Genomic DNA, 55,198 nt, shown 5'->3' with positions numbered 1-55,198 from the left:
GGGCGGGACAACGAGCAACTGAAATCCCTGCTTCGCAAGGACTGACGTCGAAGGACGAAGGAGACGACCATGAGCAAGATTTTCCTGAGCATCGCATCCGGCCCCGGCATGGCGCTCTCGACCGCGAAGCGCTTCGCGCGCGAGGGCTACGACATCGTGCTGAGTTCGCGCAGTGTCGAGAAGCTGCGGCCCTGCGCCGCGGAGATCGAGAAGCTGGGCGCGAAGGTGGAGGTGCGGCAGATCGACGCGAGCGATGCGCGGGCGGTGGCGAAGCTCGTCGAGAGCATCGGCCCCGATCTGCACGTGGTGCATTACAACGGCGCGGCGCTGCACTTCGCCAACGGCCGTCTGCTCACGCGCACGCTCGACGACGAGACGCTCGACTCGCTGCTCGCGGACCTCAACACGAGCGCGATCAGCGCGCTCGCCGCGATCAAGGCCGCCACCGGCGCGATGAAGGCGCGCGGCAGCGGCACCCTCCTCATCACCGGCGGCGGCTTCTGCTTCGCGCCCTCGGGCGACTACCTCACGCTCAGCCTCGGCAAGGTCGCGTTGCGCACCATGACCCAGACGCTCTTCGAGCAGCTGAAGAAGCAGAACATCCACGTCTTCAGCGCCGTGATCTGCCAGTACGTGACGGCCGGCTCGAAGGACGCCGAGGAGGTGGCGGAGATGTTCTGGCGCAACCATGCGCAGCCCCGCGAGGAATGGAAGTACGAGGAAGTTTTCGGCAATCTGGAAGAAGACCACGCATGAACCCGCCGTCGACGAGGCGCACGGGGAAGAACCTGCTCCAAACCCTGAACATCCAACCTGAATGACATGCCGATGAAAAGCGCCGCCGAACTCGCGGCGCTGGTACGCCCTGGCCAATCGATCTACGTCGGAGGCGGCCTCGCGCCGCCGGGCGCGTTCGTCGAAGCCCTGCAGGCCGACCCCGCGCTCACGCGGGACGTGCGCATCCTCTCGACGATCACGCCCGGTTTTCCGAATCCGTTCGACTTCGCGAAGCTGCATCCCACGGCGACGCTGACCGGGCCGCTGATGGTGGCGGAATTCAGCGCCGCGCAGCGCGAGGGGCGCTTTCGCCAGTTGCCCGCCTCGTTCTCGCAGTTCCTGCGCTACCTCGGCACGCAGACCTTCGATCTCGGTGTGGTGCAGGTCGCGCCGCCCGACGCCAACGGCCGCTACTCGCTGGGACCCAATGTGGAGTTCCAGCCGGCGGCGCTGAAGCAGTGCAGGCGCATCGCGGTCGTCGTGAATCCGCTGCTGCCTTCGATGCCCAATGCTGTGTCGCTCGGCGCGGACGAGATCGCGGCAATGTGCGAATCGGCGTCGGCCATTCCGCAGTACCTCACCGAGACGGACGAGCCGACCGATGCGATCGGCCGCCACATCGCCGACCTCATCGGGGACGGCAGCACGATCCAGACCGGAATCGGCAAGGTGCCGAGCGCGCTGGCGAAACACCTCAGCGGGCATCGGAACCTGAAGATCTATTCGGGCATGGTGTCCGACGGCGTGCTCGAACTCGCGAAAGCCGGCGCGCTCGACGACGGCGCGGACCACCGCATGGCGGTCATCGCCGGCAGCCAGGCGCTGTACGACTGGCTGCCGCGCGCGAAGCAGCAGCTCTCGGTCGTCGGCTGCGCGGGCATGTACACGAACGAGGCGCTCGCGAAGCTCGAGCAGTTCGTGTCGGTGAACTCCGCCCTCGAGGTCGACCTGCTCGGCCAGTGCAACCTCGAACATCTCTCGGGCCGCGCAATCAGCGGCGCGGGCGGCGCGCCCGATTTCGCGGGCACCGCGCGCACCTGCCGCGGCGGCATCAGCGTGGTCGCGCTCAATGCGACCTTCGGCCGGGTGCCGCAGTCGCGCATCGTCTCGACGCTGAGCCCCGGCGCGGTCGTCTCGCTGTCGCGCCTCGACGTCGACGTCGTCGTCACCGAATTCGGCGTTGCCGACATGCGGGTGGCGAGCGTGCATGAGCGCGCGAAGGCGCTCATCGGCGTGGCCGCGCCGCAATTCCGCGAAGAACTCGAACGTGCCTGGGCCGCGACCGCGGCGAAGCTCTGAAGAAGACGAATCCATGACGAATCCGCAATCGACGAATGGCGAGAAGCCGCTGCCCCTGGCCGGGGTGAAGGTGCTCGCCGTCGAGAACTTCCTCGCCGCGCCCTTCGCCACGATGTGGCTCGGCGACGCCGGGGCCGACGTGATCAAGATCGAGATGCCCGGCAAGGGCGACCAGATGCGCCAGACCGCACCCCTGCGGCCCGACGCGGACGGCAAGCCGCAGGGCTTCTCCTTCCTGCGCACCAACCGCAACAAGCGCAGCGTGACGCTCGACCTGAAGACCGAAGAGGGCAAGAAGATCTTCAAGCAGCTCGCGGCCAAGGCGGACATGGTGGTGGAGAACTTCCGCCCGGGCGTCATGAGCAAGCTGGGGCTCGGCTGGACCGACCTGCGCGAGATCAATCCGCGCCTGATCTACGTCGCGGTCTCCGGCTTCGGCCAGCCCGACCTGAAGCGCAGCCCCTACAGCGACATGCCGGCCTTCGACATCGTCGCGCAGGCGATGACGGGGCTGATGATGCGCGCCGAGCGCACGAGCGAGAAGCCGGTGTATTTCGGCGTGTCGATCTCGGACGTGCAGGCCGGCATCGTCGCCGCGCACGGCGCGGTGCTCGCGCTGCTGCAGCGGCAGTTGACGGGCGAGGGGCAGCTGGTCGACGTCGCGATGTACGACTCCAGCCTCGTGTTCAACGAGCTGTCGGTGGCGATGTATTCGGTGTTCAGGAAGAACAACAAGCCCGGCGTCGCGGGTGTCACCGCGCCCTTCGGCACCTACAAGGCCTCGGACGGCTGGGTCGTGGTGGCCGTGCTCGGCGAGGACATCTGGAAGCGCTTCACACAGGTGATCGGCCAGCCGGAGCTCGTCGCCGACGAGCGATTCAGCGACGGCGTGACGCGCTACAACAATTCGCAGGCGCTCAACGCGCTCATCGACCCCTGGCTCGCGGCGCGCACGCGGGCCGAGATCGTGGAGACGCTGTCGTCGAAAGGCGTGCCGGTGGCCGTCATCAACGATGCGAGCGACATCATGGACTGCCCGCATGCCGAGGCGCGCGAGATGTTGCAGACGATCGAGGACCCGGTCTGGGGCACGATGCGCGTTCCCGCGTTCCCGATCAAGATGAGCGGCATGCCCCACCCGCCCACGGCGCATCCGCCGAAGCTCGGCGAGCACACGCAGGAAGTGCTGGGGGACTGGCTCGGTCTCGGCGAGGACGATCTCGCGGGCCTGCGCGAGCGCAAGGTCATCTAACACACCAGGATTCAGGAGTTCGAGGACATGGCGGTCGACCCGAAGCTTTCACCCGACGACGCGGTCGTCGTCTTCGCCGATCTGCAGACCGGCATCCTGGACTTGCCGATGACGCGGCCCGCGACGACGCTGATGCGTTCGGCCCAGGGCCTCGCGCGGCTCGCGGAGATCTTCGACATCCCGACCATCGCACTGTGCATCCCCAAGCGCGCGGGCGAGACGCCCGTGATCTCGGAGGAAATCACCGGAACGCGCACGAAGCTGCGTCAGATCCAGCGCTTCACCCCCGACTCGTTCCAGAACCGCGAGTTCGTCGACGCGCTCGAGAAGACCGGGCGCAAGACGCTCGTGCTGAGCGGCGTCGCCACGGAGGTCGCGGTGCATTGGCTCACGGTGTCCGGCATCGCGAACGGCTACCAGGCCTACGTGGTCGCGGATGCGTGCGGCGGTGTCGGCGAGGTGTCCGAGGCGGCGGCTTACCGGCGCTTCGAGCAGGCCGGCGCCGTGATGACCTCGGTGGTGTCGCTGGCCTCCGAGTTCTCGGGCAACCTCGACATGACGAAGTCGCCCGGCAAGGATGCCGTGGAGGTGATCTACCAGATCATCCTCGGCGAGAAGATCCGCTGAGGGGCCGGGCGATGCGCAGCGGCCGGGTGCAGTTCACGCGCATGGAGGAAGTGCTGTACGGCACGCCCGCGGCGGCGGCGGTGGCCGAACTCGCGCAGCGCTTCGACGCGAAGCGTGTCTTCATCATGGCGAGCGGCACGCTGAACCGGAAGACCGGGGAAGTGGAGCGCATCCGCGCCGCGCTCGGCGAGCGGCATGCGGCCACTTTCGACCGCATTCCCGCGCACACGCCGCGCGCGTCCGTTGTCGAAGCGTCCGGCCATGCGCGCGAAGCGAAGGCCGATCTCATCGTCTCCGTCGGCGGCGGCTCCGCGACCGACGCGGCCAAGGCCGTGTCCTTCTGCCTCGCGAATGACGTGCGCGACGCCGATGCGATCGACCGGCTGCAGGGCGCGGACTGCCGCGCCCCTGTCGTGCGACAGGTCGCGGTGCCGACGACGCTGTCGGCGGGCGAGTTCTCGTCGATCTCGGGCGTGACGAACGAACGAACGCAGGCGAAGGAACTGCTGAAGCACCCGGGCATGATTCCGGCGGCGGTCGTGCTCGACCCCGCGATCACCGTCCACACGCCCGAGTGGCTGTTCCTGTCGACCGGCGTGCGCGCCGTCGACCACTGCGTCGAGGGCTTCTGCGCGAACGAGGCCCATGCGTTCTCGCAAGGCCAGGCGCTGCATGGGCTCGGTCTGCTCGCGCGCGGCCTTGGCCGCGTAAAGGCGGATCCTTCCGACCTCGCGGCCCGTCTCGACTGCCAGCTCGGCGCGTGGCTTTCGATGGGCTCGGTCTCGACCGGCGTGCCGATGGGCGCGAGCCACGGCATCGGCTACGTGCTGGGCGCCGCGTTCGGCGTGCCGCATGGCCACACCTCGTGCGTGATGCTGCCGGCGGTGCTGCAATGGAACGAGCCGGCGACGCGGGAGCGCCAGGCGCAGCTCTCGGCTGCGATGGGACAGGCCGGAACGCCGGCCAGCGAGGTGCTGGCCAAGCTCATCCGCGCACTCGGCCAGCCGCGCAGCCTCGGCGAGCTCGGCATCGGAAAAGAACACTTTCCGCGTATCGCGCAGGAGGCCATGAAGACGCCGTGGGTCCCGCGCAATCCGCGGCCGATCACGAGCGCCGCGCAGGTCGAGGAAATCCTCGCCATCGCGGCCTGAGTCCCGGCGGGCGCCCGTCCCCAGGGATTCGACCTCGCAGAAGCCCCCCTTCGGAATTCGCGACTTGGCACGTCCGCGCCCCATCGCGTAGGCTCGGAGGATGACCCTGACCGACGACGTGACGCGCGAGGACCTGCATTTCCGGCGCATCGATTTCCGGGGCTGCAAGCGCAGCGACGGCCTCTACGAAATCGTCGCGCGGCTGACCGACCGCAAGCCCTACGACTTCCTGCCACCGAGCCGCGACGAGTGGATCCCGGCCAACGACCCGATCCACGACCACGAGATCCGCGTGCTGTTCGACAAGGACATGGTGATCCGCGACATCGACTCCACGATGCACGTCTGGCCTTATGTGTCGTGCCCCGGCGGCGGCGGCACCCTGAAGAACTTCATCGGCGTGACCATCGGCCGCGGCTGGAACAACGAGGTCCGTTCGCGGCTTCCGAACGCCGACACCTGCACGCACTTCAAGGAAATGATGATTCCACTGGCGACCGCCGCCATCCAGACGATGGTGACGCAGCGGGATCCGGCCTCGCTTCACGCGACCGACGCGAACGGCCGGCCGGTGAAGATCGACGCCTGCCATGCCTACGGCGAGTCGCGCGAGCTGGTGCTGAAGCTCTGGCCGAAGTTTCACAAGAAGGTCGGTTGAAGATCGACTTCGCTGCGACGGGGCGGAGCTTGCGGTTCGGCGAGCATCCCATTGCCGAAGGGATCGCGCATGAACGCCTCGACAGCGCCTGTCGCGATGAGTCGTGCGACCCATTGCTGCGCGAATGATTTTCGGAAGATCTCGAGCGAGACCGGCGAAATCCAGCCGAGCAGTTCGACGAATTCTCGCAAGCAGGCTTCGAGCGCATGAACCGCATGCGTCCAGTGCTTGCCTTTGCTCGTCACGAGCATCGTCGGGGACCAGACCGGTTCGGAATGCGAAACGCGATTGCGCATACGCTGCAGTCGCTTGATGCGTTCGACGACGGGCGTGCGCGAGGCCCCATGCGACCAGTACGCGCGTCTGGAGTACGGGTGGTGCGGAAACACTTCGTTGAAGGTCCGCCCGACATGGGTGGGTGGCAACTGCGATGCGAGGATGTCCGACCACACGCCGAACGACAGGGACGCGACGACACTGTCGGGCGACGGAAGCGCCGCCAGCCTGACGCCATGCCTGTCGCACAGGACGGCTTCGAATGCGGCGGCTGTTCTTCCTCTGAGAACCAACGATCCTTTCACGGTTTGGTCGTACCACGGCCATGACACGGATTGACCGCGGCTCAGCTGTGTGGACAGGGAGGTGTGAATTGCATTGCGCAGAGCGACTTCGGCGATGCCGATGAAGGGCTGGAGCGCCGCCCCGGCAGCCTGCCCCCAGAGATAGGCCCCGAGGACCTGCCGGTCATTGCCGCTCCCGAATGCTCGCTGGTAGGTGCGAATCCTCGGCAGGGAAATCGCGTCGAAAAACGCCTTGAACTCGGCACGTTCGTCGGCCTCACGCATGGCGCTTGACCTTGATACAATCCGCGGGTACGTCGAGGAAAACCCGCTCCCACGCCTGCTCGCAGGTACCTCCAAGCTGGTGATGGCCTCTCGATAACAGAGCCAACGCCGTCGTGAGACGGCGTTGTGCTTTGTGCATCGCCGATGCGGCTGCTGCTGTGGGCATCCCCGTATCCCCCCAAGATTGGGCGGGAATCTAGGGCATGACACACCGAAGGTACAGAAGACGAAGGTCTATGACTTGGCGAGCATCGGTAGCCCGGTCAGATAGGTCTGGATTCCCAGGCAGCTCACGATCTCGCACACCTGGATGATCTCTTCGCGCGTCGCCTCGTAGCGCAGCGCGTTCGCCATGTGGATGCGGATGCCGGGCTCGAAGAGGTGCGTGGTCTGCACGTCGATGGCGACGTAGAGCAGTTCCTTCTCCTTCGGCGTGAGCACGCCGTTGGTCCACGGGTGCGACGAGAAGCCGGCATACGCCTCCCAGAACGGCGGCGAGGCGGCGAGCAGGTCTTCGAGCAGGTCGCTCCAGTACTTGCGGCCTTCGATGAACTTCGCCTTGATGTCCTGCTCGCGCGCGCCGAGCGCCGGCCGCCAGTTCGCGGGCTTGCCTTCGGCCTTCGCGGCCTCCTCCAGCATCGCCGTCGAGCCGACCATGTAGCCGTGGATGCCGAGCACCGAGGAGATCTGCAGCACCTCGCGCAGCTCGGCGTCGGTGGCGCCGAGCGCCTGCGCCTTTCGGATGTTCTGCTGCGCCGCGGGCGCGTTCATGTGCGTGATCGACGCATTGGCGGCCAGCAGCACGAACTGCACGAATTTCGCGCTCAGCGGACCCCGGTCCATCGCCACCGTCGCCAACTGGAGATAGCGGGCGAGGAACGGGGGGTCGGCCTCGGCGGCAAGCTCGACGGCGCGGTCGGCCCAGCCGTGCAGCTCGCGAAAGCGTGCGACAAGCTCGGCGGACGAAGGGGTCGTGGTGGACTCGGACATGCGCCCATCGTGTCACCGGCCGCGGGGCGCGGGAGAGGACGCGCCCACGGCGTTCCGTAGATCGGAAACCCGTGCAGGCGAGGCGGCGTACCATCGGCGCCACCATGTCGTCGTCCACCGCCTTGACCTTGCCGCCCGGCGCGAACCATCTGCTCTCGCTCCTCGACGCGAAGACGCTGGCCGCGATCGAGCCGGACCTCGAGCCCGTCGCGCTGCCCCTGCGCCGGATGCTGGAGCGCGAGAAGCGGGCCGTGCGCCACGTCTGGTTTCCGACCGAGGGCGTGGGCTCCATGCTCGCCGCTTCCGAAGGCGGCGAACCGAGCGTGGAAGTGGGCACCGTGGGCCGCGAAGGCATGGTCGGCCTTTCGGTGTTCTTCGGCGCGACGCACGCGCTGGGCGACACCTTCATGCAGGTCGCGGGCGCGGGCTGGCGCATGCCGGCCGAGAGCTTCGTGCGCGCGGCCCGTGCGCACCCCGACCTCACCCGCGTGCTGCACCGCTATGCGCAGGCGCTCATGGTGCAAATGTCCCAGGCGGTCGCGTGCAACCGCAAGCACTCGCCCGTGCAGCGCTGCGCGCGCTGGCTGCTCATGACGCGCGACCGGGTGAGCGGCGACACCTTCGATCTCACGCAGGAATTCCTGGGCACCATGCTGGGCGAACGGCGCGTCACCGTGAGCCGGTCGGAATCCGCGCTGCGCGAGCGCGGGATCATCCGGTACACCCGCGGCAGCGTCACGGTCCTCGACCGCGACCGGCTCGAAGAGGCGGCGTGCCCCTGCTATGGCGTGATCCGGCGCGCCTACGAGACCTTGCTGAAGGGCTGAATTCCGCGGCGCCTCGGGCGCATGTGTCCTCTTTCGCACATAGCGCTTGCTTACGCTCGGTGCGTGACGAATCAAGGCACTCCGGACGACATCGGCGACATGTACCGGTCGCTGTACCGCGACAGCGCGGGGCTCGCGCTCCCGATCATCGAGGGCTACGAGCGGAAGGTGATGGCGCTTGCCTGCGTCGACTGGAACCGGGACGACTATTCGGAAGCGTCCGCGATGTTCGACGCGCTCGAGGCGCACGTGCGCGAGTTGCCCGGGGTGCAGCAGGCGTGGATCGAAGCGCTCATCAGCCGCGCCGAGTTCACGCAGGCGCTGTGGCGTGCCGAGCTCGCGGGTTCGGGGGCGGAACACCTTGCGCGCTGCGAGGCAACGCATCGGGCCGCGCTGCGGCGCCTGGCGCAGCAGTGCCGGGCGCTCTACGGCCCGGCCACCTGAGCCGGGACCGCCGGCCAGTCGCCAACGAGCCCCAGCGTTCGCGACACGTCTTCGGCCGCACCGCGCACCGCACGCTGGATCGTCGCGAGCTGCGGCGTCATGCGTGCCGCCGGGCCGCCCGCGCTGATGGCAGCCATCACACGGCCGCTCGCGTCGAAGATGGGCGCGGCGACCGACAGCACGCCGGCGACCGTGCCGCTGTCGGTGGTGCTCACCCGGTCGGCGCGCACCTTGGCGAGCGCGGCCGCGAGCGCGCGCTTCGAGGCCACGGTCTTGTCGGTGATCCTGTCGAAGCGCACGCGCGCGAGGATCGCGCGCAACTCCCCGGGCGCAAGCCACGCGAGCATCGCGTGGCCCGTGCCCGTGGCATACGACGGCCGCGTCGATTCGCGCTCCACGCTGAACCGCAGCCAGCTCTCCGATTCGACGACGGCGACGTAGCGGCAGTTCATGCCGTCGGCCGTGAGCACGGCGAGGATGCCGGTCTCGCCGGTGCGCCGGCACAGGCCCTCGAGCGCTTCCATCGCGCATGCGGGGAAGGCATGGCGCGCACTCGCCGCCATGCGCGCGCCGAGCGCGATGGCTTCGGGGCCGAGCCGCCAGACGCCGGCCGCTGCGTGAAGATGCCCCGCCGCCTGCAGCGTCCTGAGCATCGTGAAGAGCGTCGTCTTCGGCAGGCGCAGCGCATCGCACAACTGCGCGAGCGTGCATCCTTCGGGATGATCGGACAGGTGCCCCAGCACGTGCAGCACGCGCAGGATCGCGCGCGGGCCGGCCGCCGCCGCACCGAGCGCCTGCAGGTCGAACGGGCTGGCTTCGTTCACGGCGTTGCGCGAGGACGCCTACTCCGGCTGGATGCCCGCGAGCTGCACGTTCTTGCCCCAGACTTCGAGCTGCCGCTTCACGAGCGCGGAGAACGTCGCGGGGTCGGAGGGCGTGGGCTCCGCGCCCATGCCGATGATGCGGTCGCGAACTTCCGGCCGCGCCAGCGCGCGCTGCAGCGCGCCGGAGACCTTGTCGACGACGTCCTTCGGCAGGTTGGCCGGGCCGAACATGCCGGTCCACGCCGCGAGGTCGAAGTCGCGCAGGCCGAGCGCTTCGCCCACCGTCGGCAACTCGGGCGCGAGCGAGGAGCGGCGCGCCATCGTCACCGCGAGCGCGCGCAGCCGGCCCGATTGCAGGTGCGGCTTCGCGGACGCGAGATCGACGACGAGGAACTGCGCCTGGCCGCCGACGACGTCGGTCAGCGCGGGCGGGCTGCTCTTGTACGGCACGCCGATGGCGCCCATGTCCTTCAGGCGGTTGATCGCCTCCGCGGGAATCTGCACCGTGGGCGTCCCGTAGGCGTACGCGACCTTGCCCTTGTTCTGCTGCGCGTACGTCACGAGTTCCTGCGCGGTGCGCACGGGCAGGCTTGCGTTCACGGCGAGGATGAAGGGGAAGTAGGCGACGCCGCCGATGGGCGTGAAGTCGGCCATGGGGTCGTAGGGCAGCTTCTTGAACAGGTGCGGATTGACCGAGTGCGTCGTGTTCGACGTGAGCATGAGCGTGTAGCCGTCGTTGGGCGACTTCGCGACGGCGCCGGCCGCGATCTGCGCCGAGGCGCCCGGGCGGTTCTCGACGACGAAGGGCTGGCCCAGGGCCTGCCGCAATTCCTCGGCCATCAGCCGCGCGATGATGTCGGTGCCGCTGCCCGGGCCGAAGCCGATGACGATCTTCACGGGCTTGTCGGGCCAGGCGCCTTGCGCGCGGACCGCGGCGGGCAGCGCGCCGAGCGCGAACGTGGAAAGCATCTGGTTGAAGTGCCGGCGTTGCATCGAGTGTCTCCTGGGTGTTCTAGGGGCGGGGCGTTGGAAAACGTTGCGTCGGGAAAGGCGGATCACGAGGCCGGGGACGAACCGTCCGCGAACACCGCGCCGCTGTGGACGAGCGACGCGCTCAGCGATTCGTCGTAGCCGAGCTCGGCGAGGATTTCGAGGCTGTGCTCGCCGAGCCGCGGCGCGCGGCGCGCCCACGGCAGCGGCCGGCCGTCGGCGAGCCAGGGCAGGCGAACGAGCGGCACGCCGTCGGACTCGATGAAGGTGCCGCGCTCCTGCGCGATGTCGCTCACCACGGCCTGTTCGAGCCCGCTCGCGCGCGTGACCGGAACGCCCGCGCGCGTGAAACGCTCCACCCAGCTCGCGACGTCGCGCGAGGCCAGCCGGGCGGAGATTTCCCCTTCGAGCGCGCGCACGTTGCGCGAGCGGTCGGCCACCGTGAGGAAGCGCTCGTCCCGCGCGAGTTCCGGCGCCTCGATCACGGCGAGCACCGACTCCCACAGGCGCTGGCTCGGCGCGGCGATCATGATGTCCCCGTCGCGCGCGGGATAGACCTGGTAGGGCGCGGCGATCGGGTTGCCGGAGCCCGCCTTCGGCGGGCGTTCGCCGGTGAGCCGCGCGGTCGTCGCCTGGTAGGGCACGACGCTGAAGGCGGTGTCGACGAGCGCGGTCTCCATGTGGCTCACGCGCTGGCCCTGCCCGCGGGCCATGATCGCGGCGAGCACGCCCATGGCGATCCACTGGCCGGTGCCGAGGTCGACCATCGAGGGCGCGCAGCGCGTGGGCGGCATGCCGTCGTGGCCCGTCATCTGCATGATGCCGGAGAAGGCCTGCACGAGCGGGTCGTAGCCGGGCATCGACTGGCCGCGCGCGCCGGCGCCGAATGCATTGAGGTCGTAGTAGAGGATGCCGGCATTCGCGCGGCGCGCGGCGTCGGCGCCGATGCCCAGCCGCTCGGCGACGCCGGGGCGCATGCTCTGCAGCACGACGTCGCTGCGCGCCATGAGCTTCAGCGCGACCTCGAGGCCCTGCGGCTGCTTGAGGTCGAGCGCGAGGCCGCGCTTGCCCGCGCCCATGTGGCGATGCGTCACGCTCATGCCCTCGACGATGGGCGGCCAGGCGCGCGCATCGTCGCCTTCGAGCGACTCGACTTTCACCACGTCCGCGCCGAGCTGCGCCAGGATCATCGTGGCGAAGGGGCCCGCCATGTTGAAGCTGAAGTCGGCGACGCGCACGCCCTTCAGCGGCTGCAAGGGCGCTTCGGTGTTCGGCGCAGTCACGGTGCGAGCACCTTGGCATCGCGCAGCCGCGCGAGCTCGTCGTCGCCGTAGCCGATGCTGCGCAGCAGGTCGTCGGCATCGGCGCCCACGCCGGGCGGCGGCCCAGCGGGACCCGAGGGCGTAGCGCTGAAGTCGATGGGCGTCGCGACGTTGTTTGCTTCGGCGGGCGGCGCATCGCCGGGCGAGCCCGGCACCCGCACGAAGGCGCCTGCGGCGATGGCCTGCGGATCCTCGATCACCTCGTCGATGGAATTCACCGGCGCCCACCAGACGTCGTGCATCGCGAACACTTTCGCCCAGTCGTCGCGCGACTTCGCATTCGTCGCCCCGTCGATCAGCGCAACGAGTTCCGTGCCGTTGCGGCGGCGGTCGCGCGGCGTGCGGAAGCGGTCGTCGTCCATCAGGGCTTCCAGCCCCAGCGCGCGCGCGATGCCGGGCCAGTGGCGCTCGGACTCCGCGCCGACGAGCCAGAACCACTTGTCGTCGCCGGCCCGGTAGAGATTCATCAGGGGGTTCTGCGGCTTCGTGCGCGGCGGCGGCGACGCCGCACGGCCGAGGCCCATGCGCGAGGACACGTCCATGCCGATGCTGTAGATGCCGGTGCGCAACAGCGAGGTCGACACGAGTTGCCCCTTGCCGCTGCGCTCGCGATGAAAGAGCGCGGCGCAGATGCCGGAGACCATGGACAGCGCGCTCACGTTGTCGCCGAGGCCGCCGGGGAGAATGGGCGGCTGCGCGCCCGCGGGCGTGGCGCGCTCCGCGAGGCCGCTGCGGCCGGAGAACGCGGCCATGTCGTAGCCGGGCGCGTCGCGGTCGGGGCCTTCGAGTCCGTAGGCCGTGAGGCTCGCGTAGACGAGCCTCGGAAATTTCGCCTCCAGCGTCGCCGGATCCAGCCCCACGCGCTCGAGGAACTGGGGGCGCATGTTGGTGAGGAACACGTCGGCCGTCGCGAGCAGGCGCTCGATCGGCTCGCGCCCGCCTGGCGCGTTGACGTCCATCGCGATGCTCTTCTTGCCGCGGTTGTACAGCTCGAAGGGCGGGCAGCGCGACTCCTTCGAACCGGAGAGCGCCGCGAACAGCTTGCGCATCGGGTCGCCGCCGGGCATCTCGATCTTGATCACTTCCGCGCCCCAGTCGGCGAGAATGCCGCCGGCCGCGGGGCCCGCGACCCACAGGCCCATCTCGACGACGCGGATGCCTTGCAGTGCGCTCATGATGTTTTCCTTCCGCGGAACACCGGGGGCCGCTTTTCCATGAAGGCCCGCGGGCCCTCGCGCGCGTCGGGCATGGCGGCGTTCTCCTTCGTGCATTGCGTCTCGATGGCGAACGCCTCTTCCAGCGGCAGGCCGCTCGTGCGCACCATCACTTCCTTGGTCTTCTCCAGCGCCACCGGCGCGCCGAGGCTCACGCGGCGCGCGAGGTCGAGCGCGGTATCGAGTACCCGGTCCGGGGGCACGACGCGGTTGACCAGTCCCATCGCGAGCGCACGCTCGGCGGGGATCGGCTCGCCGAGCAGCAGCAGCTCCATCGCATGCGCCCACGGCACCTGGCGCGGCATGCGCACGAGCGAGCCGCCGCTGGCGATCAGGCCGCGGCGCACTTCGGTGACCGCGAGCGTTGCATCGCTCGCCATCACGCGCAGGTCCGTGGCCATGACGAACTCCGCACCGCCCGCATGCGCGTGGCCGTTGATGGCCGCGATGACGGGCTTGAAGAAGCCCGCCGTGCGAAGCAGCGCGCGGCCCAGCTGCTTGCGGTCGGCCGCGAAGCGTTCCTCCCACTCGCCCTCGGGTGCGCGCGTGCGCATCATCAGCGGGATGGTGCTGCCGAGATCGCCGCCCGAGGAGAAAGCCTGGTCGCCCGCGCCGGTGACGACGACGGCGCGGACGTCGTCGTCCTTCGCGACCTCGTCCCAGAACGCCGCGAGGCGAACGATCATCTCGGGCGAGAGCGCGTTGCGCTTCTCGGGCCGGTTGAGGGTGAGGAGCGCGACGTCGCCGCGGCGCTCGATGAGGAGGTGGGACATCGTCATCGGTCCTTCGTGTTCGCCTGCAGCGCGGCGGCGGCGCGCTTGCGCCAGCCCATGTAGTCGGCCTTGCCGTTGGGGCCGCGGCCCACCGAGTCCACGAACAGCACGTGTCGCGGGGCCTTGTGACCGGCGAGCCGCTCGCGCACATGGGCGATGACGGCTTCCTGGGCGGGCCGCTGGTCGGCGGGGACTTCGACGACGGCCGTCACGGTCTCGCCGAAGCGCTCGTGCGGCACGCCGACCACGAGCGCATCGCGCACCGCGGGCATCAGCTTGATGCATTCCTCCACCTCCTCGGGGAATACCTTCTCGCCGCCGGAGTTGATGCTGACCGAGCCGCGCCCGAGCAGCGTGACGGTGCCGTCGGCTTCGATGCGCGCGAAGTCGCCGGGAATCGCGTGGCGGACGCCGTCGATGACGGGGAAGGTCGCGGCGGTCTTCGCCGGGTCGCCGTAGTAGCCGAGCGGCACGCGGCCGCGCACCGCGATTCGGCCCACTTCGGCGCTGCCGGCAGGCAGGGGCCTGTTGTCGGCGTCGAGCACCACGGCGTTGACGCCGAGCTTGAAGCGCGCCGCCTTCGCCGGCTTGTCGCGCGAGGACACGGCGCGGCCCATGCCGCTCGCTTCGCTGCTGTTGAGGAAGTCGACGAGCACGGCGTGCGGCGCATGACGCAGCAGTCGGTCCTTGTTCGCCTGGCCCCACATCATTCCGGACGACGAGACGGCCTTGAGGCTGCCGAGATCCCACCGTCCGGGCTGTGCATCGAGCGCCTCGACCATCGGCCGGCAGAACGCATCGCCCACGATGCAAAGCTCGCTCACGTTGCGCGACTGCACGGCATCGAGCATCTCGTGGATGTCGAGCTGGCGGCTCGGCAGCGTGACCACGGTGCCGCCGCGGTTGAGGATGGTGGCGGCGAAAACGAACGCGGTGCCGTGCATGAGCGGCGCCGCCGGCAGGCCGACGGGCCTCGGCTTCGCCGGGTCGAGTACGCGCTCGCGCACCCGCGCCGGGTCCGCGGCTTCCGCGTCGCCCGTCGTGTTCGACGCCATGTACATGTCATGCTGGCGCCACATCACGCCGCGCGGGTGGCCCGTGGTGCCGCCGGTGTAGATCAGCAGGAGATCGTCGCCGGTGCGCGCCTGTCCGGTCGACGGACACGCCGGCAGGGGCGTGGCGTCCTCATAGGGCGTCGCCCACGGCGGACATGCGGCACGGTCGCCCACGCACAGCCATGCGCGCACCTTCGTGCATTGCGCGCGGATGTCGGCGATGGTCGGTGCGAACGATGCATCGAACACCACGGCCGCCGCATCGGCGTCGTCCCAGAGCGCGCGCAGCTCTTCCTGACGGTAGCGATAGTTGGTGTTGACGGGAACGAGCGAGACCTTGAGGCAGGCGAACGCGGCCTGGAGATATTCGGGCCCGTTGAAGAGGTACAGCGCCACCTTGTCCTGGCGCCCGCACCCGGCCGCGAGCAGCCATGCCGCCACGCCGTTGGCGCGTTCGTCGAACTCGCGCCACGTGACTTCGACCTCACCATGGACCTGCGCCACCCGGCCGGGCTGCGCAAGGGCCACGGTCTCCCACACATCGGCGAAATTCCACTCCGCGGGCGCGTCGCGCGAGGCGGCCGGGGAATCGGAGGCGGCGGTGATCGGCATGACCGGATTCTGAAACAGGCCGGAATTGTTCCGAATGCGGAACCGCGCGACGTCCCGGGCGTGATCGCGCTACGTCGTCGGTCCTCTTGCCAGCTGCTCCCAGGACCACACCGGCCAGCGGCTGCGGGCCTCGCTGCGCGACCCGCCGATCAGGACCGAGCCGCCGCTCAACATGCCGGGGTGATGACGGTCGAATGCCTCGAGGCCGCGAAAGTAGTCGGGATTCACCGTGGCTCCGGCCTTCACTTCGATGCCGTGCAGTTGCCGGCCGACCGGCATGAGCAGATCGACTTCGTTGCCTGCCGAGTCGCGGTAGAAGTGGAGCGGGTTCGAATCGCCCCGATTGAACCGGTCCTTCATCGCTTCCATCACGATGAAGTTCTCGAACAGCGACCCCCAGAGCGGATCGCGTGCGACCTGCTCCGGCTCGCGCAGTCCGAGGAGCCAGCAGGCCAGTCCCACGTCGATGAAATAGAGCTTCGGCGCCTTCACCAGCCGCTTGCCGTTGTTCACGAACCAGGGCGGCAGCAAGTGGATGATGAAGCTGGCCTGCAGGAGGTCGATCCACTGGCGCGCGGTCGTGTGCGACACCCCCGCGTCGTTGCCCAGGCTCGAGAGGTTGAGCAGTTGTCCGGTGCGGCCCGCGCACAGGCGCACGAAGCGCTCGAACTGTTGCAGGTTGTGTACCGTGGTGAGTTGGCGCAAGTCACGCTCGACGTAGGTGGCGAAGTAGTCTGCAAGCGCCTGCGTGGGATCGAGCTTGCGGTCGTGGATACGCGGGTAGAAACCGGAGAGCATCACCTGCGGCAACCCGCCTTCGAGGGCCTCTGGATTGGCGCGGACGGCCTCTGCAAGGGTGATCGGGAGCAGGCGCAGGAGCGCGATGCGACCGGCGAGCGACTGCGTCACCTGGGTCATCAGCTCGAACTGCTGGCTGCCGGTGAGGATGAAGCGACCGGGCGTGGGATCGGCGTCGACCAGCGTCTGCAGGAACGAGGGCAGTTCCGGCGCGCGCTGAATCTCGTCGAGCAGCGCACCCTGCGGATAGGCTGCAAGAAAGCCTCGCGGATCGTCGCCCGCGAAGCGGCGCACGTCGGGATCTTCGAGCGAAACGTAGGGCAGGTGAGGAAACGCGGCCCGCGCAAGGGTCGTCTTGCCGCTCTGGCGCGGGCCGGTGAGGGTGACCACCGGGTACTGCGCCGCAAGCTGGGCAAGCAGAGGCCCGATGTTGCGGTGGATCATGGCCGGATGGTACCGGGTTTATGCAGATTGAAGAAATGATCTTCAATCTGCATAAGACGCCGCCGCGCGGGGATGTGCGTCAGCCGTTCACGATCTTTCCGGGAAGCGCGCCGGTGTGCTTGCCCTGGTCGAACAGGACTTCGCCGTTCACCAGCACATATTCCATGCCGGTCGGCGGCGAATACAGGCGCTTGCCGCCGGCCGGCAGGTCGTACAGGACCTTCTCGGCGAGCGTCGACGACTGGACCGTGGCCGGGTCGAACACCATGATGTCGCCCGCCTTGCCGGGGGCGATGCGGCCGCGGTCGGCGAATCCGAAGAAGTCCGCGGGGTCGGAGGTCATCCGCTGGATCGCATGCTCCAGGCTGATCGCCTGCTCCTCGCGCACCCAGTGCCCGAGCATGTGGGTGGGGAAGTTCCCCATGAACATCATGTCGACGTGCGCGCCCGCATCGTGCTGGCCGAGGAGAATGCGCGAGTCCGAAATCATCTGCCGCAGGTACTTGGGGTCGCTGTTGTAGATATAGGCCCGGATCACGAATTCCAGGTTGTCGGCGATGGCGAGGTCCATCATGACGTCCAGCGGATCCTGCCCGCGCTCGCGCGCGATGTCGTCGATGGTGCGGTCCAGAAGCGGCTGGAGCTGCGCGCTCTTCACATGGTGTACGGTGCTGCTCTTCCAGTCGCCGACGATCTTTCCGCCCTCGGCAAGATTCGCCTTGGCCTGCGCCCGCCACGCCGGGTCGCTGTACATCGCGATCTGTTCCTCCCTCGGCTTGCTCAGGGCCATCTTGAAGGCGCCGACGTCGGCGAACATCATGGGGCTCCTGAAATTGATCTCCATCGTGAACGGGATGGTCGTCGTCTGCGGACGCGCGCCGCGGCGGCGCAGCGGCTCCACCATCTGCAGCATGCGCTCCACCGCGGAGGGGTCGTCGGTGCGATGCAGGGCGCCCGAGAACGTGACGGGCCGCCCGCCGCTTTCCTCGACGAGCAGGCCGATGATCGAGAGCTCGTCCTTCGTCGGCTTGGCGATGGCGTCGATCACGTTGAACTGCATCGCGCCCTTGCCGAGATCGCGCAGCACGCGGGCGTACTCGCGCATCTCGTCGGCATCGGTCAACTGGCCGGGCATCGGGTTGCCCTTGTAGCCGACCTGCCGGCGCACGGTCGTCGCGCTGAAGCCGAGCGCGCCGGCCTCCACCGCCTCGCGGATCGCCTGGGCGATCTTCGTGCGCTCTTCCGGCGTCGCGCCGCGCTCGACGGACGGCTCGCCGATGACGTAGCGGCGCATCGGGGACAAGGGCACGAACGCGGCGACGTTGATGCCGAGGCCGCGCTTGCGAATGCAGTCGAGGTACTCGGGGAAGGTTTCGAACTTCCAGTCGATGCCGGCGTTGAGGCTTTCGTAGGAAACCCCCTCGAGAATGACGAGGTCCTGCACCACCGCTTCGCGGTCCTGCGGCTTGCACGGCGCGATGCCGATGCCGCAGTTGCCCTGGACGACCGTGGTCACGCCGTGCTCGGCCGAGGCGCCGAGCAGGCCGTTCCAGACGACTTCGGCGTCGTAGTGGGTGTGGACGTCGATCGCGCCGGGCGCGACCACGAGTCCGGTCGCATCGATCGTGCGCCGCGCCGCGGCCGAAATCGTGCCGATTTCGGCGATGCGGCCGTCCTGCAGCGCCACGTCGGCCCGGAAGCCGGGTGCGCCCGTGCCGTCGACGACGGTACCGCCCTTGATCAGGATGTCGTAGGCCATGCTTTCTTTTTCCCCTTGGTTGGTGAGAGTTCCGTGACCCCGAGTGTGGAACGCCGGAGCCCTCGCGTCCATTGCCGGTTTTCCGCGGGAACGTTCGCGATTTGCGAACTCTCGTCCGAAGCGCGGCAGTTCGCGGACAGTTCGCAGAACGCGAAGCGTCGCGGGCCGAAAAAGTAATGGACGCGGCGGGAGTCCGCCGGGAACACTCGCGCGATGGCAAAGACGCTTTACGACAAGTTATGGGACAGCCACGTGGTGCACGTCGAGGACGACGGCACCGCGCTGCTCTACATCGACCGGCACTACGTGCATGAGGCAACGAGCCCCCAGGCCTTCGAGGGCCTGAGGGAGGCGGGCCGCAAGGCCTGGCGCACGGGTTCCGTCGTCGCGACGGCCGACCACAGCACGCCGACGAAGAACTGGCAGGAAGGCCTGGCGGGCGTCGGCGATCCGCTCGCGCGGCTGCAGATCGAGACGCTCGACGCGAATGTCCAGGCCTTCGGCGCCAAGGCCTATTTCCCTTTCCTGGACGGCCGCCAGGGCATCGTTCACGTGATCGGACCCGAGCAGGGCGCGACCTTGCCCGGCATGACCGTGGTCTGCGGCGACTCGCACACCTCGACGCACGGCGCCTTCGGCTGCCTGGCCCATGGCATCGGCACGTCCGAAGTGGAGCACGTGCTCGCGACCCAGTGCCTGATGTCGAAGAAGATGAGGAACATGCGCGTCAACGTCGAAGGCGAGCTCGGCGCCGGCGTGACCGCCAAGGATGTCGCGCTCGCGATCCTGGGGCGCATCGGCACGGTGGGCGGTGTGGGCCATGCGATCGAGTTCGCCGGCAGCGCGATCCGCGCGCTGTCGATGGAAGGCCGCATGACGGTCTGCAGCATGGCGATCGAGGGCGGCGCGCGGGCCGGCATGATCGCCGTCGACGACACCACGGTCGAGTACCTGCGCGGACGGCCGTTCGCGCCGGCGGCCGAGCAGTGGGACAGCGCCGTGGCGTCCTGGCGAACGATGAAGAGCGACCCGGATGCGAAGTTCGACCGCGAGGTCACGCTGGATGCGGCGGCCATCAAGCCCCACGTCTCCTGGGGCACGGCGCCGGACATGGTCGTTCCGGTGGACGGCCTCGTGCCCGATCCGGCGCGGGAAGCGGACGAGGTCCGGCGCGGCACGATCGCGCGGGCGATCGACTACATGGCTCTCGTGCCCGGCATGCCCATTTCCGACATCCGAATCGACAAGGTGTTCATCGGTTCCTGCACGAACTCGCGGATCGAGGACCTCCGGTCCGCGGCGGCGATCGTCAAAGGCCGGCACGTCGCGCCCGCGGTCAAGCTCGCCATGGTCGTTCCCGGCTCCGGCCTCGTGAAGAAGCAGGCCGAGGCCGAAGGGCTGGACAAGGTATTCACGGAGGCGGGATTCGAATGGCGCGAGCCGGGCTGCTCGATGTGCGTCGCCATGAATGCGGACCGGCTGGAGCCCGGAGAGCGTTGCGCATCCACGTCCAACCGCAACTTCGAGGGCCGGCAGGGCGCTGGCGGCCGCACGCACCTCGTCAGCCCGGCCATGGCGGCCGCGGCGGCGATCGCCGGCCATTTCACCGACGTGCGGAGCTGGAACTGACGATGGACAAATTCACTTTTCTCGATGGCCTCGTGGCCCCGCTCGACCGCGCGGACGTCGACACGGACCAGATCATTCCCAAGCAGTTCCTGACGTCCATCAAGCGCACGGGTTACGAAGCCGGCTGCTTCGCGGAATGGCGAAAGGCGCCGGACTTCGTGCTCAACCAGCCCGCCTATGCCGGCGCGCAGATCCTGCTGGCGCGCGCCAATTTCGGCTGCGGCTCTTCGCGGGAGCATGCGCCCTGGGCGCTGCGGGACTTCGGCTTCAGGGCCGTCGTCGCGCCCTCGTTCGGAGAGATCTTCTTCAACAACGCGACCAAGAACGGCGTGTTGCCGGTCGCGCTGGCCGAGCCGGAGGTCGACGAGCTGTTCCGCGCCTGCGCGGCATCGCCGAGCGTCCGGCTGCGCATCGACCTCGAGCGACAGAGCGTCACCACCGCGGACGGCGCCAGGACCTTCTGCTTCAACATCGACCCGTTCAGGAAATACTGCCTGCTCAACGGCCTCGACGAGATCGGCCTGACGCTGCGGCACGAGGACAAGATCCGGGCGTTCGAGGAACGCCGCCGGGCCGAGGTGCCCTGGAACTTCTGAAAACGCGAAACGCCCCCTCGGGGGCGTTTGCGATGCCTGCCGCGGCTGGCTTCAGTTGTCCAGGGAGATCTTCAGCTTCCTGATGATCGCGGCGCCCTCGGCCGTTTCGCGTTTGATGACCGCATCGAGATCCGGCGGCGACAGATAGCTCACGTCGACGCCTTGTGCTTCGGCACGCTGCCTCACCTCGCGCGTTTCGAGCGCCTTCTGGATGTTGCTCGTCAGCGTGGCCACGATGGCCGGCGGGGTACCGGCGGACGCGAAGAGGGCAACCCAGGTCTCGAGCTCGAACTTGAGGCCGGCTTCGGCGGTCGTCGGCACGTTGGGCAGACCGGGGTGCCGCTTCTTCCCGGTGACCGCGAGCGCCCTGAGCTTGCCGGCCTGCACATGCTGCAGCACCGAAGGCGGGGAGGTCATGAACATGTGAACGTCGCCGGAGAGAAGGTTCGCGATCGCGGCGCCGGAGCCCTTGAACGGGATGTGGACGATGTTCGTGCCCGTGATGTCCTTGAGCATTTCCGTGCCGATGTGGGCCGGAGAGCCGATGCCGCCATTGTCCGCATAACTCAGCTTGCCGGGATTGGCCTTCGCGTACGCGAACAATTCCTGCAAAGTGTTGGCCGGCACCGAGGGATGCACCGTGATGACGTTGGTCGACGCCGTCAGGTTCGCGACAGGCACGAAGTCCTTCTGCGACCACGTGAGGTTCTTGATCAGCGAAGGATTGAGCACGTGCCAGAACGAGGTGCAGAGCAGCGTGTGCCCGTCGGCCGGCGCGCGCAGCACCGCGTTGTAGCCCACGGTGGCGTTGCCGCCGGGGCGGTTGTCCACGATCACCGAGGTATTCAGTAGCTTGCCGAGCGGCTCGGACACCATCCGCGCCGACATGTCGAGGATGCCGCCGGGCTGGACCGGGGCGACGATCGTGATCGGCTTCGAGGGAAAGGCCTGCGCGCGCGCGAACGGGCTGAGCAAGGGGGTGGCGGCGGCGCCTGCGGCGCCGCGAAGCAGCGAACGACGGATCATGAATGCTCCTTGGATGAAACCGGGATGAGTACTGCGTTTTTGTTCGCCCACGGGAGCAGCGAGCACTCCGCCTCGGGGCGCGGACAACTTCGTTGTCACCGCGCGCAGTGTTGCAGTCGCGGTCCGCTAACGTCAATTCCCGATTCCGTTCACTTTCCTTCGCGTTCTGTTAAGTGACGCCGGGAATGTTCCCGGATGAACAATACGAGCGAACTCGCATGCGGATTCACGATGCCCGAGCGCGTTGCCACCAGCAACTGGCGGATGGCCCAGGGCTCGGCGAGCGGGCGGCAGACGAGACCCATGCCCCGCGCGATCTGCGCCGCCACGCCCGGCAGCATGGCGATGCCCATCCTGGCGGCCACGAGGTGGCACATCGTGTCGAAGCTGCGGGTCTGCATCCGCAGCTTCAGCACACGGCCTTCCGCGTGCGCCGCCTCATGCAGTCGCCGCAGCAGTGCGGCGCCGTCCGAGAAGCTGATCCAGTCTTCGTCGAGCGCCTCCGCGAATGCGAGTGGCGTCTGTTCGTGCGAGAACCTGTGACCCGGCGGGAACACGAAGACGAGCTCGTCCTGGTCGAACGCATGCACGTCCAGCCCCTGGGTCTCCTGGCCCTCGACGAACACGCCCACATCCGCCCGCCCTTCGTGCAAGGACTTCACCACCATTTCGGACACCTGCTCCTCGAGGTGGACGCGGACCCGGGGAAACTCCCGGGCGTAGTCGCGAAGAATCGGCGAGAGGGATTGGCTGAGCGCCGCGGTGCTGGCCGAAAGCCGCACCTGCGTCAGCGTGCCCAGCTGCATGTTCGTGAGTTCCGCGCCGAGGAGTTCGACGGCCTGCAGGATGCCCACGCCGTGCCGGTAGAAGGTTCGCCCGGCGGGCGTGGCCTGCAAGCGCCGGCCCTGGCGCTCGAAGAGATCCGCGCCCACGGCGAGCTCCAGGTCCTTGATGCGGCGGCTGGCCGCGGGGAGCGCCAGATGCGACCGCTCCGCGGCGGCGCTCAGGCTGCCGTGCTGCACGCAGTCGACGAGCAGGCGCACGGAGACGAGATCAAAGCGCGAGAGGTGCTTCACCATCGGATTCATGCGCGCATTCTGCAGCCTCGGTGAACGGGCCGGATGCGAACGCATGCCGCCGGTCCTGTTCGGGACCGCGCGCGGGCGCGCCTGCGCTTGCGCTTCAGGGGTCGCGCGCCGGCCCCGCGAGCGACGAGGGCGACACATGCACCGCGCAGGCGAAGTCGAGCTGCAGCACCTGCGTGAGCCGCCCGAAGCCGAGATGCCGCGCGGCGAGCACGCACAGATCGAACATCTCGGTGTCGCTGAAGACCGCGCGCATCCGCGCCATCAACTCGTCGTCGATCGAGAAATGGTCGTGGCAGAAGCGGTGCGTGTACTCGAAGGCGAGACGCTCGCGCTCGTCGAACGCGGCATTGCCGCGGTCCTCGAGGACGAGGCGGTAGAAGTCCATCCCCAGGCCCGCGCCGCTTCCGTCGACGTCGCGCGCGGCCAGGCAGATCGGGCACTGGTTGCAGTCGGCCACGATGTAGCGCAGTCCTTCGCGGATGCGCAGCGGCAGCACGCTGTCGTGATAGACGGAATAGCGCAGGCCCAGCACGGCCTGGCCGAGCTTCGGGTTGAGCTGCCACACGCGCTCGATCTCGTGGCCATCGCCTTCGGGAACGTTCAGTCTTGCCATGTCATTCACCTTCGGAAGTGCGGATCCAGTTCAGCAGCGAGTATCGCCGCGTCCCCTGGGTCCGGTGATCGAACACGCCGCGCACCGCGATGTCGGCGTGCAGCACCTGCATCGGATCGCCGAGCAGGTTGCCGAGCAGGCGCACGTTCCCCGCGTGCGGCAGCTCCACCAGCACGGCGCAATACGGCGTGGCGCCTTTCAGGACGGGATGTACCGGATGCCACACGCGCTCCCACGAGTACACGCGCCCGCGCGGCGCAACCTCGTCCCAGCCCATGTCGAACGAGTGGCAAGAATGGCAGATCCATTCCGGTCCCCACTGCCATGTCCCGCACGCGCGGCACCGCTGGATGCGCAGCACGTCTTCCCTCAGGCCCTCCCAGAACGGCGCGCTCAGGCCGTCGTTCTCGGGCGCGGGGATCGGAAGTCCCGTCGGCAAGGCGGAGGTGGACTCGCTCACAACACGTCCTCGGTTCCGAGCAGCGCGTCGCTCACGGGCGTGACGAGCGGACCCGCCGAGACGAGCGCCACCTTCGCGTCGCGCACCGGATTGCACGATTCGCCGCGCAACTGCCGCACCGCCTCGACGAACAGGCCAAGTCCATGCATGTAGCACTCCGCGAGGTTGCCGCCGCTCGTGTTGAGCGGCAGCCTGCCGTGCGGCGCCTGCAGGTTCTCGAACCTCAGGAAGTCGCCGGCCTCTTCCGCGCGGAAGAAGCCGTGCTCGATCAGGCTCATGACGACGCCGCCCGTGAAGTGCTCGTACGACTGCACCACGTCGACGTCGGCGGGCGTGAGGCCGGCCATCGCATACAGGCGCGGCGCGACGGTCTTGAAGCCGGCGCTGCCGAGGTCCGGCACGTTGAAGCCGGTCGCTGCGCAGCGGTAGTGCGAGCCGGCCGCGGCCGCGAGCAGATAGGCCGGTTTCTTCGCAAGATCGCGCGCGGCCTCGGCGCGCACGACGAGCAGCGCCGCCGCGCCGTCGTTCTCCTGGCAGCAGTCGTAGAGGTGGAAGGGCTCGACGATCCAGCGCGAGGCGCGGTACATCGCTTCATCGAGCGGCTTGCCGTACATGATCGCGCGTGGGTTGTTCTGCGCATGGTGGTACGAGGCGAGGGCGATGGCCATCAGCGCATCCTGGCCGATGCCGGCTTCCGAGAGGAAGCGGTTCACCTTCAGCACGTGGCGCTGCGCGGGCGTGATGACGCCGTAGGGAATGCGCAGCGCCTCTTCGCCGGTGACCTCCTCGGCACGCGCGTCCTGCCCATAGCCCGCGCCTTGGCCGAAGCGTCCGAACTGCCCCTGGTTCAGCGCACGGAACACGATCACTCGCTCGGCCATGCCCGACGCGATGGCCGCCGCCGCATTGCCGACGGCGGCCGCGCCGCCGCCACCGCCGCCGCCCCATTGCATGGTGGCGTAGCGCAACTCGCGGATGCCGAGCGCGGCGGCCAGGCGCGACGGATCGTTGCGGTCGTTGGAGTACGACGCGAATCCGTCGATGCTGCGCGGATCGACGCCTGCGTCCTCGCACGCGCGCAGGATCGCCTTCAGTGCGAGCTTGAATTCCGGGTCGGGCGACTGGCCGTGCCGGTAGTACGTCGTCTCGCCGACGCCGACGATGGCGGCCTTGCCGCGAAGGGTGGCGTCCATCGCGCGTGCCTCAGGTCCCCGGCTCCATCACGCCGAGCATGTCCGCATAGAAGGGCTGGTGCGCGCTCATGCCGCCGTCGATCACGAGCAGGTGGCCGGTGATGAAACGCGCCTCGTCGCCCGCGAGGAACGCCACCGCGTTCGCGACGTCGTCGGCCCGTCCGGCCCAGGGCACGAGCTGGTGGCGGATCAGCGTCTCGCGCAGCGCGGGCGGCAGGCCGCGGCCGGCGGGGCGCTCGCCTTCGAAGCGGATCAGGCCCGGCAGCACCGCATTGCAGCGGATGCCCTTGCGGCCGTACTGCGTCGCGACCGCGCGCGTGAGCTGGTTGATCGCGGCCTTGGATGCGCCGTAGGCCGTCGAGGTGAGCTCCCCCGCGATGCCGGAGAGCGAGGAGGTGTTGACGATGCTGCCGCCGCCGCCCGCGAGCATGTGCGGGATGGCATGCTTGCAGCCGAGCATCTGGCCGCGCACGTTGACGGCGAGCGTCTCGTCCCAGAGCGCGACGGAGGTGGACGCGACGTCCTTGTCCTCGCCCACGAGATGCATCGCCGCCGCATTGTTGTGCAGGATGTCGAGGCGGCCGAAACGCTCGATGGCGCGTTGCATGACCATGGCGATCTGCGCTTCGTCCTGCACGTCGCAGGCGATCGGGACCGCACTGCCGCCGCCATCGACGATGCGCGATGCGGTGCGCGTCACGGCCTCCGCATCGATGTCGCCCATGACGACGTGCGCGCCGCGGGCCGCGAGGCCGCGCGCCGACGCGGCGCCGATGCCGGTCGCGCAGCCGAGCACGACGGCGACGCGTCCCGCGAGCGGCGGCGTGCCGGACGATGTCTCAGGCACCGGGGCTCCCGGCCTTGTCCGGCGCCGCTCGCGAGCCGCCGAACCACGAGCCGCCGAACATCGAGCGGCCCGGCAGGCTGCGGCCGATGATGCCCTCCGGCCGCAGTGCCATCAGCAGCACCGCGATCGCGCCGAAGATGACGAGCCGCCAGGTGCTCGCGAAGCGCAGCAGCTCCGGCAGCAGCGTCCAGATCACCGCGCCGAGGATCGGCCCCTTCCACGAGCGCGTGCCGCCGATCACCACCATCAGCAGCAGCGCGAGGCTGTGCTCGAAGCCGCCTTCGCGCGGCGTCATGATCGTCGTGCTGCCCGCGTAGAGCGCGCCGGAGACGCCGGCGATGCCCGCGCCGAGCGCGAACGCGGTGCGGCGCACCTGGCGCACGTCGATCCCGAGCACGAGCGCCATTTCGAGATCGAGCTTGGTGACGGCGTTGATCTGGTAGTTGAGCGAATGGTCCCAGCGCCAGACGAAGAGGACGGTGACGAGCAGCACGCCCAGCGAGAGCGGCAAGGTCGTGAACATCGGGATGCCGCCGAGGCCGAAGTGCCCGCCGAGGAAGGGCATGTGGCCGATCGCCTCGACCAGCGCGCCGCCGAAGCCGAAGGTGGCCACGGCGAAGTACAGGTCGCGCAGCCGCCGCGTCGCGAGGGCGAGCAGGTAGCCCGGGATCGCCGCCGCCAGGAAGCCCACCGCGAGCAGCAGCGCGACGGGCCACTGGAGCTTCATCGCGACGTAGCCCGCGAAGTAGCCGCCGAGCGCGTAGAGCGCGCCGTGGCAGATGGAGAGCTGCCCGCTGGTGAGCGTGACGTAGTAGCCGAGCGCCCCGATGCAGTTGATCGAGATCAGGATCAGCAGGTGGTGCCAGTCGACGGTCGCCATCAGCCGGCCCTCCGGAGGGTGCGGCGGAAGATGCCTTCGGGCAGCACGAGGAGGATCAGCAGGAACAGCGAGAACTGCACGAGCAGCGTGAAATCCGCGCCGAGATACGTGGTCGTCATGGTCTCCGCGATGCCGAGGAAGAACGCGACGATGACGGCGCCCTCCACGCGGCTCGCGCCGCCGATGATCGCGGCCGTCAGCGCCGTAAGGCTGAAGCCGATGCCGAGGTTGGGCGTGAGGTTGCCGTACTTCAAGCTCAGGAGCACGGCGGCCAGGCCCGCGAGCAGGCTGCCTGCGGCGAAGGTCGCGGCGCGCACGCGCTTCACGTTCACGCCCATCGCCGCGGCCGTCTCGCTGTCTTCCGCCACCGCGCGAACGAGCGAGCCGGTGCGCGTCTTTTCCGTGAAGAACTTCAGGAAGGCGAAGCCCGCCGCAAGCACGAGGACCGACGCGATGGCGATGGGTGTGATCGACACCCCGGCGATGCGGAACAGCGGCGCGACGGCGGCGTTGTTCGGCACGAGCTGGGTGTCGGGGCCGGCCAGGATCTGGATGCCGTTGGCGAGGATGAGGCCGACGCCGAAGGTGGAGATCAGCGTGCCGAGGTGGCCGCCGTGCAGCGCGGGCCGCACCGCGAGGCGCTCGGTGAGCAGGCCGATGGCGAGCGACGCCAGGACCACGACGAGCATGCAGACGTACAGGTTGTTCGTGACCTTGTGGAAGAACCACACGAGGCCGATGTACGCGGCCGCGATGAGGATCTCGCCCTGCGCGACGCTCATCACGTCGAGCACGGAGAAGATGAGCACGATGCCCAGGGCCACGAGCGCGTAGGTCGAGCCGATGGTGAGGCCGTTGACCAGTTGCGCGAGAAACAGTTCCACGCGTGTCCCCTTCGTTTCTAGTGCAGGCCGAGGTAGGCGTCGGCGACCGCGCTGGACGATTTCAAATCCTCGGCGGTGCCCGATGCCACCACGCGCCCCGTCTGCAGCACGTACGCGCGGTCCGCGACCTCGAGCGCCATCGCCGCGTTCTGCTCCACGAGCAGGATCGTCACGCCCTGCGAGCGCAATTCGCCGATCGCGCGGAACACTTCGTCGATGAGCAGGGGTGCGAGGCCGAGCGAGGGCTCGTCCATCAGCAGCACCTTCGGGTCGGTCATGAGCGCACGACCGAGCGCCACCATCTGCTGCTCGCCGCCGGAGAGCAGCGCGCCGGACTCCGACATGCGGGTGCGCAGCGCCGGGAAGCGCTGCAGCACGCGTTCGAGCCGCGTCTCTCCGGACTCCTTCGACGTCGACAGCCGCGCCGCCATCAGCAGGTTCTCGCGCACGGACAGGCGGCCGTAGACCTTGCGGCCCTCGGGCACGATGCCGATGCCGGCGCGCGCCACTTCGTGCGGCTCCATGCCGCTCAGCTCGCGCCCTTCCAGATGAACTTCGCCGCCGACGAGCGGCGCCATGCCGAGGATCGCGCGCATGATCGTCGTCTTGCCCGCGCCGTTGGCGCCGAGGATCGTCACGGTCTCGCCGCGCCGCACGTCGATGGACACGCCGTCGAGCGCCGCCACGGCGCCGTAGCGCACGCTGACGTTCGACAGGCGCAGGTAGGGGGTCGCTTCGTCCGTCATGCCTGCGCCGACGCCTTCGCTTCGCCGCGCGTGCCGAGATAGGCTTCGACGACGGCCGGGTTGTTGCGGATTTCCGCCGGCGTGCCGGTGGCGATGCGCTCGCCGCGGTTGATGACGGTGATGCGCTGCACGACGCGCATCACGAATTCCATGTTGTGTTCGATCAGCACGACGGTCACGCCGAGTTGCCGGTTCGCGGCGGCGAGCAGTTCGCCGAGCTCGACGACCTCCGCGGGGTTCATGCCGGCGGCGGGTTCGTCGAGCAGCACGACCTTGGGTTTCGCGACGAGCGCGCGCGCGATTTCCGTGCGCCGCTGCAGCGAGAAAGGCACTTCCTTCGGCAGCTTGCCGCGCACGGCCGCCGGCACCTTCATCAGGTCCAGCGCCGCGTCGGCCTGCGCCAGCGCGGCGTCGCGCGTGGAGCGCACGTCGAACCACAGCCGCAGCGCCGAAGCGAACGGCCGCTGGTGGCGGTACAGCACGCCCGTGGCCGCGTTCTCCTGCAAAGTCAGTTCCGGGTTGAGCCGCAGGCGCTGGTAGGTGCGCGCGACGCCGAAGTCCGCCACGCGATGCGGCGCGACGCGCGTGAGATCGGCGCCGTCCACGACCACGCGTCCGGCATCCGAATCGATCATGCGCGTGATGACGTTCACGAGCGTGCTCTTGCCCGAGCCGTTGGGGCCGATCAGCCCCACCAGCTCGCCCGCGTTCACTTCGAAGTCGACTCCGGCGAGGGCCTTCACGCCGCCGAAGCGGCGATGGACCTGTTCGACTTGCAGGATCGGAACGCTCATTGGAGTTTGATGTCGCCGACCTTCTTCAGTTCGCCGTTGTCTCCCACCTGCACGAGAGGGACGCTCTGGCGCACCGCGTCGCCGCTGTTGTTGTACGACACGTCGCCGGTGATGCCCTTGTAGCCGCGCGTCTTGCCCAGGCCGTCGCGCAGCGCCTGGCGCGTCACGGCCTTCTGCGTCTTCAGCGCATTCGCGATCAGCTTCACCGCCTCGTAGCCATAGGACGCGATGGCGCTCGGATCGGCGTTGTGCGCCTTCTTGAACCCCGCGATGAATTCGTTGGTGCCCGTGCCCGCGCCCGAGAGGTAGCTGCTGTACGAATAAGCGCCCTTGCTCGCGCCCTGGGAGACGGTGAACACCGACGCCGCGAGGATGCTCGCGTCGCCCATGATCGGCGCGTTGATGCCCGCCTGCCGGATCGCGCGGATCAGCGGGCCGAGCGTGCCGGAGAGCGCGCCGATGCCGACCAGCTGCGTGTCCTTCTTGATCTGCGTGACGATGGCCGAGAAGTCCTGGGTGGCCGACGGGAACTGGATGCGCTGCACCGTCATGCCCTTGCCCTCCGCGGTCTTCTGCCACAGGTTGCCGGCGTCGACGTACGCGCCGTTGTCGCTGTAGTTGAGGATGGTGATCGACTTCGCCTTCGAGATCGCCGCGACCTGGTTGACCAGCGGGCCGAGCACCGTGGGCTGCGCCTGGTTCAGGCGGAAGGTCCATTCGTTGAACTTGAGGTCCGGCACGCCCGGCACCGTGCCGGCCGATGCGGGCGCGTACACCACGATCTTGTTCGATGCGGCCAGGCCGGTCACCGCGCCGACTTCGGCGGCGTTGATGGGGCCGAGGATGGCGATCACGTTCGGATTGCGCGCGAAGCTGCCGACCAGCTGCACGGCCTGCGCGGGCGCGCCCGTCGTGTCCTGCACTTCCAGCTTCAGCTTGCGGCCGAGCACGCCCCCCGCCGCATTGACCTCGTCGATCGCGAGCTGCGCGCCCTTGACCACGTCGGCGCTGACCTGGCCGGCCGGGCCGGTCATCGCCAGCGGCGCGCCGATGACGAGCTCCTGCGCCGACGATGCGCCGGCCGCGAAGGCCAGCATCGACGCCGCGAAGGCGGATAGGACGTTTCTGCGTTGCACGAGTGTCATGGCTTGTCTCCGTTGATGGGGTGAGAGTTCAGCGCGCGTGGTTCAATCGCAGGCCCCGGCGCGGCCACGGCACCGCGACGAGCTTTCCGAGCGTGGACAAGGTGACGTAGGCGGTGCGCATGTCCGGCCCGCCGAAGCACAGGTTGGTGGTGAAGGGGTCGGGCAGGGGGACGTGCTCGACGGTCCGGCCGTCCGGCGAGATCGCGGTGATCCCGCTGTTGTAGAGCGTCGCGACGCAGGCCCAGCCTTCGCCGTCGACCTTCATCGAATCGAACCATTGCCAGCCGCCGAGGCCGGCGAGCAGATGGCCCTTGCGTCCGAGCTGCGCCGCATCGGAGCGCGCGAACTCGCCCGGCGCGCTCAGGTCGAAGCGCCACATGCGCGCGGTCGGCGTCTCCGCGACGTACACGCTCTTGCCGTCCGGCGAGAGCGCGATGCCGTTGGGGCCGATCATCGTGCCGAACATCTTCCGGATGTACGAGCCGTCGAACTTCGCGTAATAGATCGCGCCATGGTCACGGTCCTTCTGCCGCACCTTGCCGTGGTCGGTGAACCAGAAGCCGCCGTGCGCGTCGGCCACGATGTCGTTGGGCGCGATCAGCGGCACGCCGTCGCATTCGGTGTAGAGCCGCTCCATCTTCCCCGTGCCGGGGTCGATGCGCATGATGAAGCCGGGCGGCGCGTTGTCGGGCGCGAAGTGCGGCAGCAGCTTGCCGTCGCGCTCGTGGAAGTCGGCGATGCCGCCGTTCGTGCCGTACAGCGCGCCGTCGGGGCCGAAGGCGATGCCGCTCGGGCAGCCGCCGACCTTGGCCAGCACCGTGGCGCTGCCGTCCTTGCGGATGTGGCGGATCGCGCCCGCGGCGGTCTCGCACACGTAGAAGCCGCCGTCGTCGAGGGCGATGGGGCCCTCGGGGAACTGGAGGCCGCTGAAGATTTCCTTGAATTGCGTCGTCATCGTTTCACCACGTAGCCCGCCTTCTCGCGGTCCCAGGTCGAGGGGCCCGGCCCGCGCGCCTTCAGCGCGAGGTGCTGGACTTTCTGCGTGCTCGTCTTCGGCAACTCGTCGACCACGTCGACGAAGCGCGGCATCGCGTAATAGGCGAGGCGGCCCTGGCAGAAGTCCATCACCTCCTCGGGCCGCAGCGTCTCGCCGGGCACGGGCACGATGGCCGCCATCACCTCCTCTTCGCCGAGCTCGGACGGCACGCCGAACACCGCGCTCTCCTGCACCTTGGGGTGCATGTCGATCACGCTCGCGACTTCCCAGGCCGAGATGTTCTCGGCGCGGCGGCGGATCGCTTCCTTCAGCCGGCCGCAGAAGTAGAGGTGGCCGTCGGCGTCCATCTTGCCGAGGTCGCCGGTGTGGAACCAGCCGCCGCGGTAGGCGTGCGCGGTCGCTTCGGGCAGGTTGTGATAGCGCGTCGCCTGACCGGCGGGGTGGCGAAACAGGATCTCGCCCAGCGTCTCGGGCGGCAGCGGCATGTCGTTCTCGTCGACGATGCGGAACTCCGAGCCGCCCGCGCCGGGGCCGGCACTGCCGACGCGGCCGTCGTTGTTGACGGTCATGCCGACCGCATCGGACATCGAATACGACTCCATGATGCTGACGCCGAAGCGCTGCTCGAATTCGCGCCAGATGCCGGGCGGGCAGCCGATGGAGAAGATGCGGCGCACCGGGTTGTCCGCATCGTCGGCACGCGGCGGCTGCTTCAGCAGGATGGGAAACATCGAGCTGAACAGCTGCGTCGCGACCGCGCCATGCCGGCGGCACTCGTCCCAGAAGCCGCTCGCGCTGAACTTCTCGCCGAGCGCGAGGCACGCGTCGAGACGGATCGACGCGTTCACGCCGATGTAGAGGCCGCTGCCGTGGAAGAGCGGCATGCAGGTGTAGTAGGTCTCGCCGGGCTGCATGCGCAGGCCCTCGCGGATCGGGCCGAGGTGAGACTCGAACGTGTTCGCGTAGATGCCCTTGGGCGTGCCGGTCGTGCCCGAGGTGTAGATGATGTCGACGACCTTGCTGGGCGTCGCGACCTCGACGTCGGGCTCGGTGTCCGGCGCCGTCATCAGGTCGGCGAAGGCAAGCTCGCCCGGCGCGGCCTGGCCGAACACGATGGCGCGCGTGAAGCCGGGGCACGCGGGACGCAGCTCGTTCAGCGGCTCGCGGACGTCTTCGTCGTGGATGATCGTGCGCGTGTCCGAGTCGGACACCATGTGCGCGAGCGCGGGCCCGCGCTGCCACTTGTTGAGCGGCACGAAGCCCGCGCCGATGAGGATGATGCCGAAGTAGGCCCAGATGAAGTCCGGCTTGTTCCCGGCCATGATGCCCACCCGCTCGCCGGGCCGCACGCCGGCGCGCAGCAGGCCGTTGGCGGCGCGCTGCGCGTTCGACAGGAACTGTGCCCAGGTGTAGCGCTCGTCCCGGAACTTGAGCCACACCGCATCGGGATGCGCGCGCACCCGTTCCCGGATGATGCGTTCGATGTCTCCCTGCGCGCGCACGGGCGTCCTCCGGTCAGGTCATCGACAGCGTGAACTGCTGCGTCGTGCAGCGCGCGGCGGGGTCCGTCTTCACGTTGACCACCGCCGTCACGCCGGCATCGACCTGCGCCTGCGCACGCCGCAGCGCGGGGCCGACATCCTCGACGCGCTCCACGTATTCGCCGTAGGCGCCGAGCGACTGCGCCAGCACGTCGTAGCGCGTGAAGCCGAGGTCGCGACCCGGCTTGCCCTTGGGCCAGTCGGCCGACCAGCCGCCGTTGTTGCTGATGACGAGCAGCACCGGCACCTCGTGGCGGACCATCGTGTCGATCTCCATCGCATTGAAGCCGAACGCGCCGTCTCCGGTGACGACGATCACCTGCTTGTCCGGCTTCGCGACCTTCGCGCCCAAGCCGAAGGGAACGCCCACGCCCATGGTGCCGAACGGTCCCGAGTTGATGCGGTGTCCCGGCGCGAAGGTCGGCATGACCTGCCGGCCGTAGTTGAGGATCTCCTGCCCGTCGACGCAGAGGATCGCGTCGCGCTTCGCGATGGCGTTGATCTCGCGCAGCAGGCGGATCGGATGCACGGGCTCGCTGGAATAGGCTTCGGCGGCGGCTTCGGACTTGCGCGCGTCGTCGTGCCTCTTCAGGTGCGCGCGCCATTCGGCGTACGCCTTGCCGTCCACCTTGCCGTCGAGCGACGAAAGCAGCTGCTTCAGCACTTCGCGGCAATCGCCCACGATGCCGATCTCGACTTCGCGCGCGGCCGTCGCGATCTCCTCGGCATCGATGTCGATGCGCGCGATGGTCGCTTCCTTCGAGAAACGCGGCGCCACGCCGTGGCCGATGATGTAGTTCATGCGCGTGCCGACGATCAGCACGAGGTCCGCTTCCTTGAATGCGAGGGAGCGCGGAGTGCCGAAGGCGAGCTCGTGATCGTCGGGCACGCAGCCGCGTCCTTGCGGCGTGGGGAAGAACGGGATGCCCGTGCGCTCCACGAACGCCTGCAGTTCGGCCGAGGCCCGCGACCAGATCACGCCGCTGCCGGAGACGACGACGGGGCGCTTCGCGGACCTGAGCCTGTCGACCAGCTGCGCGACCCGGGCCGGGTCGCCCTGAGGCCGCGCGGCGAGCGGCGGCCGGCGCGCGAAGCCCAGGTCGAGCTTGCTCTCCTCGATGGTCTCGAACAGCAGGTCCGCGGGAAAGTCGAGGTACACGGGACCCGGCTTGCCGCTCATGGCCTTCTGGAAGGCGGTGTTGACGAGTTCGGGAATGCGGTCGAGGTGCTCGGCGCGCGCGGCCCACTTCGTGACCGGCTTCATGATCGCGACCTGGTCGATCTCCTGGAACGCCTGGCGTCCGACGAGGTTCGACGGGCTCGAGCCGCCGATGGCGACCACGGGCGAGCAGTCGATGAGCGCATGCGCGAGGCCGGTGGTCAGGTTGATCGCGCCGGGGCCGCTCGCGGCCATGCAGACGCCGGGCTTCTGCGTGAGGCGCGCGTACGCCATCGCGGCCATTGCCGCCGCCTGCTCGTGACGCACGTCGATGGCGCGGATGCCTTCGCGCATGCACGAGTTCTCCGTCTGCAGCATCGGGCCGCCCATCAGGTAGAACATGTGCTCGGTCCCCTGGGCGCGCAGCGCCTTCGCGATGATCTGTGATCCAGTGAGTTCGCTCATGCCATGCCTCGGTGTATCGGCGGGTCGCCCAGCGAGCGGATTCTCGCCTTGTCAATACTCTCGGGAATTGGTGTATTCCCTAAAGTATTAAAAGATACTGGCCGGTATGAGTCGGCGGACGCGAGCGGGGACGCTAGGTCGGGGCGCGCTTCGCCTGCGCAGGCGCCTTCTTGCGTGGCGCCGTCTTCGGCGCGCGCGCACGAAACGCCGGTTCGTAGCCGACCAGCCGCAGCGCCATGGCCGTCATCTGCGCGCGGATCTGCTCCGCGGAGAGGCGACCCTCGGGCTTGTACCAGCGGTGCGTCCAGCGGACCATGCCGCTGAGGGCGAAGGACGCGAGCTGCGGGTCTTCCACCTTGAACACGCCCGCCTTCACGCCGTCGGCCACCACCGATGCGAGCATCTGGTCGAATTCGCGCTGGCGGCGGCGGAAGTCCGCGAGCTTCTCGGGGCTGAGGTGCTTCTCCTCCTTCAGGGAGAACGCGGTGTGCTGGCGGCGCGAAAGGTTGTATTCGAGGAAGACGGAGATGAAGAGCTCGAAGCGCTGCACCGGATCCTTCTCGGACAGCTTCTCGAACTGCTCGACGCCGATCTCGAAGTGCTCGAATACGCGATCGAAAAGACGCTCGAGCAGGTGATGCTTCGAATCGAAGTAGGTGTAGATGAACGGCTTGGTGACGCCGAGCGCGGAGGCGATGTCGTCGAGCGTGGTGCGCTCGAAGCCGCGCTCGTGGAACAGGGAGGTCGCCGCATCCAGGATGAGCGTCTCCTTGTATTCCTTGATCTGCGCCCGGGCGGAGCCCTCGGGGGCGGTCGCGGTCTGCGGTCGTGCGTCGGCTCGGCTGCTCTTCATGCGGCGCATTCTAGAGAGCGGCCGACAGCGCCTCGACCGCGTGGCGATCATTTCCGGGTCGCAGGATGGATGGCGTGCGCGGCCAGCCCCGACTCCTTGCGCGCCACGTGCAGCGGATCCTCGCCATCGCGCGTGCCGAGCAGCCACGTTTTGCCGCGCGGATCGTCGGAGGACACGGTGATCGTGTGCATGGAGTCGAACACGGTGCGGCGCTTCGCGACCTTCCACACTCCGTTGCGCTTCTCGAAGCGGTCGACGTAGCGGCCCAGCACTTCGACGGCGGCGTTGCCGGCGCCCAGGCCCTTGGCCAGCATCTCGCGGTGGCCGCCGGCTTCCTGCGCGAGCTCCAGCTTCGCCATGAAGTAGGTCTCGACCACGGCTTTCTCGGGCGACGCGAACTCGATCAGCATGTTGCTGAGCATGTGCGCGGACTTCAGCACGCCGGGGTCGTTGTGCCGCTCGCTCACCCACGCGACGAATTCGTCGCGCACGCCGTGGAAGTCGGCGTGGTCGTCGTGGCCGTCCTCGAAGAAGGTCGCACGCACCGCTTCCCAGTCGCGCCGGTCCACGCCGCGGCAGTACCGCAGCATGACGTCGCGAATCTGGTCTTTGTCGAGAAGGGTTTGAATCGAGGTGTCCATGCCCTCGTTGTAGGGCATGGACTTCCCCGTGCGTTACGGGGTCGGGCGCTGCGTTCCGGGATTCGGAATCGCGGCGTCCTTGCTGCGCTGCGGCAACCGCATCGTGCGCAGCCTGTCGAGCGCGCCCCAGATGCCCTGCGGCATGAAATAGACGAGCAGGATCAGCAGCACGCCGTAGATCGCGCCGGGCAGCGACTTGGAGATGTCGGCGGCGAAGTTCGGCAGGTACACGATCACGACCGCGCCGAACAGCGCGCTCGGGATGAAGCCCATGCCGCCGATCACCATGCCCACCAGCAGGAACACCGACAGGAACATGTGGAACGAATCGGGCGCGAGGTACTGCACCGTGATCGCGTTCAGCGCGCCCGCGATGCCGGTGTACATCGCGCTCACGCCGAAGGTGAGCGACTTGTAGATGGCGGTGTTCACGCCCATCGCCTGCGCGGCCATCGGCTGGTCGCGGATCGCCACGAGCGCGCGGCCGATGCGCCCGCGCACGAGATTCCAGGCGCAGAGGAAAAGGACCACGGTGATGGCGAGCACGAAGAGGTACAGCCACACGTCCGCGTTGAAGGCGCGGCCGAAGAGCTCGAACTCGAAAGGCGAGTTCGGCTTCTCGATGGAGGTGCCCGGCGCGCCGCCGGTGTATTTGGAGAACTTCTTGTACTTGAGCAGCTGCGGCACGGCCAGCGCGAGCGCGAAGGTGGCGAGCGCGAGGTAGTGCCCGTCGAGCTTGAGCGCCGGCAGGCCGAACAGGAAGCCAATGGCGAGGCACACGAGCGCCGCCGCCGGCACCGTGGCCCAGTAGGGGAAACCGGCGAAGTTCATGAGCAGCGCCGTCGTGTAGGCGCCCACCGCGAAGAACGCGCCGTGCCCCACCGAGAGCTGCCCGTTGTAGCCGGTGAGCAGGTTGAGGCCGAGGATGGCGATGGCGAAGATCAGCACCTGGCTCGCCTGGAACAGGCGGAAGTCGGGTGTGAAGAGCGGCAGCGCGACGGCCACCGCGACGGCCACGCCGATCAGGACCTTCTGCTTCGAGGACAGTGTCTTCATGGTGTCCCCTTCAGACGCGCACGACGCGCTTGCTGCCGAACAGGCCGGTGGGCCGGAAGATCAGCACCGCGATGATCAGCACGAGCGCGACGGTCAGCTTGAGGTCGGTGCCCACGAAATAGGTGCCGACCAGATTCTCCAGAACGCCAACGATGATGCCGCCCACGAAAGCGCCCGGCGGGCTGTCGATGCCGCCTACGAGCGCCGCGGCGAAGGCATACAGCAGCACGCCCACCATCATCTGCGGCTCGAGGAACACGACGGGCGCGACCATGATGCCGGCGACCGCGCCGACGGCCGCCGAGAGGCCCCAGCCGAGCGCCAGCATCCAGCCGACGCGAATGCCCATGAGCCGCGCGGACACCGGGTTCTGCGCGGCCGCGCGCATGCACAGGCCCAGCGCGGTGTAGCGGAAGAACACGAAGAGCAGCGTGAGCATGATGACCGCCACCAGCATGATGAACAGCTGGTGCGCGCTGATCAGCGTCGTGCCCGTGTTGAAGCCCTTCAAGGGGCTCGGGAAGTCGAAGGGCAGGTAGCCCCAGATCCAGCCGGCGACCGAGTTGAAGACGAGGAACAGGCCGAAGAACACGATGACCTGCGACATCTCGGGCGCGTTGTTCAGCGGCGTGAGCAGCACGCGCTGGATGAGGACGCCGCCCGCGAACGAGAGCGCGACGGCCGCCGCGAACGCGCCCCAGTAGGGCAGGCCGACCGTCATCAGCGTCCAGGCGACGTAGGTGCTGAAGGTCGCCATTTCGCCCTGCGCGAAATTGATCTTCTCGGTGGACGTGAAGATCATCACCATGGCGAGGCCGACGCAGCCGTAGATGGCGCCCGTGGCGATGCCGGAGAAGACTTGGGAGAGGAAGAGATCCATGGAGAGCCTCAATAGCCCAGGTAGGTTCGGCGGATCGCGTCGTCGTCGCGCAGCGTGGCGGCCGTGCCCGACATCACGACGCGCCCGGTCTCGATCAGGTAGGCGTCGTCCGCGAGCTCCAGCGCGAGCGCGGCGTTCTGCTCGATCAGGAAGATGCTCACGCTCTCCTCCTTGTTGATGCGCTGCATGATCTGGAAGATTTCGCGGACCACGAGCGGCGCGAGGCCGAACGAGGGTTCGTCGAGCAGCATGAGGCGCGGCTTGAGCATGAGCCCGCGCGCGATGGCGAGCATCTGCTGCTCGCCGCCCGACAGCGTGCCGGCCTGCTGGCGCAGCCGCTCCTTCAGGCGCGGAAAGTAGCCGAGCACGCGCTCCTCGTCCCGCGCCACCTCGGCGCGGTTGCGGCGCGCATGGGCGGCGAGGTTCAGGTTGTCCTGCACCGTCAGGTTGGTGAACGTGCCGCGGCCCTCGGGCACGTGGGCGATGCCCATGCGCACGATGTCCTCGGTCGACTTGCCGTCGATGCGCTGGCCGTCGAACCAGATCTCGCCGGTGCGGCGCACCATGCCGCAGATCGCGCGCAGCGTCGTGGTCTTGCCCGCGCCGTTGGCGCCGAGCAGCGTGGTCACGCCGCCGCGCTCCACCGCGCAGTCGACGCCGAACAGCGCCTGCGTGCCGGCGTAGTGCGCGTCGACGTTCTTCAGTTCGAGGATGGCTGCCATGTCAGAGCTTTTCGCCCAAATACGCGCGGATCACCGCGGGGTCGCGCTGCACTTCGGCCGGCTTGCCTTCGGCGATCTTCTTGCCGAAGTCGATGGCGACGACCTTGTCGGAGATGGCCATCACCAGGCTCATGTGGTGTTCGACGAGCAGGATGGTCACCTTCTCGGTTTCGCGGATGCGGCGGATCTGCTCGCTCAGCGTCTCGATCTCGCCGTGATTCAGGCCGGCCGCGGGCTCGTCGAGCAGCAGCAGCGTCGGCTCGGACATGAGCGCGCGCGCGAGTTCCACGCGCTTCTTCACGGGGAAGGGCAGGCCGCCCGCGGGACGGTCGACGTACTCCTCGAGCCCCATGAAGCGGATCTTGTCCATCGCCTTCGCCTCGACGGCTTCCTCCTCGCGCGCGACCCATTTCAGGCCGAGCGCGTTGGAGAGGAAGTCGCTCTTCGTGACGTGGTGGCCGCCCACCAGCACGTTGTCCAGCACGGTGAGCGTCTCGAAGAGCGCCGCGTTCTGGAACGTGCGGCCGATGCCGAGGTCGGCGATCCGGTGGCGGGCCAGCGACATGACCGACTGGCCGCGAAACCGGATGTCGCCCGAGGTCGGGACGTAGAGCCGGCTCAGGCAGTTGAACAGCGTCGTCTTGCCGGCCCCGTTGGGGCCGATCAGGCCGACGATGTCGCCCTCGTCGACGTCGAAAGTGATGCCGTCCAGCGCGAGGATGCCCCCGAACCGGACGGTGACGTCGCGCACGCTCAAGAGCGGCGCCGCCGCCGGCGGGCGGGGCGTCGCAGCCGCGGGAGAAGCGATGGCGCTCACTCCTTGATCATCATCCACTGGTCGCCCTGGAACCGGTAGTAGCGCAGCTTGTTCACCGCCGAGCGCACGGTGGGGCTCGTCTGGATCTTCAGGCCGGGCAGCAGGTAGGGCGAGTCGTAGTTCATGCTCAGCGCGATCTTCATGATGTTCTCGCGCGTGAGGTCGTTGCCGGCCGTGCGGATCACGTTCGCGAGCGTCTCGGCGACCATGTAGCCGTAGACGTTCCACCAGTCGGTCTTCAGGCCTTCCGGATAGTTCTTCGTCATCCAGTCGCGCCATGCCTTCATGCGCGGGTCGTTGTCCCACTGCTTGTCGGTCGGCTCCTTGATGAACTTGCCGGCGACCAGGCCCTGCGACTTGTCGAAGCCGGCGGGCTGCAGCACCTGCGCGATGGACGAGGAGTTGTTGGTCGTCACGTGCAGGCGCTGCCAGCCGATGTCGTGCGCGATACGGATCGCCTGCGCGGTGAACTTCGCGGCCGTGCTGTCGAAGAAGGCGTCCGCGCCCGAGGCCTTGGCCTGGCGGATCTGCGAGTCGATGGTCGCGTCGGTCACTTCGTACGTCTGCTCCGACACGATCATCTTCACCTTGTCGGCGCCCAGGCCTTCCTTGAAGCCGATGGCGGTGTCCTTGCCGGAGTCGTCGTTGGCGTAGAGCAGCGCGATCTTGGCGTTGGGCTTGGTGCGCAGGATGTAGCGCGCCGCCTCGCGGCCCTCGTCGATGTAGGTGGGCGAGAAGCTCATGGTCCACGGCGCGGTCTTCGCGTCGGTGAAGCGCGTCGCGCCGGACAGCACGAAGACCTGCGGCACCTTGCGGTCGTTCAGGTACTTCTGCACCGAGGCGTTGGGGCCGGTTCCCATCGAGCAGCACATGAAGAGCACGTTGTCGGATTCGACGAGCTTGCGCGTCATCTCCACCGTCTTGGGCGGGCTGAAGCCGTCGTCCACGCTCATCAGGTTGATCTTGCGGCCGTTGATGCCGCCCTTGTCGTTCAGCTCCTTGAAGTACGCGACCATCACCCGGCCGAAGGTGCCGTAGGTCGCGGCCGCGCCGCTGTACGACATGGTCTGGCCGATCTTGATCTCGGTGTCGGTGACGCCGGGGCCGTATTTCTTGGGGCCGCCTTGCTGCGCGAAGGCGGGAAGGGCGAGCGCGATGAAAGCGCTCGCGAGCAGGGTTCTCTTCAGCAATTGCATGGATGTCTCCTCAGGGTGTGTTGTCAGTCGCGGTTCAGATGGTGCAGAGGGAGCCCGGGTCGCGGCCAATCCACCGCGACGAGGCGGCCGCTCAATGACAGGGTGACGAAGGCGGTGCGCAGGTCGGGGCCGCCGAAGCAGATGTTGGTGGTCGCGCGGTCGGGCATCAGGACCTGCTCGACGAGCTTGCCGTCGGGCGCGATCACGGTCACGCCCGCGTTTTCCATGAGGGTCGCGACGCACACGTTGCCGCTCGCCTCCACCGCCATCGAATCGAGCCGCTGGTAGCCGGGCAGGCCGATCAGCAGTTCGCCGCCGTTCGGCGAGGGCCAGGGTTTCTTCGCGATCCTGCCGGGCGACTCGATGTCGAACGCCCACACGCGGCCCGCATCCGTCTCGGCGACATACAGGCGCCTGTCGTCGGGCGACAGCGCGATGCCGTTCGGAAACAGCATCGGGTAGACGGCTTCCTCGATGCGGCTGCCGTCGCACTTCGCGTAGTAGACGCGGCCGCGGTCGACCTCGTTCGTGCGCGCCTTGCCGAGGTCGGTGAACCAGAAGCCGCCGTGGCCGTCGAACACGATGTCGTTCGGCCCCTTCAGCGGCGCGTTCGGCCCCTTGGTGTAGAGCACTTCCACCCGGCCGGTCTTCAGGTCGACGCGCTCGATGCGCCCGCCGCTGTAGTCGGCGGGCTGGTGCGTCGGGCGCAGCCCGTGCTCGTCCTCGTGCCAGGCGAAGCCGCCGTTGTTGCAGATGTAGCAGTGCCCGTCCGGCCCGATCGCCGCGCCGTTGGGGCCGCCGCCGACGTAGGCGACGACGTCGGCGCGGCCGTCCCGGTCGATGCGCGTCAACGTCTGCCGCTCGATTTCCACGAGCAGCAGCGTGCCGTCGGGCATCGCGATCGGGCCTTCGGGGAAGCGCAGGCCCTCGGCGACGACTTCGAACTTCGCGTTCGTCATGTCGCGGGCGTCAGTCGATCGTGAGGTTCGCGTCGCGCACGACCTTGGCCCACTTGTCGATCTCGCCTGCGATCAGGCCGCGGTATTCGGCGGGCGTCGACGTCATCGGCTTGAGCGACAGCGACTCGATGCGCGCCTTCACGTCCGGCTTGGCGATCACGGTGGTCAGCGCGGCGTGCAGCCGGTCGATGATGGGCTTGGGCGTGCCGGGCGCGGAAGCCAGCCCGATCCAGCCGCCGGCCGACATGCCCTGCAGCGTCTCGCCGATGATGGGCGTATTGGGGAACACGGGACTGCGCTGCGCGCCGGTCGTGGCGAGCAGGTTCATCTTGCCGTCCCTGACGAAGACGTTGGTGGGGCCGATGCCGTCGACGGACGCCATGACCTCGCCGCCCATCAGGCCCACGGACGCGGGGCCGCCGCCCTTGTAAGGCACCACGGTCATCTTCACGCCGGCGACGCTCGCGATGTACTCGCCGAGCAGGTGCGACGTGGAGCCGGGTCCCGGCACGCTGTAGGTCAGCTTGCCGGGATTCGCCTTGGCCCAGGCGAGCATCTCGGGGAAGGTCTTGAACGGCGAATTGATGCCGCCCAGGATCACGAACACCGATTCGGCGAATGCCATGACCGGCTCCAGGTCCTTGCGGAAGTCGACGGGCGAGCCGCCCTTGCGCAGCATGAGCAGGCTGGTCGACGAGGTGCCGAGGAAGAGCGTGTAGCCGTCGGGCTTCGCGGCCTTCACGAATTCCGCGCCGATCAGCGTGCCGCCGCCGGCCTTGTTGTCGATGACCACCGGCTGACCGAGCGTGTCGCCCAGATGCTGGCCGATCAGCCGGGCCATGCCGTCGGCCGAGCCGCCGGCCGCGTACGGCACGACCAGGCGGATGGGGCGGTCGGGATAGGTCTGCGCGAGCGCGGCGCCGCTTGCGAACAGCGAGGCGGCGGCGAGCGCCAGGGCGAGGAGGGATCTGCGTTTCGTCATGGGTGGGATGTCTCCGTTCAAGTCTCGAATGTCAATGCATTGCAATGGGCAGGACCTTGGGGCCGCGCAACGCGAAGGCGTTGTAGATCACGTCCCCGGCCACTTCGTAGTCCGGGATGCGCGCCAGCAGGCGCTCGATCACGATCTGCGCTTCCAGCCGCGCCAGCGTCACGCCCAGGCAGCTGTGCATGCCGAAGCCGAAGCCCAGGTTCGTCTGGAACTTGCGATGGATGTCGAGCTCCTCCGGGTTCTCGTAGCGCGCGGGGTCGCGGTTGGCGCAGCCGACCACCGGCATGATCGTCGTGCCTTCGGGGATCCGCACGCCCTCGATCTCGGTGCCGCCCGGCTTCACCAGGCGAACCGACGCCATCACGACCGGCCGCCAGCGCATCACTTCCTCCAGCGCCTGCGGCATGAGCTTCGGGTCGGCCAGGACTTCCCGGCGCACGTCCTTGCGCTCGTCCAGCGCCACCACGATGTGGCCGAGCCACTTGGCCGTGGTCTCGTTGCCCGCGTAGAGCATCTGCCGGCTGTTGGAGACGATGAACTCGTCGGGCAGGTTGTGCGAGGAATGCACGATCTGGCTGATGAGGTCGGTGCCGCCGGGGTTCTTGCGGCGGTGCGCGATGGCTTCGGCGAGGTAGGCGCCGATCTCGTCGCGCGCCTTGTAAGCGGCCAGCCACGCGGGGTGCGTCTGCTTGTCCGCATTGGCGGGCAGCACGGACGCCGCGCCGAGCGCGTCGCTCCAGCGCACCACGTCGTCGCGGTAGCTGCGGGGCACGCCCATCATGTGCGCGATGACGTACGCGGGCAGGCTGCGGCACAGCTCGGCCTCGAGGTCGACGGTCTCGCCGGCGCGCAGCTTCTCCTCCACCGGGTCGATCATCTCGTCGGCCAGCTGCGTGATCATCGGGCGCATCGCCTCCATCGCGGGGCGCGTGAAGGCGCCCATCCAGATGCTGCGCAGCTTGTCGTGCAGGGCCTTGTCGTCGATGCCGAAGAAGGCTTCCTTGCCGAAGCGGATGGTCACCGCCGTGCCTTCGATCGTGAAGCGCGTCGTGTCGGTGAGGACGTTGCGCGCGAGCTTGTCGGTGGTGACCATGTACGCGCCGGTGCGCACGTTGCGCAGCACCGGGCCGGCCTCCTGCATGGCCTTGATCGCGGGCCAGGGGTTCTGCGCCGTTTCGCGCGAGTAGAGATCGAAATCGAAATCCATGTTGCTTCCTTGAGAGATTCGGTGGCTAGATGTCGAGCACCAGCAGGGGCGTCTTCGCACGCGACACGCAGGGCGTGAACTGGTCGTTCGCGGCGCGCTCGTCGTCGGTGAGGTACACGTCGCGGTGGTCGGGAATGCCCTCGAGCACGCGCGTGAGGCAGCTGCCGCAGGTGCCCTGTTCGCACGACGAGGGCAGCTCGACGCCCGCCTCGGCCAGCACCTGCATCACGCTGCGCTCGGCCGGGATGTCGATCACGCGGTCGCTCGAGGCGAGCCTGACCTGGAAAGCCTCCGCGGGCGCCGCGGCAACGCCCGTGTCCGGCGGCGTGAAGTACTCGCGGTGCAGCGCGCCCTCGGGCCAGCCCGCCTGCCGCGCCGCGTCGAGCACCCAGGCGATGAAGCCGCCCGGGCCGCAGACGTAGGCATGCGCGCCGGGGGTATACGCGCCCAGCGCCCGCGCCACGTCGAGCTTCTGGGCAGCGTCGCCGTCGTCGCGATGCACGTGGACCCGGGCCGCGAGGTCGGGCGCGGCGAGCCGCGCGCGGAACGCGGCGCGGTCGGCCGAGCGGACGCAGTAGTGGAGGGCGAAGGCCTTGTCCGTGCGCGCGAGCCGCTCGGACATGCACAGCAGCGGCGTGATGCCGATGCCGCCCGCGAAGAGCACGTGGCGCTGGCCGTCCGACTGCAGCGGGAAATGGTTCTTCGGCGCGCCGATGCGCACCGTGTCGCCCTCGTTCAGGCCGGCATGGATGAACGAGGAGCCGCCGCGCGAGAGGGGCTCGCGCAGGATGGCGACGACGTAGCGGTGCGTCTCCGACGGGTCGTTGCACAGCGAATACTGGCGCGCGAGGCCGGGGCGCACCTCGATGTCGATGTGCGAGCCCGCGCTGAAAGGCGGCAGGGCATGGCCCTGCAAAGCCGCGAGTTCGAGCACGACGATGTCCGTCGCCTCGACCCGCTTCGCCTGGACGCGGACGTCCATCCACGGTTGCGGAATCACCGGACCGCCCGTCCCGCCTTCAGCATGTCGCCCGCGCCGCGGGCGATGTAGGTGCGGTCGCCGCTCAGCGTGACCATCGTGAAGCCCTGCTCGATGACGTCGCGGATGTGCTCCGGCGTCTGGCCGTGCATGCCGGCGACGACGCCCGCGCGCTGGCACGCGTCGGCCACGCGCTTCGTCGCTTCGCGGATCTTCGGATGGTGCGGCTCCAGGGGATGCAGGCCGAGGTTGACCGCGAGGTCGCCCGAGCCGAAGTACACGCCGGTGACGCCGGGCGTGGTCACGATCTCGTCGATGTTCTCGACGGCCTTGGCCGTCTCGATCATCACGAAGCAGGCGGCGCGCTCCATGATTTCCTTCGCGTCGAAGCCGAGGTGCTTGCGCACCGGGCCGAAGCTGCGGTTGCCGGCCGGGTTGTACTTGCACGCGGCCACGGCGGCGGCGGCCTGCTCGCGCGTCTCGACCATGGGCACGATCACGCCGTCCGCGCCGCTGTCGAGCGCCTTGCCGATGAGCGAGCCGTCGGTGTTGCCCACGCGCACGAGCACGGGCATTTCGGTCGGGATGGCGTACATCAGCCGGCCCGCCATCACCACGTCGAGCATCGCGTGCTGCGTGTCGATGGCGAGGTAGTCGAAGCCGATGCCGGCCAGGATCTCGACCATCGGCATCGAGTCGAAGGTGATGAAGCCGCCGAGGACGGGCTTGCTGCCCGCGCCTTTGAATTTGAATGCGTCTCTTGGCATGTCGGTGTCCGGTGTCGGGGTCTCAGGTTGTGGCGGAGGAGGCCGGGATCAGCCAGCTCCTGTCGAGCGACTTCACGTCGGGGCAGCCCATGAGGATCAGCGCGCGGACCATGTCGTCCCGCAGGATGTCCAGCACGTTGCGCGCGCCGCGCTCGCCGTCGACGGCGAGGCCGTAGAGGTAGGGGCGGCCGACGAACACGCCCTTGGCGCCGAGCGCGAGGGCGATGATGACGTCGGTGCCGCGCCGCACGCCGCCGTCGAGGTAGACCTCGCCCCGGCCGCCGATGCGCTCGACGATCGCCGGCAGCGCGTCGATGGAGCCGAGCGCGTGATCGAGCTGGCGCGCGCCATGGTTCGACACCACCACGCCGTCGGCGCCGATCTCGTCGACGCAGCGCGCGGCATCTTCCGCGTCGAGCACGCCCTTCACGTACAGCTTGCCCTTCCAGCGCTGGCGCATCCACATCAGGTCGTCCCAGCTCAGGTCGCCCTGCATGTAGCGGTCCTGCTCGCTCGCGGCCATGACGGCGGCGCGCACGCCGACGGCGCCGGCCTGCGCGTACTGGATCGCGACCGCGCGCTGGTGGCGAAAGAGCTCGTACACCCAGCGCGGACGCATCGCCGCGTCGAGCACGTTCGCGGGCGTGAAGGTGAGCGGCACGCCCATGCCCGTCTCGCGCTCGCCCTCGCGATTGCCGCGCACCGGCACGTCGACGGTGACGAAGAGCGCGGTGAAGCCCGCGTCCTCGGCGCGCTGCATCAGCTCACCGACCTTGGCCCGGTTGCCGAAGGGATAGAGCTGGTACCAGTGGTCTTTCTCGGTGCGGCCCGCCACCTCTTCGAGCGTCCACGAGGAGCCCGTGCTGAGCACGTGGCGCGTGCCGGCCGATTCCGCCGCGCGCGCGGCGGCCCAGTCGCCGTTCCAGCGGGTGAGGCCGCACAGGCCGGTCGGCGCGAGCGCGATCGGCAGCGAGACGTCGACGCCCGCCATTCGCGTCGCGAGTACGGGCTTGGAGATGCCCGTGAGCGAGCGCTGGCGCAGCCGCCACTTCTGGAATCCGTTGCGATTGTCGGCCAGCGTCACCTGGCCGTCCGCGCCGCCGTCGACGTAAGCCCAGACCATGCCCGGCAGGCGCTTGCGGGCGAGCTTGCGATAGCCCTCCACGCTGATCGGCGTCACGCGCGAGCCGAGCGTGAAGCGCGCGAAGGACGACACGGCCTGCTTCTCCTTCGGCTGCGGGGCGTTTCCGGAAAGCACGGCGGACATTCAGGCCGCGTCTTTCGTGGGTTCGAAGGAGATCGCCGCGGTGGGGCACGATTTCACGGCTTCCTCGATCGCCGCGGCGGAAAAGCCTGCCGGGTCCACCGGCTTCAGTCGCGCGAACCCGTCCTCGTCCTGCTCGAACAGTTCGGGCACCGTGAGCACGCAATTGCCCGACGCCATGCACCGGGTCCTGTCGATCGTCACCTTCATCCTGACCTCTCTGCCGCCTCGCGGCCTTTGCCGCCGAGCGGCTTTTCATCCATGCGCTGCTTTGTAGGCCAGGCGCCCGGGGAGAGGTCCGGGGGGTGTGCGGAGTGTTCCGGGGAATGGAACTGACGCGGTCCACATAGTGGCACACGCGGAATCGGGCGCACAAATAAAAAAGGGATGCGCTTGCAGCGCATCCCTCAACACCGGTTGGAGAAACTTGCGAATCGTTCCGGCGAAACTCTTTGTCGCGTTGCTTAGAACGCGTGGCGCAGGCCGATGGCCAGGCCGCTGGCCGAACGGCCGCCGGCGGTCAGGCCGCCGTTGAGCGCGCGGGCGGAGCCGTTGCTGTTGCTGATGTGGGCGTACGTCGTGTAGAGCGACGTGCGCTTCGACAGGTGATGCACGTAGCCGACGGCGATCTGCTTGGCCTTCGGATCCGGGCCGGCCACGCGGACGGTGTGCTCGGAGTAGGAAGCCTTGGCTTCGCCCGCGCCGACCGGCACGACCACGCCGAGGACCCAGCCGCGGGCCTTGATGGCGCCGTTGCGGTCATCGTTGTACGTGCTCATCAGCTTGGCAACGCCGAAGTTGTACGAAGCGTTGAGGTTGCGCATGACGATGTCGCCAGCGGCGTACTGGGTGCGGCCGTAGCCGGCGCCCAGGCCCAGCGGGCCTTTGTCGTACGTGCCGCGGATGGCCCAGCCGTCGCCGTCGTCGCTGGTACCGCCGGCGGCGTTGTTCAGCTGCTCACCCATGTAGTAGGCGATCTGGGCGCCGAAGCCGCCGAGACCGGCGGGCGTCAGGTAGCCGATGCTGTTGGACACGCGGGTGTTGGTCACGCCGGCGATCGACGCGGTGTAGCTGACGGCTGCGCCGACGCCCACGTTGCCGAACGGGTCGCCGAACACGTTGTTCCAGTACGCCGGCGTGAAGTCGCGGCCGAGGCGCAGCTCACCCCAGTTGCGGCCCGACAGCGAAACGGTCGAGCGGCGGTTGAAGGTGAGGCCCTGGCGGCCGGCGACGGCAGCGCCCGCGCCCGAAGCCTGGTTGTTGCTGTTCGTGGCGGCGCCTTCGCCGTCGTCCACGTTCAGGCCGGCTTCGAGGTGGAAGCTCGCCGACAGGCCGCCGCCGAGGTCTTCCACGCCGCGGAAGCCGAGGCGGTTGGAGTTGTAGCCGCCGCGGGTCAGCTGCGTGCGGTCCGCGATGGAGCCGCGACCGAAGGCGAGCGTTGCATCCACGACGCCGAAGAGCGTCACGCTGGATTGCGCGAAGGCGGCGCCGCACAGGCCAACGAGGGGCAGCAGCAGTAGGGATTTCTTGTTCAAGGTCGGGTCTCCGTTTTCGTTGAAGGAGGTGTGGAAAAGGCTGATTTCAGCCGGTTGAGGTGAGTGGCGCAGTACGGGAAAACCCGTATGGATTTGTTCGGACTTCTGGGAAATTGGTCACTTCCGGGAGGTCGTCGGGGAGAGAAGCGACCTGCCGGGTCATCAGTTCGACGCGCTCCAGAATGTGGCGCGCATGCCGCACGAAGACCTCGCCGGCGGCCGTCGGATGCAGGCCGCGGCGGTCCCGCGTGAACAGGGGTTTGCCGAAGGAATATTCCAGCGTGCTCAGGCGATAACTCCCCGTGGAGAGGGAGCAATGCACCTCCTTCGCGGCGGCCGACAACGACCCCAGTTCCGCGCACAGGACGGCGAGTCGGATCGAGACGAGATCGAAGCGGGCGAGGTTGTAGTCCATGGCTCTGCGTGCTGACATGTGAAGGTTCTCCGGACGCCCTCAGGGGGTCAATCCGCAAGGTTTGTGTGTTCCGTACATCGCAACACATCTGTTGCGGTGCTGCCACACCTCGAGGCCGGCAACCCCAGTACGGAGCGGTACCGGGGCGCGGATCGGCCGATTTGCGGCATCCGGGGACGATTTCATGACTCGGCGAGCTCGCGCGCGATCAGCGCCCGGCCGCCCGGCGCGGCAACACCCTCGAACAGCATGGAGCACAGCTGGTCGGCGATCGTCTCGAGCGAACCCTTCTTCGGGTTGAACCAGGCGTGGATCGTGTTGATGCTGCCCAGGACGAACATGCGGCACAGGCCCAGGTCGACGTCTTCCCGGATCAGGCCTTCGGCGCGCAGGTCTTCCAGCATCGAGGTCCAAAGACGGTGGTGCTCCTCGCGCCGGCGCACCTGACGCTCGCGCACCTTGTCCGGCAGCTGCCCGAGCAGTCGGTTGTGCGAGAAAGTGAAGTCGCCGTGCTGCACGAGGCCGTTCATGAGGCCGATCAGGCCGGCCCGGAAGCGGGCGAATGCGCCGGCGCCGGCCGGCACGGTCGCGATGTGTTCGTTGAGCGCCGTGAAGAACCGCTCGGCGGCGTGCTCCATCACCGCCTCGACCAGGTCTTCCTTGGAGCCGAAGTGGTAGTAGATGCTGGCCGCCTCGATGCCGGCCAGGTCGGCGATGCCGCGCATGGTCGTCGCGGCGTACCCGTGCGTGCTGAACGATTGCGCGGCAAGACGCAGCAGGTTTTCCCGCGTGTCGCTCGCCGCATTGACGTTCCTTTTCGCCATGTCCTTGTTTCCTTGAATTCAACCGAATCTAGGTATTTACCCTAGTACATCCGAAGGTCCCGAACGGCAAACTGCCTATCGTTCGTTAGATAACCTACCGAACGTTAGAAAGGTACCAGAGGCGTCGCGCCGAGGCAAGCATGAACACCCCGAAAAAACCCATTCGCTCTTTCCTTTTCGTTCCGGGCAACAAGGCCGACTGGATCGAGAAGTCCATCACCTCCAAGGCCGATGCGCTGATCCTGGACCTCGAAGACAGCGTCCCGCATCCGCAGAAGGTCGAAGCCCGCGGCATCGTCAAGTCGAAGCTCGCCTGGCTGGCCGAGAAGAAGCAGCGCACCTGGGTGCGCATCAACCGCACGCCGCACCTCTACGACTTCGAGGACGTGCTCGCCGTCGTGAGCCCGCACACCGAGGGCATCGTGATTTCCAAGCCCTGCGGCCCGGAAGACATGCACACGATCCACTCGATGCTGGCCGAAGCCGAGACGCGTGCCGGCCTCGAAGTCGGCCACACGAGCGTGCTGCCGCTGCTGGAGACGGCGCGCGCGCTGCAGTTCGCCTATGAAATCGCCATGCATTCGCGCGTCGACTTCATCGTGGGCGCTACGGCGAAGAACGCCGACGTGGCCCGCGCGCTCGACACGATCTGGTCGCCCGAGGGCCGCGAGTCGAACTACTTCAAGTCGCGCGTCGTGATGGCCGCGAAGGCCGCCGGCAAGAAGCCCATCGGCGGCGTGTGGCAGCAGATCAAGGATCTGGACGGCCTGCGCGAAGCCACCAAGCTCGATCGCCAGCTCGGCTTCAGCGGCGAACTCGCACTGCACCCCAGCAACGTCGCGCTCATCAACGAGAGCTACACCCCGTCGCCCGAGCAGGTTGCCTATTACGAGGGCATGGTCGCGGCGCTGGACAAGGCGGTCGGCGAAGGCCGCGCGTCCTGCGTGTACGACGGCGAGCACATCGACATCGCCCACGTGAAGACCGCGAAGGAAATCCTCGCGCTCGCACGTTCGTTCAACGCTTAACTCAAACCAGAAGCAGGAGCACTCACATGGCCGGAATGTATTTCGAAGACCTCAAGCCGGGTCTGGTGATCGAGCACGCGATCCGTCGCACCGTGACCGAGACGGACAACATCCTGTTCTCGGCGATGACCTACAACTGCGCGCCGCTGCACATCGACGCCGAATACAGCTCGCAGCAGATTTACGGCCAGCGCCTGGTCAACAGCATGTTCATGCTCGCGCTCGTCAACGGCATCACCGTGATCGAGACGACCATCGGCACGACGCTGGGCAACCTCGGCTTCACCGAGATCAAGTTTCCCAAGCCGGTGTTCCACGGCGACACGATCCGCGTGCGCACCGAGATCCTCGACGCACGCCAGTCGAAGAGCCGCCCCGACACGGGCATCGTGACCTTCCGCCACGTGGGCATCAACCAGCGCGACGAAGAGGTCTGCATCTGCGTGCGCCAGGGCCTGATGATGCTGCGACCCAAGGAAGGCGCCAAGTCCGGCGTCCCCGTTGGCACCAAGGTCGCCGCCAAGGCATAAGGAGCAAGCATGTCCTCGATGACCGATTCCACCCGCGCCTACTGGGCCGCCTACGAGCAGCGCCAGCAGCAGATGAACGACGTGCGCGAAGCCGCGCGCAAGCTCTCCGAGAAGTTCCCGCTGTCGTACTGGCGTGAACACGACAAGGACCCGGGCAAGTACCCCTGGGAGTTCGTGAAGGCCTTCGCGGCAGCAGGCTGGATGGGCATCATGATGCCCGAGGAAGTCGGCGGCATGAACCTCGGCCTGTCCGAAGCGGCGATCCTGATGCAGGAAATCGCGGCCTCGGGCGCCGGCATGAGCGGCGCCTCGGCGATCCACTTCTACGTCTTCCCGCCCGCGCCGATCCTGAAGCACGGCTCGGAAGAGATGAAGCGGCGCCTGCTGCCGCAGCTCGCCAAGGGCGAGCACCTGATGGCCTTCGGCGTGACGGAGCCGACCGCCGGCGTGGACACCTCGCGCATCAAGACGCGCGCCGAGAAGAAGGGCGACCGCTGGGTGATCAACGGCCAGAAGGTCTGGAGCACGAACGCGCAGAACGCGAACAAGTACCTGATCCTGGCGCGCACATCGCCCCGCGACGAGAAGCGTCCGCTCGACGGCATGACGCTCTTCTTCGCCGACATGGACAGGAAGCACTGCGACGTCCGCGTGATCGACAAGCTGGGCCGCGCCGCCATCGACTCGAACGAAGTGTTCATCGACGGCCTGGAAGTGCCGGAAGAAAACGTGATCGGCGAAGTCGGCAAGGGCTTCCACTACCTGCTCGACGGCCTGAATCCCGAGCGCGTGGTGGTGGCCACCGAGTGCATCGGCATCGGCCGCGCCGCGCTGAAGCTCGCGACCAAGTACGCCAACGAGCGCGTGATCTTCGACCGCCCGATCGGCAAGAACCAGGCCGTGGCGCACCCGCTCGCCGAAGCCTGGATGCGCCTGGAAGCCGCCGACAAGGTGGCGCACCATGCCGCCATGCTGTTCGATGCCGGCCAGCCCTGCGGCGCGGAGTCGAACACCGCCAAGTTCCTCGGCGCCGATGCCGGCTGGCAGGCGGCCGACCAGGCGATGCAGACGCACGGCGGCTACGCCTACGCGAAGGAGTACCACATCGAGCGCCTGTGGCGCGAAGTGCGGCTGCTGCGCCTGGCGCCGGTGTCGCAGGAGATGGTGTGCAACTTCATCTCCAACAAGGTGCTGGGCCTGCCCAAGTCCTACTGAAGCCGGTTCGCAGCCCATGTCGAGTTCCCTCTCGCGGCCGCTCGAGGGCGTGCGCGTCCTCGACCTCACGGTCGCGCTCTCGGGGCCGTACGGCTCGCTGCTGCTCGCCGGCCTCGGCGCGGAAGTCATCCGCGTCGAGTCGCCGGACGGCGGCGACATCGCGCGGACCAATCCGCCCTTCGTCGGCGACGAGGGCATGCATTTCGGCGCGATGAAGCCGGGCGACGTGTCGCTCACGACGCTCAATCGCGCCCGCAACAAGAAAAGCGTCACGCTCGACCTGAAGTCGAAGAAGGGCCACGAGCTCTTCATGCGGCTCGTGAAGGAAGCGGACGTGGTGTTCGAGAATTTCAGCGAAGGCACCGCCGCGAAGCTGAAGGTCGACTACGCGCGCGTGCGCGAGGCGAACCCGAAGATCATCTACGCCTCCATCAAGGCCTTTGGCGAGCCGAGCGACCGGCCGCAACTGAAGGGCATGGACATCATCGTGCAGGCGCTCAGCGGCATCATGGAAGTGACCGGCGAGCCCGGCGGCGCGCCGACGCGCTGGGGCCTGCCCATCGCCGACATGGTCTCGCCGCTGTTCGTCGTCAACGGCATCCTTGCCGCATTGATCCAGCGCGGCCGCACGGGCGAAGGCCAGGCCGTCACCGTGTCGATGCTCGACTGCCTCGCCTCCATGGTGGCGGGCGAGAACTTCGACGTCATGACGCAGGCGGGCTACCCGCTGAAGTCGGGCAATTTCCAGGATCGTCTGTGTCCCTTCGGCGTGTACGCGGCGAAGGACGGGGCCGTGGCCATCGTGGCGTTCAGCCCGGAGTGGTTCCGGTCGCTGGTCGGGTGGATCGGACGCACGGACCTGCTGGAGGATGCGCGCTACGCGACGCGCGGGCCGCGCATGAAGCATGCGAAGGAAGTCAACGCGCTGATCGAGGCGTGGACGCGCGAGCACACGACCGAGGAGATCGTGCGCGAACTGCTCGACAAGCGCGGCGTGCCCTGCGCGCGCGTGCGCTCGCCGCTGGAAGTGCTGGATGACCCGGTGCTGCACGAGCGCGGCGCGGTGATGCGCATCGCGCATCCGGGGCTGGGCGATGCACGCCCGACGGCCATGGGCAACCCGATCCGGATGTCGAACGCGAACGTGCAGTTCGACCGGCCGGCGCCGAACCTCGGCGAATCGAACGAGCAGATCTACGGCGGCTTGCTGAAGCTGTCCGCCGAGGAACTGCGCCAACTGAAATCCGAAGGAGTGATCTGAAGGCCATGACCGAAGCGAACAGCGAACGTAGGGGGCCGCTTCGCGGTATCAAGATCGTCGAGCTCGCGGGCATCGGCCCGGGGCCGGTCGCGGCGATGTTCCTCGCGGACCTCGGCGCGACGATCATCCGCGTGGACCGCAAGGAACCTTCGGGGCTCGGCGTGGAGAAGCCGGTGCAGTTCGACATCGGCCTGCGCAACCGCAAGTCGATCCGCGTGGACCTCAAGGACCCCAAGGGCCTTGCGCTGGTCCTCGACCTCATCGCCGGGGCCGATGCGCTGATCGAGGGTTTCCGCCCGGGCGTGATGGAGCGCCTCGGGCTCGGGCCCGACGTGTGCCTGAAGCGCAATGCGAAGCTCGTCTACGGGCGCGCCACCGGCTGGGGCCAGGACGGCCCGCTCGCGCATTCGGCGGGCCACGACGTCAACTACGTGGCGATCACGGGCATCCTGAACGCGATCGGCCGTGCGGGCGACCCGCCGACGATTCCCCTGAACATCATGGGCGACTACGCGGGCGGCGCGCTGTTCCTGGCGTTCGGCATGCTCGCCGGCATCATCGAGGCGCGCAACTCGGGCCTCGGGCAGGTGGTGGACGGCGCGATGGTCGATGGCGCCGCCGCGCTCACCGCGCCGCTGCTGTCGCTGCGGGCCTCCGGCATCCTGAGCGACGAGCGCGGCACGAACCTCATCGACAGCGGCGCGTCCTTCTACGACGTCTACGAATGCGCCGATGGCAAGTACATCAGCATCGCGCCGATCGAAGCGAAGTTCTACCGCCTGCTGCTGGACAAGCTCGAGTTGAAGGACCCCGTGTTCGACCGGCAGATGGACAAGAGCGCCTGGCCCGAGCAGAGGCGGCTCTTCGCCGCCAAGTTCATCACGCGCACCCGCGCGGAGTGGACGGCCCTCCTGGAAGGCACCGACGCGTGCTTCTCGCCGGTGCTGAGCTTCGCCGAGGCGCCGTCGCATCCGCATCTCGCGGCGCGCAAGACGTTCGTGGAGGTGGATGGCCTGTCGCAGCCGGCGCCCGGCCCGCGCTTCTCGCGCACCCCGCCGGACATGCCCACGCCGCCCGCGCCGCTGACCACCGACAATGCACAGGCCGCGCTCGCGCCGTGGCTCAACGAATCCGCCATCGCCGCGCATCGCGCCGCCGGCACATTCATCTAGGGAACTGAAGGAATCGCATCATGAAGGTACTGGTCGCAGTCAAGCGAGTCATCGATTACAACGTCAAGGTCCGCGTCAAGTCGGACGGCACGGGCGTCGATCTCGCGAACGTGAAGATGAGCATGAACCCGTTCGACGAGATCGCCGTCGAAGAGGCGGTGC

57 protein-coding genes and 1 pseudogene (1 of these 58 cut by a window edge) are annotated in these 55,198 nt (G+C 68.3%); 17 read left to right on the top strand and 41 right to left on the bottom strand.

The window, feature by feature from the left end; genetic code table 11:
* The 7 genes from AB7E83_RS00290 to AB7E83_RS00260 all read left to right on the top strand — a co-directional run.
* Positions 1–45, top strand: the end of a protein-coding gene (locus tag AB7E83_RS00290) for a CaiB/BaiF CoA transferase family protein (RefSeq protein ID WP_428563822.1). Its footprint begins 1,101 nt before the window's first position; the window shows 45 of its 1,146 coding nt (coding positions 1,102–1,146); its start codon lies off the left edge, out of view; the stop codon is at positions 43–45.
* 24 nt (positions 46–69) lie between these two features.
* Complete coding sequence (locus tag AB7E83_RS00285) at positions 70–756, top strand: SDR family NAD(P)-dependent oxidoreductase (RefSeq protein WP_428563820.1); 687 nt, start codon at positions 70–72, stop codon at positions 754–756.
* 72 nt (positions 757–828) lie between these two features.
* Entirely contained in the window at positions 829–2,076 is a 1,248-nt protein-coding gene (locus AB7E83_RS00280; RefSeq protein ID WP_428563817.1) for an acetyl-CoA hydrolase/transferase family protein, read from the top strand.
* A gap of 13 nt (positions 2,077–2,089) precedes the next feature.
* Positions 2,090–3,328: a CaiB/BaiF CoA transferase family protein gene (locus AB7E83_RS00275; protein WP_428563814.1), complete on the top strand. Its 1,239-nt coding sequence runs from the start codon at positions 2,090–2,092 to the stop codon at positions 3,326–3,328.
* Between the two features lie 27 nt (positions 3,329–3,355).
* A complete protein-coding gene (locus AB7E83_RS00270) occupies positions 3,356–3,955 on the top strand; it encodes an isochorismatase family protein (protein WP_428563811.1) in 600 nt (199 codons plus the stop codon).
* A gap of 11 nt (positions 3,956–3,966) precedes the next feature.
* Positions 3,967–5,106 (top strand): iron-containing alcohol dehydrogenase, encoded by a 1,140-nt coding sequence (locus AB7E83_RS00265; RefSeq protein ID WP_428563808.1) that lies wholly within the window; start codon positions 3,967–3,969, stop codon positions 5,104–5,106.
* A gap of 100 nt (positions 5,107–5,206) precedes the next feature.
* A complete protein-coding gene (locus AB7E83_RS00260) occupies positions 5,207–5,764 on the top strand; it encodes a DUF2889 domain-containing protein (RefSeq protein WP_428563805.1) in 558 nt (185 codons plus the stop codon).
* Here the strand turns inward: AB7E83_RS00260 and AB7E83_RS00255 are convergent.
* On the bottom strand, positions 5,746–6,609 hold the full coding sequence (locus AB7E83_RS00255; RefSeq protein ID WP_428563802.1) for a hypothetical protein: 864 nt from the start codon (positions 6,607–6,609) through the stop codon (positions 5,746–5,748). The genes AB7E83_RS00260 and AB7E83_RS00255 overlap by 19 nt on opposite strands.
* Positions 6,610–6,843: 234 nt before the next feature.
* Entirely contained in the window at positions 6,844–7,599 is a 756-nt protein-coding gene (locus AB7E83_RS00250; RefSeq protein WP_428563799.1) for a carboxymuconolactone decarboxylase family protein, read from the bottom strand.
* A gap of 104 nt (positions 7,600–7,703) precedes the next feature.
* Here AB7E83_RS00250 and AB7E83_RS00245 point away from each other — a divergent pair, with 104 nt between their 5' ends.
* Both AB7E83_RS00245 and AB7E83_RS00240 read left to right on the top strand, forming a co-directional pair.
* Entirely contained in the window at positions 7,704–8,426 is a 723-nt protein-coding gene (locus AB7E83_RS00245; protein WP_428563796.1) for a Crp/Fnr family transcriptional regulator, read from the top strand.
* A gap of 63 nt (positions 8,427–8,489) precedes the next feature.
* The gene (locus AB7E83_RS00240; protein WP_428563793.1) at positions 8,490–8,870 is read left to right on the top strand and encodes a hypothetical protein; all 381 of its coding nucleotides are present in this window, start codon (positions 8,490–8,492) and stop codon (positions 8,868–8,870) included.
* Here the strand turns inward: AB7E83_RS00240 and AB7E83_RS00235 are convergent.
* The 8 genes from AB7E83_RS00235 to AB7E83_RS00200 all read right to left on the bottom strand — a co-directional run bounded on the left by AB7E83_RS00235 (position 8,852) and on the right by AB7E83_RS00200 (position 18,661).
* Positions 8,852–9,694, bottom strand: a complete 843-nt coding sequence (locus AB7E83_RS00235) for an IclR family transcriptional regulator (RefSeq protein ID WP_428563790.1) — start codon at positions 9,692–9,694, stop codon at positions 8,852–8,854. The two genes, AB7E83_RS00240 and AB7E83_RS00235, sit on opposite strands and share 19 nt — an antisense overlap.
* A gap of 18 nt (positions 9,695–9,712) precedes the next feature.
* Positions 9,713–10,687 carry a Bug family tripartite tricarboxylate transporter substrate binding protein gene (locus tag AB7E83_RS00230; RefSeq protein ID WP_428563787.1) on the bottom strand — a complete coding sequence of 325 codons (975 nt, stop codon included), beginning with the start codon at positions 10,685–10,687 and terminating at the stop codon, positions 9,713–9,715.
* A gap of 62 nt (positions 10,688–10,749) precedes the next feature.
* Entirely contained in the window at positions 10,750–11,967 is a 1,218-nt protein-coding gene (locus AB7E83_RS00225; protein ID WP_428563784.1) for a CaiB/BaiF CoA transferase family protein, read from the bottom strand.
* Positions 11,964–13,181, bottom strand: coding sequence for a CaiB/BaiF CoA transferase family protein (locus AB7E83_RS00220; protein WP_428563781.1), 1,218 nt, complete (start codon positions 13,179–13,181; stop codon positions 11,964–11,966). The genes AB7E83_RS00225 and AB7E83_RS00220 overlap by 4 nt, the downstream gene beginning before the upstream one ends.
* Positions 13,178–13,993, bottom strand: coding sequence for an enoyl-CoA hydratase/isomerase family protein (locus AB7E83_RS00215; RefSeq protein WP_428563778.1), 816 nt, complete (start codon positions 13,991–13,993; stop codon positions 13,178–13,180). Before AB7E83_RS00215 ends, AB7E83_RS00220 begins: the two co-directional genes overlap by 4 nt.
* A 2-nt stretch (positions 13,994–13,995) precedes the next feature.
* Positions 13,996–15,660, bottom strand: coding sequence for an AMP-binding protein (locus AB7E83_RS00210; protein WP_428563775.1), 1,665 nt, complete (start codon positions 15,658–15,660; stop codon positions 13,996–13,998).
* Positions 15,661–15,729: 69 nt separating this feature from the next.
* A complete protein-coding gene (locus AB7E83_RS00205; protein WP_428563772.1) occupies positions 15,730–16,902 on the bottom strand; it encodes an ATP-binding protein in 1,173 nt (390 codons plus the stop codon).
* Positions 16,903–16,981: 79 nt separating this feature from the next.
* Positions 16,982–18,661: an N-acyl-D-amino-acid deacylase family protein gene (locus tag AB7E83_RS00200; protein WP_428563769.1), complete on the bottom strand. Its 1,680-nt coding sequence runs from the start codon at positions 18,659–18,661 to the stop codon at positions 16,982–16,984.
* A 213-nt stretch (positions 18,662–18,874) separates the two neighbouring features.
* Between AB7E83_RS00200 and leuC the strand changes: the two genes are divergently transcribed.
* Together leuC and leuD are read left to right on the top strand one after the other, a co-directional pair.
* A complete protein-coding gene (gene leuC, locus AB7E83_RS00195) occupies positions 18,875–20,290 on the top strand; it encodes a 3-isopropylmalate dehydratase large subunit (protein WP_428563766.1) in 1,416 nt (471 codons plus the stop codon).
* 2 nt (positions 20,291–20,292) lie between these two features.
* On the top strand, positions 20,293–20,886 hold the full coding sequence (gene leuD / locus AB7E83_RS00190) for a 3-isopropylmalate dehydratase small subunit (RefSeq protein WP_428563763.1): 594 nt from the start codon (positions 20,293–20,295) through the stop codon (positions 20,884–20,886).
* Between the two features lie 51 nt (positions 20,887–20,937).
* Here leuD and AB7E83_RS00185 read toward each other — a convergent pair whose 3' ends face one another.
* From AB7E83_RS00185 to AB7E83_RS00035, 31 genes are all read right to left on the bottom strand, one after another.
* The gene (locus AB7E83_RS00185; protein WP_428563760.1) at positions 20,938–21,912 is read right to left on the bottom strand and encodes a Bug family tripartite tricarboxylate transporter substrate binding protein; all 975 of its coding nucleotides are present in this window, start codon (positions 21,910–21,912) and stop codon (positions 20,938–20,940) included.
* A 149-nt stretch (positions 21,913–22,061) separates the two neighbouring features.
* Positions 22,062–23,000: a LysR substrate-binding domain-containing protein gene (locus AB7E83_RS00180; RefSeq protein WP_428563757.1), complete on the bottom strand. Its 939-nt coding sequence runs from the start codon at positions 22,998–23,000 to the stop codon at positions 22,062–22,064.
* Between the two features lie 94 nt (positions 23,001–23,094).
* Entirely contained in the window at positions 23,095–23,613 is a 519-nt protein-coding gene (locus AB7E83_RS00175; RefSeq protein ID WP_428563754.1) for a carboxymuconolactone decarboxylase family protein, read from the bottom strand.
* Between the two features lies 1 nt (position 23,614).
* Complete coding sequence (locus tag AB7E83_RS00170) at positions 23,615–24,073, bottom strand: Zn-ribbon domain-containing OB-fold protein (RefSeq protein WP_428563751.1); 459 nt, start codon at positions 24,071–24,073, stop codon at positions 23,615–23,617.
* Positions 24,070–25,266 carry a thiolase C-terminal domain-containing protein gene (locus AB7E83_RS00165; protein ID WP_428563748.1) on the bottom strand — a complete coding sequence of 399 codons (1,197 nt, stop codon included), beginning with the start codon at positions 25,264–25,266 and terminating at the stop codon, positions 24,070–24,072. The genes AB7E83_RS00170 and AB7E83_RS00165 overlap by 4 nt, the downstream gene beginning before the upstream one ends.
* Before the next feature lie 10 nt (positions 25,267–25,276).
* The gene (locus AB7E83_RS00160; RefSeq protein ID WP_428563745.1) at positions 25,277–26,113 is read right to left on the bottom strand and encodes an SDR family NAD(P)-dependent oxidoreductase; all 837 of its coding nucleotides are present in this window, start codon (positions 26,111–26,113) and stop codon (positions 25,277–25,279) included.
* Positions 26,106–26,993, bottom strand: coding sequence for a branched-chain amino acid ABC transporter permease (locus AB7E83_RS00155; protein ID WP_428563742.1), 888 nt, complete (start codon positions 26,991–26,993; stop codon positions 26,106–26,108). Before AB7E83_RS00155 ends, AB7E83_RS00160 begins: the two co-directional genes overlap by 8 nt.
* Positions 26,993–27,877: a branched-chain amino acid ABC transporter permease gene (locus AB7E83_RS00150; protein WP_428563739.1), complete on the bottom strand. Its 885-nt coding sequence runs from the start codon at positions 27,875–27,877 to the stop codon at positions 26,993–26,995. The genes AB7E83_RS00155 and AB7E83_RS00150 overlap by 1 nt, the downstream gene beginning before the upstream one ends.
* 17 nt (positions 27,878–27,894) lie before the next feature.
* Complete coding sequence (locus AB7E83_RS00145; protein WP_428563736.1) at positions 27,895–28,623, bottom strand: ABC transporter ATP-binding protein; 729 nt, start codon at positions 28,621–28,623, stop codon at positions 27,895–27,897.
* Positions 28,620–29,417 carry an ABC transporter ATP-binding protein gene (locus AB7E83_RS00140; RefSeq protein ID WP_428563733.1) on the bottom strand — a complete coding sequence of 266 codons (798 nt, stop codon included), beginning with the start codon at positions 29,415–29,417 and terminating at the stop codon, positions 28,620–28,622. Before AB7E83_RS00140 ends, AB7E83_RS00145 begins: the two co-directional genes overlap by 4 nt.
* On the bottom strand, positions 29,414–30,562 hold the full coding sequence (locus AB7E83_RS00135) for an ABC transporter substrate-binding protein (protein WP_428563730.1): 1,149 nt from the start codon (positions 30,560–30,562) through the stop codon (positions 29,414–29,416). Before AB7E83_RS00135 ends, AB7E83_RS00140 begins: the two co-directional genes overlap by 4 nt.
* Before the next feature lie 28 nt (positions 30,563–30,590).
* Entirely contained in the window at positions 30,591–31,517 is a 927-nt protein-coding gene (locus AB7E83_RS00130; RefSeq protein WP_428563727.1) for an SMP-30/gluconolactonase/LRE family protein, read from the bottom strand.
* Positions 31,514–33,061 carry an AMP-binding protein gene (locus AB7E83_RS00125; protein ID WP_428563724.1) on the bottom strand — a complete coding sequence of 516 codons (1,548 nt, stop codon included), beginning with the start codon at positions 33,059–33,061 and terminating at the stop codon, positions 31,514–31,516. The genes AB7E83_RS00130 and AB7E83_RS00125 overlap by 4 nt, the downstream gene beginning before the upstream one ends.
* A gap of 13 nt (positions 33,062–33,074) precedes the next feature.
* A complete protein-coding gene (locus AB7E83_RS00120) occupies positions 33,075–34,724 on the bottom strand; it encodes a thiamine pyrophosphate-binding protein (RefSeq protein WP_428563721.1) in 1,650 nt (549 codons plus the stop codon).
* 133 nt (positions 34,725–34,857) lie between these two features.
* Positions 34,858–35,577 carry a TetR family transcriptional regulator gene (locus AB7E83_RS00115; protein WP_428563718.1) on the bottom strand — a complete coding sequence of 240 codons (720 nt, stop codon included), beginning with the start codon at positions 35,575–35,577 and terminating at the stop codon, positions 34,858–34,860.
* A gap of 47 nt (positions 35,578–35,624) precedes the next feature.
* Positions 35,625–36,236 (bottom strand): nuclear transport factor 2 family protein, encoded by a 612-nt coding sequence (locus AB7E83_RS00110; RefSeq protein ID WP_428563715.1) that lies wholly within the window; start codon positions 36,234–36,236, stop codon positions 35,625–35,627.
* Positions 36,237–36,251: 15 nt separating this feature from the next.
* Positions 36,252–37,274, bottom strand: a complete 1,023-nt coding sequence (locus tag AB7E83_RS00105) for a branched-chain amino acid ABC transporter permease (RefSeq protein WP_428563712.1) — start codon at positions 37,272–37,274, stop codon at positions 36,252–36,254.
* 10 nt (positions 37,275–37,284) lie between these two features.
* A complete protein-coding gene (locus AB7E83_RS00100) occupies positions 37,285–38,154 on the bottom strand; it encodes a branched-chain amino acid ABC transporter permease (protein WP_428563709.1) in 870 nt (289 codons plus the stop codon).
* Between the two features lie 8 nt (positions 38,155–38,162).
* Positions 38,163–38,876 carry an ABC transporter ATP-binding protein gene (locus tag AB7E83_RS00095; protein ID WP_428563706.1) on the bottom strand — a complete coding sequence of 238 codons (714 nt, stop codon included), beginning with the start codon at positions 38,874–38,876 and terminating at the stop codon, positions 38,163–38,165.
* A 1-nt stretch (position 38,877) separates the two neighbouring features.
* The gene (locus AB7E83_RS00090) at positions 38,878–39,693 is read right to left on the bottom strand and encodes an ABC transporter ATP-binding protein (protein WP_428563704.1); all 816 of its coding nucleotides are present in this window, start codon (positions 39,691–39,693) and stop codon (positions 38,878–38,880) included.
* Positions 39,690–40,889 (bottom strand): ABC transporter substrate-binding protein, encoded by a 1,200-nt coding sequence (locus tag AB7E83_RS00085; protein WP_428563701.1) that lies wholly within the window; start codon positions 40,887–40,889, stop codon positions 39,690–39,692. The genes AB7E83_RS00090 and AB7E83_RS00085 overlap by 4 nt, the downstream gene beginning before the upstream one ends.
* A gap of 23 nt (positions 40,890–40,912) precedes the next feature.
* Positions 40,913–41,848, bottom strand: coding sequence for an SMP-30/gluconolactonase/LRE family protein (locus tag AB7E83_RS00080; protein WP_428563698.1), 936 nt, complete (start codon positions 41,846–41,848; stop codon positions 40,913–40,915).
* 10 nt (positions 41,849–41,858) lie between these two features.
* Positions 41,859–42,830, bottom strand: coding sequence for a Bug family tripartite tricarboxylate transporter substrate binding protein (locus AB7E83_RS00075; protein ID WP_428563695.1), 972 nt, complete (start codon positions 42,828–42,830; stop codon positions 41,859–41,861).
* 31 nt (positions 42,831–42,861) lie between these two features.
* Positions 42,862–44,046 carry a cytochrome P450 gene (locus AB7E83_RS00070; RefSeq protein WP_428563691.1) on the bottom strand — a complete coding sequence of 395 codons (1,185 nt, stop codon included), beginning with the start codon at positions 44,044–44,046 and terminating at the stop codon, positions 42,862–42,864.
* A gap of 25 nt (positions 44,047–44,071) precedes the next feature.
* Positions 44,072–45,028: a PDR/VanB family oxidoreductase gene (locus AB7E83_RS00065; RefSeq protein WP_428563688.1), complete on the bottom strand. Its 957-nt coding sequence runs from the start codon at positions 45,026–45,028 to the stop codon at positions 44,072–44,074.
* A 14-nt stretch (positions 45,029–45,042) separates the two neighbouring features.
* Complete coding sequence (locus AB7E83_RS00060; protein ID WP_428563685.1) at positions 45,043–45,792, bottom strand: HpcH/HpaI aldolase family protein; 750 nt, start codon at positions 45,790–45,792, stop codon at positions 45,043–45,045.
* 22 nt (positions 45,793–45,814) lie between these two features.
* Complete coding sequence (locus AB7E83_RS00055; RefSeq protein ID WP_428563683.1) at positions 45,815–47,059, bottom strand: alpha-hydroxy acid oxidase; 1,245 nt, start codon at positions 47,057–47,059, stop codon at positions 45,815–45,817.
* Complete coding sequence (locus AB7E83_RS00050; RefSeq protein WP_428563680.1) at positions 47,060–47,266, bottom strand: ferredoxin; 207 nt, start codon at positions 47,264–47,266, stop codon at positions 47,060–47,062.
* A 254-nt stretch (positions 47,267–47,520) separates the two neighbouring features.
* Positions 47,521–48,591 (bottom strand): porin, encoded by a 1,071-nt coding sequence (locus AB7E83_RS00045; RefSeq protein ID WP_428563677.1) that lies wholly within the window; start codon positions 48,589–48,591, stop codon positions 47,521–47,523.
* Between the two features lie 46 nt (positions 48,592–48,637).
* A complete protein-coding gene (locus AB7E83_RS00040) occupies positions 48,638–49,006 on the bottom strand; it encodes a LysR family transcriptional regulator (RefSeq protein WP_428563674.1) in 369 nt (122 codons plus the stop codon).
* A 182-nt stretch (positions 49,007–49,188) separates the two neighbouring features.
* Positions 49,189–49,830: a TetR/AcrR family transcriptional regulator gene (locus AB7E83_RS00035; RefSeq protein WP_428563671.1), complete on the bottom strand. Its 642-nt coding sequence runs from the start codon at positions 49,828–49,830 to the stop codon at positions 49,189–49,191.
* A 140-nt stretch (positions 49,831–49,970) separates the two neighbouring features.
* On the opposite strand from AB7E83_RS00035, the gene AB7E83_RS00030 reads away from it, so the two are divergent.
* The 6 genes and pseudogenes from AB7E83_RS00030 to AB7E83_RS00005 form a co-directional block, all read left to right on the top strand.
* Positions 49,971–50,858, top strand: coding sequence for an HpcH/HpaI aldolase/citrate lyase family protein (locus AB7E83_RS00030; RefSeq protein WP_428563668.1), 888 nt, complete (start codon positions 49,971–49,973; stop codon positions 50,856–50,858).
* Between the two features lie 26 nt (positions 50,859–50,884).
* Positions 50,885–51,388 carry a MaoC family dehydratase gene (locus AB7E83_RS00025; protein ID WP_428563665.1) on the top strand — a complete coding sequence of 168 codons (504 nt, stop codon included), beginning with the start codon at positions 50,885–50,887 and terminating at the stop codon, positions 51,386–51,388.
* Between the two features lie 72 nt (positions 51,389–51,460).
* Complete coding sequence (locus tag AB7E83_RS00020; protein WP_428564707.1) at positions 51,461–52,603, top strand: acyl-CoA dehydrogenase family protein; 1,143 nt, start codon at positions 51,461–51,463, stop codon at positions 52,601–52,603.
* A 16-nt stretch (positions 52,604–52,619) separates the two neighbouring features.
* The gene (locus tag AB7E83_RS00015) at positions 52,620–53,864 is read left to right on the top strand and encodes a CaiB/BaiF CoA transferase family protein (RefSeq protein WP_428563662.1); all 1,245 of its coding nucleotides are present in this window, start codon (positions 52,620–52,622) and stop codon (positions 53,862–53,864) included.
* Between the two features lie 5 nt (positions 53,865–53,869).
* Positions 53,870–55,036: a CaiB/BaiF CoA transferase family protein gene (locus tag AB7E83_RS00010; RefSeq protein ID WP_428563659.1), complete on the top strand. Its 1,167-nt coding sequence runs from the start codon at positions 53,870–53,872 to the stop codon at positions 55,034–55,036.
* A gap of 20 nt (positions 55,037–55,056) precedes the next feature.
* A pseudogene (locus AB7E83_RS00005) lies at positions 55,057–55,198 on the top strand (electron transfer flavoprotein subunit beta/FixA family protein); the annotation flags it as partial.

It is taken from the genome of Ramlibacter sp., from assembly GCF_050250995.1.
Classification (GTDB): domain Bacteria; phylum Pseudomonadota; class Gammaproteobacteria; order Burkholderiales; family Burkholderiaceae_C; genus Ramlibacter.
This window is presented reverse-complemented; position numbering and strand designations above follow the sequence as displayed.

Coding starts and splice junctions, on each gene's coding strand:
- AB7E83_RS00135 (WP_428563730.1), bottom strand. CDS start 30,562: ATGACACTCGTGCAACGCAGAAACGTCCTATCCGCCTTCGCGGCGTCG.
- AB7E83_RS00185 (WP_428563760.1), bottom strand. CDS start 21,912: ATGATCCGTCGTTCGCTGCTTCGCGGCGCCGCAGGCGCCGCCGCCACC.
- AB7E83_RS00155 (WP_428563742.1), bottom strand. CDS start 26,993: ATGGCGACCGTCGACTGGCACCACCTGCTGATCCTGATCTCGATCAAC.
- AB7E83_RS00095 (WP_428563706.1), bottom strand. CDS start 38,876: ATGGCAGCCATCCTCGAACTGAAGAACGTCGACGCGCACTACGCCGGC.
- AB7E83_RS00230 (WP_428563787.1), bottom strand. CDS start 10,687: ATGCAACGCCGGCACTTCAACCAGATGCTTTCCACGTTCGCGCTCGGC.
- AB7E83_RS00215 (WP_428563778.1), bottom strand. CDS start 13,993: ATGTCCCACCTCCTCATCGAGCGCCGCGGCGACGTCGCGCTCCTCACC.
- AB7E83_RS00050 (WP_428563680.1), bottom strand. CDS start 47,266: ATGAAGGTGACGATCGACAGGACCCGGTGCATGGCGTCGGGCAATTGC.
- AB7E83_RS00270 (WP_428563811.1), top strand. CDS start 3,356: ATGGCGGTCGACCCGAAGCTTTCACCCGACGACGCGGTCGTCGTCTTC.
- AB7E83_RS00100 (WP_428563709.1), bottom strand. CDS start 38,154: ATGGATCTCTTCCTCTCCCAAGTCTTCTCCGGCATCGCCACGGGCGCC.
- AB7E83_RS00220 (WP_428563781.1), bottom strand. CDS start 13,181: ATGAGCGCACTGCAAGGCATCCGCGTCGTCGAGATGGGCCTGTGGGTC.
- AB7E83_RS00070 (WP_428563691.1), bottom strand. CDS start 44,046: ATGGATTTCGATTTCGATCTCTACTCGCGCGAAACGGCGCAGAACCCC.
- AB7E83_RS00265 (WP_428563808.1), top strand. CDS start 3,967: ATGCGCAGCGGCCGGGTGCAGTTCACGCGCATGGAGGAAGTGCTGTAC.
- AB7E83_RS00055 (WP_428563683.1), bottom strand. CDS start 47,059: ATGTCCGCCGTGCTTTCCGGAAACGCCCCGCAGCCGAAGGAGAAGCAG.
- AB7E83_RS00010 (WP_428563659.1), top strand. CDS start 53,870: ATGACCGAAGCGAACAGCGAACGTAGGGGGCCGCTTCGCGGTATCAAG.
- AB7E83_RS00075 (WP_428563695.1), bottom strand. CDS start 42,830: ATGACGAAACGCAGATCCCTCCTCGCCCTGGCGCTCGCCGCCGCCTCG.
- AB7E83_RS00020 (WP_428564707.1), top strand. CDS start 51,461: ATGAACGACGTGCGCGAAGCCGCGCGCAAGCTCTCCGAGAAGTTCCCG.
- AB7E83_RS00120 (WP_428563721.1), bottom strand. CDS start 34,724: ATGAGCGAACTCACTGGATCACAGATCATCGCGAAGGCGCTGCGCGCC.
- AB7E83_RS00175 (WP_428563754.1), bottom strand. CDS start 23,613: ATGGCAAGACTGAACGTTCCCGAAGGCGATGGCCACGAGATCGAGCGC.
- leuD (WP_428563763.1), top strand. CDS start 20,293: ATGGACAAATTCACTTTTCTCGATGGCCTCGTGGCCCCGCTCGACCGC.
- AB7E83_RS00200 (WP_428563769.1), bottom strand. CDS start 18,661: ATGGCCTACGACATCCTGATCAAGGGCGGTACCGTCGTCGACGGCACG.
- AB7E83_RS00080 (WP_428563698.1), bottom strand. CDS start 41,848: ATGACGAACGCGAAGTTCGAAGTCGTCGCCGAGGGCCTGCGCTTCCCC.
- AB7E83_RS00205 (WP_428563772.1), bottom strand. CDS start 16,902: ATGATCCACCGCAACATCGGGCCTCTGCTTGCCCAGCTTGCGGCGCAG.
- AB7E83_RS00035 (WP_428563671.1), bottom strand. CDS start 49,830: ATGGCGAAAAGGAACGTCAATGCGGCGAGCGACACGCGGGAAAACCTG.
- AB7E83_RS00280 (WP_428563817.1), top strand. CDS start 829: ATGAAAAGCGCCGCCGAACTCGCGGCGCTGGTACGCCCTGGCCAATCG.
- AB7E83_RS00110 (WP_428563715.1), bottom strand. CDS start 36,236: ATGCCCTACAACGAGGGCATGGACACCTCGATTCAAACCCTTCTCGAC.
- AB7E83_RS00140 (WP_428563733.1), bottom strand. CDS start 29,417: ATGAGCGTTCCGATCCTGCAAGTCGAACAGGTCCATCGCCGCTTCGGC.
- leuC (WP_428563766.1), top strand. CDS start 18,875: ATGGCAAAGACGCTTTACGACAAGTTATGGGACAGCCACGTGGTGCAC.
- AB7E83_RS00255 (WP_428563802.1), bottom strand. CDS start 6,609: ATGCGTGAGGCCGACGAACGTGCCGAGTTCAAGGCGTTTTTCGACGCG.
- AB7E83_RS00180 (WP_428563757.1), bottom strand. CDS start 23,000: ATGAATCCGATGGTGAAGCACCTCTCGCGCTTTGATCTCGTCTCCGTG.
- AB7E83_RS00015 (WP_428563662.1), top strand. CDS start 52,620: ATGTCGAGTTCCCTCTCGCGGCCGCTCGAGGGCGTGCGCGTCCTCGAC.
- AB7E83_RS00260 (WP_428563805.1), top strand. CDS start 5,207: ATGACCCTGACCGACGACGTGACGCGCGAGGACCTGCATTTCCGGCGC.
- AB7E83_RS00245 (WP_428563796.1), top strand. CDS start 7,704: ATGTCGTCGTCCACCGCCTTGACCTTGCCGCCCGGCGCGAACCATCTG.
- AB7E83_RS00060 (WP_428563685.1), bottom strand. CDS start 45,792: ATGCCAAGAGACGCATTCAAATTCAAAGGCGCGGGCAGCAAGCCCGTC.
- AB7E83_RS00130 (WP_428563727.1), bottom strand. CDS start 31,517: ATGACGACGCAATTCAAGGAAATCTTCAGCGGCCTCCAGTTCCCCGAG.
- AB7E83_RS00145 (WP_428563736.1), bottom strand. CDS start 28,623: ATGACGGACGAAGCGACCCCCTACCTGCGCCTGTCGAACGTCAGCGTG.
- AB7E83_RS00275 (WP_428563814.1), top strand. CDS start 2,090: ATGACGAATCCGCAATCGACGAATGGCGAGAAGCCGCTGCCCCTGGCC.
- AB7E83_RS00115 (WP_428563718.1), bottom strand. CDS start 35,577: ATGAAGAGCAGCCGAGCCGACGCACGACCGCAGACCGCGACCGCCCCC.
- AB7E83_RS00025 (WP_428563665.1), top strand. CDS start 50,885: ATGGCCGGAATGTATTTCGAAGACCTCAAGCCGGGTCTGGTGATCGAG.
- AB7E83_RS00210 (WP_428563775.1), bottom strand. CDS start 15,660: ATGCCGATCACCGCCGCCTCCGATTCCCCGGCCGCCTCGCGCGACGCG.
- AB7E83_RS00065 (WP_428563688.1), bottom strand. CDS start 45,028: ATGGACGTCCGCGTCCAGGCGAAGCGGGTCGAGGCGACGGACATCGTC.
- AB7E83_RS00105 (WP_428563712.1), bottom strand. CDS start 37,274: ATGAAGACACTGTCCTCGAAGCAGAAGGTCCTGATCGGCGTGGCCGTC.
- AB7E83_RS00040 (WP_428563674.1), bottom strand. CDS start 49,006: ATGGACTACAACCTCGCCCGCTTCGATCTCGTCTCGATCCGACTCGCC.
- AB7E83_RS00085 (WP_428563701.1), bottom strand. CDS start 40,889: ATGCAATTGCTGAAGAGAACCCTGCTCGCGAGCGCTTTCATCGCGCTC.
- AB7E83_RS00285 (WP_428563820.1), top strand. CDS start 70: ATGAGCAAGATTTTCCTGAGCATCGCATCCGGCCCCGGCATGGCGCTC.
- AB7E83_RS00165 (WP_428563748.1), bottom strand. CDS start 25,266: ATGGACGCCACCCTTCGCGGCAAGGCCGCCATCGTCGGCGTCGGCGAG.
- AB7E83_RS00030 (WP_428563668.1), top strand. CDS start 49,971: ATGAACACCCCGAAAAAACCCATTCGCTCTTTCCTTTTCGTTCCGGGC.
- AB7E83_RS00250 (WP_428563799.1), bottom strand. CDS start 7,599: ATGTCCGAGTCCACCACGACCCCTTCGTCCGCCGAGCTTGTCGCACGC.